This window comes from Methanocella paludicola SANAE, assembly GCF_000011005.1.
GTDB classification, from domain to species: Archaea; Halobacteriota; Methanocellia; order Methanocellales; family Methanocellaceae; genus Methanocella; species Methanocella paludicola.
The window spans coordinates 1,070,693-1,124,766 of record NC_013665.1; the positions used below are offsets into that span (position 1 = coordinate 1,070,693).

General features: G+C 54.5%; 67 protein-coding genes and 1 tRNA gene (2 of these 68 running past the window's edge). 38 read left to right on the plus strand and 30 right to left on the minus strand.

Annotated features, from left to right (window positions below):
• Positions 1-120 carry the 3' portion of a hypothetical protein gene (locus MCP_RS16150; RefSeq protein ID WP_269446005.1) on the plus strand. The gene continues 15 nt to the left of window position 1, outside the view, so the window shows 120 of its 135 coding nt (coding positions 16-135); its start codon lies beyond the left edge, outside the window; the stop codon is at positions 118-120.
• 109 nt (positions 121-229) lie between these two features.
• On the opposite strand, the gene nikR (MCP_RS05450) is transcribed toward MCP_RS16150, so the two are convergent.
• Entirely contained in the window at positions 230-652 is a 423-nt protein-coding gene (gene nikR, locus MCP_RS05450; protein WP_012899823.1) for a nickel-responsive transcriptional regulator NikR, read from the minus strand.
• Positions 653-874: 222 nt separating this feature from the next.
• Here nikR (MCP_RS05450) and MCP_RS05455 point away from each other — a divergent pair, with 222 nt between their 5' ends.
• On the plus strand, positions 875-1,621 hold the full coding sequence (locus tag MCP_RS05455; RefSeq protein ID WP_012899824.1) for a P-loop NTPase: 747 nt from the start codon (positions 875-877) through the stop codon (positions 1,619-1,621).
• A 6-nt stretch (positions 1,622-1,627) separates the two neighbouring features.
• Here MCP_RS05455 and nikR (MCP_RS05460) read toward each other — a convergent pair whose 3' ends face one another.
• The 8 genes from nikR (MCP_RS05460) to MCP_RS05495 all read right to left on the minus strand — a co-directional run bounded on the left by nikR (MCP_RS05460) (position 1,628) and on the right by MCP_RS05495 (position 9,993).
• Complete coding sequence (gene nikR, locus MCP_RS05460; RefSeq protein WP_012899825.1) at positions 1,628-2,047, minus strand: nickel-responsive transcriptional regulator NikR; 420 nt, start codon at positions 2,045-2,047, stop codon at positions 1,628-1,630.
• 517 nt (positions 2,048-2,564) lie between these two features.
• The gene (locus tag MCP_RS05465) at positions 2,565-3,365 is read right to left on the minus strand and encodes an ABC transporter ATP-binding protein (protein ID WP_128859945.1); all 801 of its coding nucleotides are present in this window, start codon (positions 3,363-3,365) and stop codon (positions 2,565-2,567) included.
• Positions 3,356-4,417, minus strand: coding sequence for a FecCD family ABC transporter permease (locus tag MCP_RS05470; RefSeq protein WP_012899827.1), 1,062 nt, complete (start codon positions 4,415-4,417; stop codon positions 3,356-3,358). The genes MCP_RS05465 and MCP_RS05470 overlap by 10 nt, the downstream gene beginning before the upstream one ends.
• Positions 4,418-4,429: 12 nt before the next feature.
• Complete coding sequence (locus tag MCP_RS05475; RefSeq protein WP_012899828.1) at positions 4,430-5,512, minus strand: ABC transporter substrate-binding protein; 1,083 nt, start codon at positions 5,510-5,512, stop codon at positions 4,430-4,432.
• Between the two features lie 1,248 nt (positions 5,513-6,760).
• Positions 6,761-7,774, minus strand: coding sequence for a metal ABC transporter substrate-binding protein (locus tag MCP_RS05480; protein ID WP_012899829.1), 1,014 nt, complete (start codon positions 7,772-7,774; stop codon positions 6,761-6,763).
• A gap of 207 nt (positions 7,775-7,981) precedes the next feature.
• The gene (locus MCP_RS05485) at positions 7,982-8,812 is read right to left on the minus strand and encodes a metal ABC transporter permease (RefSeq protein ID WP_012899830.1); all 831 of its coding nucleotides are present in this window, start codon (positions 8,810-8,812) and stop codon (positions 7,982-7,984) included.
• A complete protein-coding gene (locus tag MCP_RS05490) occupies positions 8,813-9,556 on the minus strand; it encodes a metal ABC transporter ATP-binding protein (protein ID WP_012899831.1) in 744 nt (247 codons plus the stop codon).
• On the minus strand, positions 9,553-9,993 hold the full coding sequence (locus tag MCP_RS05495; RefSeq protein ID WP_012899832.1) for a formylmethanofuran dehydrogenase subunit E family protein: 441 nt from the start codon (positions 9,991-9,993) through the stop codon (positions 9,553-9,555). Before MCP_RS05495 ends, MCP_RS05490 begins: the two co-directional genes overlap by 4 nt.
• A 90-nt stretch (positions 9,994-10,083) precedes the next feature.
• Here MCP_RS05495 and MCP_RS05500 point away from each other — a divergent pair, with 90 nt between their 5' ends.
• Positions 10,084-10,518 (plus strand): nucleoside 2-deoxyribosyltransferase, encoded by a 435-nt coding sequence (locus MCP_RS05500; RefSeq protein ID WP_012899833.1) that lies wholly within the window; start codon positions 10,084-10,086, stop codon positions 10,516-10,518.
• Positions 10,519-10,554: 36 nt separating this feature from the next.
• Here MCP_RS05500 and MCP_RS05505 read toward each other — a convergent pair whose 3' ends face one another.
• A complete protein-coding gene (locus MCP_RS05505; protein ID WP_012899834.1) occupies positions 10,555-11,385 on the minus strand; it encodes an energy-coupling factor ABC transporter ATP-binding protein in 831 nt (276 codons plus the stop codon).
• An 8-nt stretch (positions 11,386-11,393) separates the two neighbouring features.
• Entirely contained in the window at positions 11,394-12,332 is a 939-nt protein-coding gene (gene cbiQ / locus MCP_RS05510; protein ID WP_012899835.1) for a cobalt ECF transporter T component CbiQ, read from the minus strand.
• A 304-nt stretch (positions 12,333-12,636) separates the two neighbouring features.
• Between cbiQ and cbiM the strand changes: the two genes are divergently transcribed.
• Together cbiM and MCP_RS05520 are read left to right on the plus strand one after the other, a co-directional pair.
• Positions 12,637-13,347 carry a cobalt transporter CbiM gene (gene cbiM, locus MCP_RS05515; protein WP_012899836.1) on the plus strand — a complete coding sequence of 237 codons (711 nt, stop codon included), beginning with the start codon at positions 12,637-12,639 and terminating at the stop codon, positions 13,345-13,347.
• A 9-nt stretch (positions 13,348-13,356) separates the two neighbouring features.
• Positions 13,357-13,680, plus strand: coding sequence for a PDGLE domain-containing protein (locus MCP_RS05520; protein WP_012899837.1), 324 nt, complete (start codon positions 13,357-13,359; stop codon positions 13,678-13,680).
• Between the two features lie 58 nt (positions 13,681-13,738).
• Here the strand turns inward: MCP_RS05520 and MCP_RS05525 are convergent, their stop codons facing one another.
• The gene (locus MCP_RS05525; RefSeq protein WP_012899838.1) at positions 13,739-14,065 is read right to left on the minus strand and encodes a PDGLE domain-containing protein; all 327 of its coding nucleotides are present in this window, start codon (positions 14,063-14,065) and stop codon (positions 13,739-13,741) included.
• A 302-nt stretch (positions 14,066-14,367) separates the two neighbouring features.
• Here MCP_RS05525 and MCP_RS05530 point away from each other — a divergent pair, with 302 nt between their 5' ends.
• Positions 14,368-14,619: a hypothetical protein gene (locus tag MCP_RS05530; protein WP_012899839.1), complete on the plus strand. Its 252-nt coding sequence runs from the start codon at positions 14,368-14,370 to the stop codon at positions 14,617-14,619.
• Positions 14,620-14,759: 140 nt separating this feature from the next.
• On the opposite strand, the gene MCP_RS05535 is transcribed toward MCP_RS05530, so the two are convergent.
• The 3 genes from MCP_RS05535 to MCP_RS05545 form a co-directional block, all read right to left on the minus strand.
• Positions 14,760-15,098, minus strand: a complete 339-nt coding sequence (locus MCP_RS05535; RefSeq protein ID WP_128859947.1) for a hypothetical protein — start codon at positions 15,096-15,098, stop codon at positions 14,760-14,762.
• A gap of 219 nt (positions 15,099-15,317) precedes the next feature.
• The gene (locus tag MCP_RS05540) at positions 15,318-16,526 is read right to left on the minus strand and encodes a cation:proton antiporter (protein ID WP_012899841.1); all 1,209 of its coding nucleotides are present in this window, start codon (positions 16,524-16,526) and stop codon (positions 15,318-15,320) included.
• A gap of 52 nt (positions 16,527-16,578) precedes the next feature.
• A complete protein-coding gene (locus tag MCP_RS05545) occupies positions 16,579-17,385 on the minus strand; it encodes a TIM barrel protein (RefSeq protein ID WP_128859948.1) in 807 nt (268 codons plus the stop codon).
• Between the two features lie 89 nt (positions 17,386-17,474).
• On the opposite strand from MCP_RS05545, the gene MCP_RS16230 reads away from it, so the two are divergent.
• Together MCP_RS16230 and MCP_RS05555 are read left to right on the plus strand one after the other, a co-directional pair.
• The gene (locus MCP_RS16230; RefSeq protein ID WP_394296149.1) at positions 17,475-17,768 is read left to right on the plus strand and encodes a hypothetical protein; all 294 of its coding nucleotides are present in this window, start codon (positions 17,475-17,477) and stop codon (positions 17,766-17,768) included.
• A gap of 22 nt (positions 17,769-17,790) precedes the next feature.
• Positions 17,791-17,991 carry a hypothetical protein gene (locus MCP_RS05555; protein ID WP_012899844.1) on the plus strand — a complete coding sequence of 67 codons (201 nt, stop codon included), beginning with the start codon at positions 17,791-17,793 and terminating at the stop codon, positions 17,989-17,991.
• Positions 17,992-18,460: 469 nt separating this feature from the next.
• Here the strand turns inward: MCP_RS05555 and MCP_RS05560 are convergent, their stop codons facing one another.
• Positions 18,461-19,696, minus strand: a complete 1,236-nt coding sequence (locus MCP_RS05560) for a heme ABC transporter ATP-binding protein (RefSeq protein ID WP_012899845.1) — start codon at positions 19,694-19,696, stop codon at positions 18,461-18,463.
• 2 nt (positions 19,697-19,698) lie between these two features.
• Positions 19,699-20,781: a FecCD family ABC transporter permease gene (locus MCP_RS05565; RefSeq protein WP_012899846.1), complete on the minus strand. Its 1,083-nt coding sequence runs from the start codon at positions 20,779-20,781 to the stop codon at positions 19,699-19,701.
• A 157-nt stretch (positions 20,782-20,938) separates the two neighbouring features.
• Between MCP_RS05565 and MCP_RS05570 the strand changes: the two genes are divergently transcribed.
• Positions 20,939-21,550 carry a helix-turn-helix domain-containing protein gene (locus MCP_RS05570; protein ID WP_012899847.1) on the plus strand — a complete coding sequence of 204 codons (612 nt, stop codon included), beginning with the start codon at positions 20,939-20,941 and terminating at the stop codon, positions 21,548-21,550.
• A 224-nt stretch (positions 21,551-21,774) separates the two neighbouring features.
• On the plus strand, positions 21,775-22,143 hold the full coding sequence (locus tag MCP_RS05575) for a hypothetical protein (RefSeq protein ID WP_128859949.1): 369 nt from the start codon (positions 21,775-21,777) through the stop codon (positions 22,141-22,143).
• 1,223 nt (positions 22,144-23,366) lie between these two features.
• On the opposite strand, the gene MCP_RS05580 is transcribed toward MCP_RS05575, so the two are convergent.
• The 3 genes from MCP_RS05580 to MCP_RS05590 all read right to left on the minus strand — a co-directional run bounded on the left by MCP_RS05580 (position 23,367) and on the right by MCP_RS05590 (position 24,756).
• Complete coding sequence (locus tag MCP_RS05580) at positions 23,367-23,735, minus strand: hypothetical protein (RefSeq protein WP_128859950.1); 369 nt, start codon at positions 23,733-23,735, stop codon at positions 23,367-23,369.
• Between the two features lie 230 nt (positions 23,736-23,965).
• Positions 23,966-24,388 (minus strand): hypothetical protein, encoded by a 423-nt coding sequence (locus MCP_RS05585; protein ID WP_231845173.1) that lies wholly within the window; start codon positions 24,386-24,388, stop codon positions 23,966-23,968.
• A gap of 173 nt (positions 24,389-24,561) precedes the next feature.
• Entirely contained in the window at positions 24,562-24,756 is a 195-nt protein-coding gene (locus MCP_RS05590) for a hypothetical protein (protein WP_128859951.1), read from the minus strand.
• A 171-nt stretch (positions 24,757-24,927) separates the two neighbouring features.
• Between MCP_RS05590 and MCP_RS05595 the strand changes: the two genes are divergently transcribed.
• Together MCP_RS05595 and MCP_RS05600 are read left to right on the plus strand one after the other, a co-directional pair.
• A tRNA-Leu gene (locus tag MCP_RS05595) sits at positions 24,928-25,012 on the plus strand.
• A 133-nt stretch (positions 25,013-25,145) separates the two neighbouring features.
• Complete coding sequence (locus MCP_RS05600; RefSeq protein WP_012899852.1) at positions 25,146-25,409, plus strand: hypothetical protein; 264 nt, start codon at positions 25,146-25,148, stop codon at positions 25,407-25,409.
• A gap of 12 nt (positions 25,410-25,421) precedes the next feature.
• On the opposite strand, the gene MCP_RS05605 is transcribed toward MCP_RS05600, so the two are convergent.
• Positions 25,422-25,730 carry a hypothetical protein gene (locus MCP_RS05605; RefSeq protein WP_193763067.1) on the minus strand — a complete coding sequence of 103 codons (309 nt, stop codon included), beginning with the start codon at positions 25,728-25,730 and terminating at the stop codon, positions 25,422-25,424.
• Positions 25,731-25,857: 127 nt separating this feature from the next.
• Between MCP_RS05605 and MCP_RS05610 the strand changes: the two genes are divergently transcribed.
• Positions 25,858-26,106 carry a hypothetical protein gene (locus tag MCP_RS05610; RefSeq protein WP_012899854.1) on the plus strand — a complete coding sequence of 83 codons (249 nt, stop codon included), beginning with the start codon at positions 25,858-25,860 and terminating at the stop codon, positions 26,104-26,106.
• A 489-nt stretch (positions 26,107-26,595) separates the two neighbouring features.
• On the opposite strand, the gene MCP_RS05615 is transcribed toward MCP_RS05610, so the two are convergent.
• Entirely contained in the window at positions 26,596-27,168 is a 573-nt protein-coding gene (locus MCP_RS05615; RefSeq protein ID WP_012899855.1) for a class I SAM-dependent methyltransferase, read from the minus strand.
• A gap of 160 nt (positions 27,169-27,328) precedes the next feature.
• Here MCP_RS05615 and MCP_RS05620 point away from each other — a divergent pair, with 160 nt between their 5' ends.
• Together MCP_RS05620 and MCP_RS05625 are read left to right on the plus strand one after the other, a co-directional pair.
• Entirely contained in the window at positions 27,329-28,288 is a 960-nt protein-coding gene (locus MCP_RS05620; protein WP_231845174.1) for an ABC transporter ATP-binding protein, read from the plus strand.
• Entirely contained in the window at positions 28,269-29,066 is a 798-nt protein-coding gene (locus MCP_RS05625) for an ABC transporter permease subunit (RefSeq protein ID WP_231845175.1), read from the plus strand. Before MCP_RS05620 ends, MCP_RS05625 begins: the two co-directional genes overlap by 20 nt.
• Before the next feature lie 9 nt (positions 29,067-29,075).
• Here MCP_RS05625 and MCP_RS05630 read toward each other — a convergent pair whose 3' ends face one another.
• Together MCP_RS05630 and MCP_RS05635 are read right to left on the minus strand one after the other, a co-directional pair.
• Positions 29,076-30,047: a (Fe-S)-binding protein gene (locus MCP_RS05630; protein WP_394296151.1), complete on the minus strand. Its 972-nt coding sequence runs from the start codon at positions 30,045-30,047 to the stop codon at positions 29,076-29,078.
• The gene (locus tag MCP_RS05635; RefSeq protein ID WP_012899859.1) at positions 30,031-31,008 is read right to left on the minus strand and encodes a hypothetical protein; all 978 of its coding nucleotides are present in this window, start codon (positions 31,006-31,008) and stop codon (positions 30,031-30,033) included. The genes MCP_RS05630 and MCP_RS05635 overlap by 17 nt, the downstream gene beginning before the upstream one ends.
• A 148-nt stretch (positions 31,009-31,156) precedes the next feature.
• Here MCP_RS05635 and MCP_RS05640 point away from each other — a divergent pair, with 148 nt between their 5' ends.
• From MCP_RS05640 to MCP_RS05655, 4 genes are all read left to right on the plus strand, one after another.
• Positions 31,157-31,336 carry a hypothetical protein gene (locus MCP_RS05640; RefSeq protein ID WP_012899860.1) on the plus strand — a complete coding sequence of 60 codons (180 nt, stop codon included), beginning with the start codon at positions 31,157-31,159 and terminating at the stop codon, positions 31,334-31,336.
• A gap of 237 nt (positions 31,337-31,573) precedes the next feature.
• Positions 31,574-32,422 (plus strand): UV damage endonuclease UvsE, encoded by an 849-nt coding sequence (locus tag MCP_RS05645; protein WP_012899861.1) that lies wholly within the window; start codon positions 31,574-31,576, stop codon positions 32,420-32,422.
• 61 nt (positions 32,423-32,483) lie between these two features.
• Positions 32,484-32,696, plus strand: coding sequence for a hypothetical protein (locus MCP_RS05650; RefSeq protein ID WP_012899862.1), 213 nt, complete (start codon positions 32,484-32,486; stop codon positions 32,694-32,696).
• Between the two features lie 2 nt (positions 32,697-32,698).
• A complete protein-coding gene (locus tag MCP_RS05655) occupies positions 32,699-33,442 on the plus strand; it encodes a hypothetical protein (protein WP_128859952.1) in 744 nt (247 codons plus the stop codon).
• Positions 33,443-34,067: 625 nt separating this feature from the next.
• On the opposite strand, the gene MCP_RS05660 is transcribed toward MCP_RS05655, so the two are convergent.
• Positions 34,068-35,177 (minus strand): pyridoxal phosphate-dependent aminotransferase, encoded by a 1,110-nt coding sequence (locus MCP_RS05660; protein ID WP_012899864.1) that lies wholly within the window; start codon positions 35,175-35,177, stop codon positions 34,068-34,070.
• Positions 35,178-35,298: 121 nt separating this feature from the next.
• On the opposite strand from MCP_RS05660, the gene MCP_RS05665 reads away from it, so the two are divergent.
• The gene (locus MCP_RS05665; RefSeq protein ID WP_012899865.1) at positions 35,299-36,444 is read left to right on the plus strand and encodes a DUF362 domain-containing protein; all 1,146 of its coding nucleotides are present in this window, start codon (positions 35,299-35,301) and stop codon (positions 36,442-36,444) included.
• A 7-nt stretch (positions 36,445-36,451) separates the two neighbouring features.
• Here MCP_RS05665 and MCP_RS05670 read toward each other — a convergent pair whose 3' ends face one another.
• Together MCP_RS05670 and MCP_RS05675 are read right to left on the minus strand one after the other, a co-directional pair.
• Positions 36,452-36,916 (minus strand): flavodoxin domain-containing protein, encoded by a 465-nt coding sequence (locus MCP_RS05670; protein ID WP_012899866.1) that lies wholly within the window; start codon positions 36,914-36,916, stop codon positions 36,452-36,454.
• A gap of 141 nt (positions 36,917-37,057) precedes the next feature.
• Positions 37,058-38,236, minus strand: coding sequence for a RuBisCO large subunit C-terminal-like domain-containing protein (locus MCP_RS05675; protein ID WP_128567054.1), 1,179 nt, complete (start codon positions 38,234-38,236; stop codon positions 37,058-37,060).
• 192 nt (positions 38,237-38,428) lie between these two features.
• Here MCP_RS05675 and MCP_RS05680 point away from each other — a divergent pair, with 192 nt between their 5' ends.
• From MCP_RS05680 to MCP_RS05690, 3 genes are all read left to right on the plus strand, one after another.
• Positions 38,429-39,493, plus strand: coding sequence for a phosphotransacetylase family protein (locus tag MCP_RS05680; RefSeq protein WP_012899868.1), 1,065 nt, complete (start codon positions 38,429-38,431; stop codon positions 39,491-39,493).
• A 76-nt stretch (positions 39,494-39,569) separates the two neighbouring features.
• On the plus strand, positions 39,570-40,058 hold the full coding sequence (locus MCP_RS05685) for a GNAT family N-acetyltransferase (protein WP_012899869.1): 489 nt from the start codon (positions 39,570-39,572) through the stop codon (positions 40,056-40,058).
• Between the two features lie 45 nt (positions 40,059-40,103).
• Positions 40,104-40,592, plus strand: coding sequence for a GNAT family N-acetyltransferase (locus MCP_RS05690; protein WP_012899870.1), 489 nt, complete (start codon positions 40,104-40,106; stop codon positions 40,590-40,592).
• A gap of 534 nt (positions 40,593-41,126) precedes the next feature.
• Here the strand turns inward: MCP_RS05690 and nadC are convergent.
• Positions 41,127-41,939, minus strand: coding sequence for a carboxylating nicotinate-nucleotide diphosphorylase (gene nadC, locus MCP_RS05695; protein WP_012899871.1), 813 nt, complete (start codon positions 41,937-41,939; stop codon positions 41,127-41,129).
• Between the two features lie 53 nt (positions 41,940-41,992).
• Between nadC and MCP_RS05700 the strand changes: the two genes are divergently transcribed.
• The 3 genes from MCP_RS05700 to MCP_RS05710 are packed head-to-tail and all read left to right on the plus strand — an operon-like array spanning position 41,993 to position 43,910.
• Positions 41,993-42,805, plus strand: a complete 813-nt coding sequence (locus tag MCP_RS05700; protein WP_012899872.1) for an aspartate dehydrogenase — start codon at positions 41,993-41,995, stop codon at positions 42,803-42,805.
• A gap of 41 nt (positions 42,806-42,846) precedes the next feature.
• Positions 42,847-43,191 carry a hypothetical protein gene (locus tag MCP_RS05705; RefSeq protein WP_128859953.1) on the plus strand — a complete coding sequence of 115 codons (345 nt, stop codon included), beginning with the start codon at positions 42,847-42,849 and terminating at the stop codon, positions 43,189-43,191.
• Positions 43,192-43,232: 41 nt separating this feature from the next.
• Positions 43,233-43,910 (plus strand): DUF5591 domain-containing protein, encoded by a 678-nt coding sequence (locus MCP_RS05710; protein WP_012899874.1) that lies wholly within the window; start codon positions 43,233-43,235, stop codon positions 43,908-43,910.
• Between the two features lie 423 nt (positions 43,911-44,333).
• Here MCP_RS05710 and MCP_RS05715 read toward each other — a convergent pair whose 3' ends face one another.
• The gene (locus MCP_RS05715) at positions 44,334-44,810 is read right to left on the minus strand and encodes a GNAT family N-acetyltransferase (protein WP_012899875.1); all 477 of its coding nucleotides are present in this window, start codon (positions 44,808-44,810) and stop codon (positions 44,334-44,336) included.
• 72 nt (positions 44,811-44,882) lie between these two features.
• Between MCP_RS05715 and MCP_RS05720 the strand changes: the two genes are divergently transcribed.
• Both MCP_RS05720 and MCP_RS05725 read left to right on the plus strand, forming a co-directional pair.
• Positions 44,883-45,332, plus strand: coding sequence for a methylated-DNA--[protein]-cysteine S-methyltransferase (locus tag MCP_RS05720; RefSeq protein ID WP_128859954.1), 450 nt, complete (start codon positions 44,883-44,885; stop codon positions 45,330-45,332).
• 94 nt (positions 45,333-45,426) lie between these two features.
• Positions 45,427-46,041, plus strand: coding sequence for a hypothetical protein (locus MCP_RS05725; RefSeq protein ID WP_012899877.1), 615 nt, complete (start codon positions 45,427-45,429; stop codon positions 46,039-46,041).
• 5 nt (positions 46,042-46,046) lie between these two features.
• Here the strand turns inward: MCP_RS05725 and MCP_RS05730 are convergent, their stop codons facing one another.
• On the minus strand, positions 46,047-47,036 hold the full coding sequence (locus tag MCP_RS05730; protein ID WP_012899878.1) for a WD40 repeat domain-containing protein: 990 nt from the start codon (positions 47,034-47,036) through the stop codon (positions 46,047-46,049).
• Positions 47,037-47,128: 92 nt separating this feature from the next.
• On the opposite strand from MCP_RS05730, the gene MCP_RS05735 reads away from it, so the two are divergent.
• The 10 genes from MCP_RS05735 to artA all read left to right on the plus strand — a co-directional run.
• Positions 47,129-47,311, plus strand: coding sequence for a tautomerase family protein (locus MCP_RS05735; RefSeq protein WP_012899879.1), 183 nt, complete (start codon positions 47,129-47,131; stop codon positions 47,309-47,311).
• 1 nt (position 47,312) lies between these two features.
• The gene (locus tag MCP_RS05740; protein WP_012899880.1) at positions 47,313-48,080 is read left to right on the plus strand and encodes an exodeoxyribonuclease III; all 768 of its coding nucleotides are present in this window, start codon (positions 47,313-47,315) and stop codon (positions 48,078-48,080) included.
• 149 nt (positions 48,081-48,229) lie between these two features.
• The gene (locus MCP_RS05745) at positions 48,230-48,472 is read left to right on the plus strand and encodes a hypothetical protein (RefSeq protein WP_012899881.1); all 243 of its coding nucleotides are present in this window, start codon (positions 48,230-48,232) and stop codon (positions 48,470-48,472) included.
• 3 nt (positions 48,473-48,475) lie between these two features.
• Positions 48,476-49,531: a hypothetical protein gene (locus MCP_RS05750; RefSeq protein WP_012899882.1), complete on the plus strand. Its 1,056-nt coding sequence runs from the start codon at positions 48,476-48,478 to the stop codon at positions 49,529-49,531.
• Between the two features lie 59 nt (positions 49,532-49,590).
• Complete coding sequence (gene mch, locus MCP_RS05755) at positions 49,591-50,574, plus strand: methenyltetrahydromethanopterin cyclohydrolase (RefSeq protein WP_012899883.1); 984 nt, start codon at positions 49,591-49,593, stop codon at positions 50,572-50,574.
• 119 nt (positions 50,575-50,693) lie between these two features.
• Positions 50,694-51,626, plus strand: coding sequence for a GTP cyclohydrolase MptA (mptA, locus tag MCP_RS05760; protein WP_012899884.1), 933 nt, complete (start codon positions 50,694-50,696; stop codon positions 51,624-51,626).
• Between the two features lie 136 nt (positions 51,627-51,762).
• Positions 51,763-52,374, plus strand: coding sequence for a hypothetical protein (locus MCP_RS05765; protein WP_012899885.1), 612 nt, complete (start codon positions 51,763-51,765; stop codon positions 52,372-52,374).
• 79 nt (positions 52,375-52,453) lie between these two features.
• Positions 52,454-53,254 carry a hydroxyethylthiazole kinase gene (gene thiM / locus MCP_RS05770; RefSeq protein ID WP_012899886.1) on the plus strand — a complete coding sequence of 267 codons (801 nt, stop codon included), beginning with the start codon at positions 52,454-52,456 and terminating at the stop codon, positions 53,252-53,254.
• Positions 53,251-53,898: a thiamine phosphate synthase gene (thiE, locus tag MCP_RS05775; protein WP_012899887.1), complete on the plus strand. Its 648-nt coding sequence runs from the start codon at positions 53,251-53,253 to the stop codon at positions 53,896-53,898. The genes thiM and thiE overlap by 4 nt, the downstream gene beginning before the upstream one ends.
• Positions 53,899-53,924: 26 nt before the next feature.
• Positions 53,925-54,074: the 5' end (the start) of an archaeosortase A gene (artA, locus tag MCP_RS05780; RefSeq protein WP_128859956.1), read on the plus strand. Its footprint extends 717 nt past the window's final position; the window shows 150 of its 867 coding nt (coding positions 1-150); it begins with the start codon at positions 53,925-53,927; its stop codon lies off the right edge, out of view.

Genomic DNA, 54,074 nt, shown 5'->3' on the forward strand with positions numbered 1-54,074 from the left:
CTCATGCTCATGAGCATGCTCTTCCCCTGCATGCTCGTGCCCATGGGCATGTTGGTGAACGTGCTCATGCTCGTGTTCCCCGGCTTCAGACGGGACATGAGCGTGCTCATGCTTTATTAACTCCTCTTCCTCTTTTTTACCGTGCTTATGCTCGTGACCTTTTTCATCATGCATTTAGACCACGATTAATTATATAATAATATATTATATAATAAATCTTCGTACTGGCCTAGAGCTCGGCGCCCGGAGTGATGGTGGTGAGCTTGACGTGCTTCACGCCCTTCAGGGACATCATCTTTTCAGCAAAGGCCTTGATATCCTTTGCATCGCCCCGGAGCGTCAGGATCTCGAGGCAGTTGTGCTCATCGATATGGACGTGGACCGAGGACTGCGTGAGCTCGCTGTTATCGTGCTGTATATCAATGATATTGTTAACCAGGCCGCGCTGGTCGTGGTCGTAGAGGAGCGAAACGATGCCTATCCGGTCGCCCTGGACTTCGCTCATCCACTCGTAGTTCAGAATGTAGTTCCGGATCGCGTCCCGGATGCCTTCGGAGCGGGATGAGTAGCCTCTCTTGGTGATGATCTCGTCGAACCTTCCCAGGAGATTTTCCGGTAACGATACGCCGATACGCATTAGTTCCTGTTCCATTTGATTCACGCTCTATATATAATATTTAACTTTAAGATAATATTACGTATGACATAAAATACCTTTTGATTTTTATACGACCTCTGCTATGAAGTATATGTATTCAAATTTCTATCTTTTTTAACTTTAATGTATTACAAATTTAATATATATGAAGATAAAGTATTAAAATTAGTAAAATATTTATGCTAAAGTAACATTTAAAAAATTTGGAGCTTTTATATGAAGATCGCAGTTTGTGGAAAGGGCGGATCCGGCAAGAGCACGATCTCGGCCCTGCTCGCCAGGGCTATGGCAGCCCGTGGTCACAATGTCCTCGTGGTCGACCTCGACGAGTCCAATTACGGGTTGCACAGGCAGCTTGGGATGGAGGCCCCGGCAGACTTTATCGGCTACTTTGGAGGCAAGGAAGCGGCAACGAAAAAGATCGTCGAGTATTACCAGGACCGGACGAAAGAGCCGTTCGATATGAAATGGTCCATCGCCACGCTCCCCTCCGGATACGTCGTCGTAAAGTGTGGGATCAGACTCCTGTCCATAGGCAAGATCCACGACTTCGGCGAAGGCTGTGCCTGCACGATGGGCTCGCTCTCCGAGCTGCTCTTCAAGAATCTGGTGCTAGATGAGAACGATGTCGTCATCGCGGACACCGAGGCCGGGGTTGAGCACCTGGGCCGCGGCATCGAGGCCGGCTTCGACCACATCATGGTCGTAGTGGACCCCTCCTACGAGTCGCTCCGGCTCTCGCGCAAGATCGAGGCCATGGTCGGAAATAACGGGGCGAAGGTGCACTTCGTGCTGAATAAGATGGACGAGGAAATACAAAAACTGGTGCTCGGCTGGTTCGAGGGCAAAAGCGTGGCCGCCGTGATCCCGGAAGATAGGGGATTGTTCCGGGCGACGCTCGAAGGGCGGGAGCTGGATATGGAAATTCCCGCGATCCGGTGTCTGGCCGATTCATTATATTGATTTTTTTTAAATTTCCGCTTCGGGCAGGATAGTCGTGAGCTTGACGTGCTTCACGCACTTGTTCGCCATCAGCTTTTCGGTGAAAGCCCTTATGCTTCCCCCTTCACCGCGCACGATGATAACGTCCATGCAATTATCTTTATCGAGATATTTGTGGATCGTCGTCAGTATCAGGCCGGAATTGTCATGCCGCACCTGCATCAGACTGCTGACAAGCTTACGCTTATCCTGGTTATACAGGATCGAGATGATGCCGATGCGATCCCCCCGGACTTTGCTCATCCATTTCTCGTACTGTATATAATCCCTTATGGCATCACGAATGCCTTCGGACCTGGAGGAATACCCCCGCTGTGCGATGACTTCGTCGAAACGGCCCATGAGTCGGCCTGGTACCGATATGCCTATGCGCGCTAGATCCTGCATCGTCGGCCTTCCTTTTGTAAAATTTATATCTGCTTTTATCTTTTGGAATAGATTGTCATGCCGATAAAATATCGGCGCAAGTAGATCCGTCCGATACGAGGTGAATATATATGGGTAATTTTCTGATGCATTTTGATATTTAAGTGGTCATCATTGCTCGATCACTTGCGCCGATATTACATTTATCTATTATAGTATTACTTAGTAATATATTTTACTATTTTTCTCATATAAAGCAAATATCTTTTTAAAATATCGGGCCTATTTTACGCTTAATATTAATTAGGTACTAGTTAAGGTACATTCGAAAAGTATAACAACTCTTGTGCCGAATTCATTTGAATAAGTGTCCTACGTATTACGATTAAGATTTTTATTCACAACAGAAAATATATATCCCCTCTCCCTATATGTTTATTTTGAGAAAGGAGGTAACCGCTTATGTGCGCCACCTGCGCCAAGCACAACCCGAAGAAAACTCCCAAGAAGTAAATGATTATTTATTAACTGTTCTTTTTTATTTTACGTACGGTAGGATAACCTTTTTATTATCGTGCTCGATGATCTCGACGTCCACTCCATAGGCTGCCCGGATGTTCTCCGCCGTCATCACATCCCGCGACAGACCCGCGGCGATGACGTTACTTTTGTGCCCGTCCAGCTTTGCCATGAGGACGACCTCATCCGCGTACATGAGGGCATGGTTGGGGTCGTGCAGGGTCATGATGACGGTCATGCCTTTTTCCCGGGCCAGGCCCGTGACCATGGAGAGGACCCCCATCTGGTTTTTCAGGTCCAGGAACGTCGTGGGCTCGTCGAGCAAGAGGAACTCCGGCCCCTGCGCCAGCGCCCGGGCGATCATGACGAGCTGGCGCTCGCCGCCGCTGATCGTAGTATAGGACTTTTCGGCCAGGTGAGAAATTCCCAGCGTCTTCAGGATTCCCAGGGATATTTCCATGTCCTTTGCGGAAGGTGTCGAGAAAGCCCCGATATACGGCGCGCGGCCGGTCATGACCACGTCGAGCACCGAGAACGGGAAGGAGGACCGGTGCGCCTGGGGGACGCTGCCCATTTTCTTTGACAGATCCACCGGCCGCATCTCGACGATATTTTTTCCGTCAAGAAATACAATGCCGCTGTCCGGGTCGAGGTTGCGGCTGATGATCTTCAGGAGCGTGGTCTTGCCGCACCCGTTCGGCCCCAAAAAAGCCACGACTGATCCCTTTTTTATCGAGACGCCGATACCTTCCAGGACCCGGAGGTCGTCGTAGGACTTGCCGACGCCTTCGATGCGAATGCCTTCTCCGGTCATTCCCATCCGCCTACCTTCGCCCGGCGCAGGATAAATATAAAGAATGGCGCGCCGATGAGCGTCGTGAAGATGCTGACCGGGATCTCGAAGCCGAAAGCCGCCCGGGCGGCGTCGTCCACGATGACGAGGAAGGCCGCCCCGAAGGTGAACGACAGCGGAATGAGGAGCCGGTGGTCCGGCCCGATCACCATGCGGACCATGTGCGGCACGATAAGGCCGACCAGGGATATGATCCCTGCGATGGCGACAGAGGCCGACGCCACGAGCGAGGCCGCGACGATGAAGGCCACCTTGTACAATTCCGTATTCATGCCCACGGACCGGGCCTCTTCGTCCCCCAGGGCTAGCACATTCAGCCTCCAGCGCAGCAGGATAATCACGGCACACCCGGCCACGATGAGGTACCAGGCCTCGCCGAGCTTCGACCAGGTGGAGGCGTTGAAGCTGCCCATGATCCAGAGCACGATGCTCTGCAGCGCCTTCTCGTTGGTCTGGATCTGGATGATGCCCAGGAGCGCCGTGAAGACGGCCGAGGTGATGACGCCCGAGAGCACGAGCGATATCACGGGAGTCTCGCCCTTCGTGCGGGCCATTAGATAAGCCAGCCCGATGGCGATCAGGCTAAAGACGAAGGCGGCGGGCTCCAGCGGCAGCGCCGGCAAAACAGCGATGGACAGCGCCGCCCCGAACGCCGCTCCGGACGACAGGCCCAGGATGTAAGGATCGACGAGCGGGTTCTTGAAAATGCCCTGGAACGCGGCGCCCGAGATCGCGAGCGCCCCGCCGACCAGCATGGCCGTCAATATCCGGGGCAGACGCACGTCGAAGATCACGCTATAGTACATGCCCGGGTAGTCGCCGCCCCCGAAGAGCCGGGAAGCGATGACGCCCAGCGTATCGTTGAAGGAAAGGCCGAAATTGCCGATAAAAAGGGATACGACGAAAGCCGGCAGCGGCGAAATGAAAAATAAAAAAGCGGCGATGGATTTCCATGCCCAGGGGGTATTAACGGGCAGCTTCGCTGCCGTTAACGCCTCCGCGACACTGTTTTTTGCCATCGCCCGTTCACCCTAAGCCTTCGCGTAGCCGGGATAATGCACGCCGTAGACCGAGACGAAGAAGGCGTCGTATTCCTTATTCAGGTCCAGCGAGGCGAATTTGTCCGGGTTGATGTTCTTAGCGATCTTCATCACAACGAGGGGCAGCCTCGAGGTCATGGAGTCGTCCAGGAACGGGTTGTCCAGCTCGTAGACGCGGCCGTTCTTGACGGCGTTGATGTTCCTCCACGCCTTGTAGTCCTCGCCGGTCATGATGTCCTTCGGGTCGAGGTTCGGGTTGTACCACATGTAGATGACGTCCGGGTTCAGCGCCTGGATGGCCTCCATGGTCAGCACCGGGTGCTCGTCGTACTTCGTGTCGTTGTTCCACTTGCTGACGACGTTCACGCCGCCCGCCGCATTGATCATGTCGTTAGTGGAGCTGTGCAGGCCGGCCGTACCGTAGACGTCGCCCCACATCCAGTACACCGTGGGCTTCTCGTTCTCGGGTATCGCCGAGGTGACGTCCGTGACCTTCTTCATGGTCGCGTTCATCGTGTCCAGGACCTCCTGGCCGCGCTTCTCGTTGCCGACGATCTTCGCAAAGTCGCGGTGCTGTTCGTAGATGTCGCTGAAGTTCCTCAGGAAGACGCCGTAGACGGGCACGTGCAGGGTCTCCTCGATGGCCTTCGTGTCCTTGTCGTCCCAGTCCGCGGACCAGAGCACGACCAGGTCCGGATTCGCCTTCGCCAGCGCCTCCAGGTCTACCGCCCCGTTGACGTAGCCGACCTTCTGGGTCGCATTATAGTTCGAGTCAACGGCGCGGAAGAAGTCCTCCTTATACTGGGGCATCCAGATGTCGCCGATACCCGAGATATCGTCGGCCCCGCCGACCGCGTACATCGTGTTCATCGCGTTCTCGACCAGGAAGACCACACGCTTGGCTGGGTAGGGCACCGTGAGAGTCTTACCCCGGTCGTCGATGACCGTGATGGTCTTCTGGGCCTGCGTCGTCGGCGTGGCCGTCGCGCCAGTGTTCGTGGTCGTACAGCCCGCCGCAATGATAGAAATGACGACGATGGCAAGTATCGCTACTATCATTAATTTTGATTTCATGTTAACCTCCCTATTCTTATTAACAATTTTAAATTATGACGATTTTTTTAATATTTTTTTATTGATTTGTGTTACTTTAGAATATATTTATAGATTTTGTTCACACAAATTAATCTCATAATAAAATTTATTATTAATAAATATAGGTATTTTTTACACTTACACCCTGAAAAATTAGCATATGTCCCTTTTAATTGGCACAGAGAATATTTACAGGCTGCTTAAAATTATGATTTAAAAAGTCAAAATTAAAGTAATACTTTTAAGAAACAATGCGGCTGGTAACGACGTGTAAAAGCCAGGGAACGTTTAGATAAATCATCTCTCATATGAGGGCTTTCTGCGAGCTGCCATATCATTCAGTTAGTGGTCGTGACGTCGTGGCCGAGCCGGGACAGCAGGCGCGCCAAGTACACGGTCCCAGATTCCACGTCCAGGATACGTATTTAATCCTCAACTAACCAGGGCTTCAGCTCGTCCGCATACCCGACGGGTCGGTGATCCGGCGGTCATTGTATTTACTGTCAATATCCTCGTAATGCTTGACCACGCTTGACCCTCATCTTGCCAGCTTTTTTAATCTCCGTCGATCTCGGGTACCGAGATGAGCTTCATCTAATACTCGGATAAATGGTAATATTTATTACAATTATAGTAAATTATATTAACTAGTAACAACATTATAAAATTTTGTAATACCATTGGGGCGGGGCGCAAGATTGATAACGATCAATACCCTCCTCCGGGTACAGGGACAGATCCGAAAAATGCGATGTATGACTTAAATAAAATACTAGCCTCCAAAAATTGAATCTTGCGCTCCCACAATATTCCGCTTCCATGGTTCCTCTTATCATTTCATTTTTTTCGTTTCCGGTGGCCTGATCGTGCTCCTTACGGTAAAAAATTATCGAAAAAAATAATAATTAAGGTGATCAATTGCCGCTATGCGGCTTTCTTCACGGGCTGCGCCGCTTTCGCTTCGGGCGCCTTCTTCTCCTCGACTTTCTTTACAGCGGCTTTCTTCTTGTTCAGCTATTTCACCTCCCTGCACCGGCTACTTTCGTGAGTATGATACGCAGGAATTAAAATAAGAGGCTGCAGCGCAATGCCTGCAGAATCGGATAGTCTTCATGGTCAAGCACAAGCCCTGCTTAATCATACGATAATTAATTTTCGTGTTACTAATTGATATAATTTTCTATAAACGTAATAAATATGGGGCTTCGTTAGAAGCCCCATGATATTCTATTTCTTCCTGGCGAATACCGCCAGCGCAATGCCGATGAGCACTCCTGCGGCAATGACCTCTACTCCGAGGGGCGACGCCGCGGGAGTCGCCGTCGCGGCCGTGGTGGCAGTCGGCGCAGGCTTGGCCTGGAGGACGAGCTGCTTATTATACTCGAGCACATCCGCCATCGTGGCCGTATTCGGGACTGAGCCCGGGAAGTTCGTGAAGATCACGCGCTTTACGTTGATGCCCTTGTCGTGCATCGCTTCCTCGACGCCTTTGGCCAGCTCCGTCGACTGCATGTTCTCGATGATGTACTCGACGCCCTTGTACTTGTCCGGGTTGGCGTTGATGTCGTCGACGAGCTTGGCGGGCGTCTTCGTGCCATTCATTGCGAACTCGGGCGCAAAGAAGTTCACGACGTCCATGCCGAGCCAGTTCTTGGCGGGGTCTTGCTGCCACAGCATGACGATGACTTTCGTCCTGTTGAGCTGGGCCTTCTCTGCCGCCGTGGGCTCGACCGCGTCGAAGAGCTTCACGTAATCGTTATAGCGCTGCTCATAATATGACGTGTTGGCCGGGTCCTTCTCCACGAGCCAGCCCTTCACTTCTGCGGCCAGAAGCTTAGCGTTTGTCGGCGTGTTCCAGCCCCTCGACGGGTTCGAAATCGTCTTCCACGTTACGTTGCCGTAGCCGTTAGCGTTCATAAAATTGTTGACCGCGGGCATGTTATACTGCTTATCGTTGCTGTCGTTATACGCGACGAACATGTCCGCCTTCGCGATGAAATCCTTGTTGAGCTGAATCCTGTTCGGGATGATGTCGGTCTGTAGATGGGGGCACATCGCCGGGTCGGCGATCGATATGGCTTCGACCCGGTCACCCCCGATGTACGTCACCGGGTCCATGAGGACGCTCGTCGTACAGACGACTTTAATCTTCCCCGTATCCTGCGCTGCGCACGAGGGCGCCAATAAAAAGATCGCAAGAATGGCTATCAATATTATGTAGTATGACCGATTGGTAAGCATATAAGATACTAAGTGTTAAGAACTATTTAAGTCTTATTACTAATTATTATAAAATTTATATTTGTAATACCGCAGAGTATCGGTCCGATCGAGCTCTTGCTGGGTTGAATATATCTTAGGTTTCATGCGTCTCCACGGACTTACGCCTCTTCGCGGGCTTTGACCGGGCGGGCGACCGGATGGACTGATTCAACACAGCAGCCCCCGCTAATGCATGCGAGTTGACACCCTTCTTTTGAAGGACAGCACGACCGATATCGCAAAGACGCCCGTCAGCAGCAGGGCGACGAGGGGGGCGATCGGCAGCGTGAACTCGAAGCCGGCCCAGACGCCGGCAATGCTGACGATGAGCGATACCAGCGGCGCCACCACGAACATGCTCTTTACGTTAAAGCAGAACTGGCTGGCGATGGCCGCGGGCGTCACGAGCCAGACGAATATGAGCAGCCCGCCCACGATGTTCAGGCTCAGCGCTACGGAGAGGGCGATGATGAAGAGCAGGATGTAATAGACGACCTTCACGCGAATGCCCGAGGCCTCCGCGATCTTCATGTTAAACATGATGGCCGCGATCTCTTTATAAAAGACCAGGACGAAGATGACCGTGAGCGCCGAGATCGCCGCGAGGGCATAGATCTCCTCCCTGAAGAGCGAGATGACGTCCCCGAAAAGCAGGGCGCTGGCGGACAGCCCCTTGCCCATATACTGCATGTACGATATCAGGAAGATGGCGACCGCCATGGACATGGCGAAGAGCACGCCGAGCGTCGCATCGGCGGCCATCTTCGCCTTATCGCTCACGGGGCCGATGAGGGCGGCCACGATGACGCTGACCACGATGGCCGCGAGCTGTGAGCTCACCTCGATGAACATGCCCAGCGCCGCCCCCGCGAACGCCGCGTGGGACATGGTAAAGCCCATGGACGACAGGTTCATGCGGGATATGATGACGCCGAGGATGCTGCAGGCCACGGACGCGAAGACCATTGCCTCGACCGCATGGCAGACCACGTTGTTGGGTATGAGCGGCTCCAGCATTCAGCCCACCACGCACGCCCTGCGCACGGCGCCTTCCACGTCGCCGGAATTGCACACCATGTCGGCCGATATCCTGCCCTCGCTCATGATCACCAGGCGCACCTTCACGTCCGGGAGCCCGTCGAACGCGTGCGATACCATGACGACCGGCGTGCCCTTCTTCACGATGTCCTTCAGGACGCCCTGGAAATACTCGCGGGCCCGGAAGTCCAGGTTGCTGAAAGGCTCGTCCAGCAGCATGATATCCGGTTCCTTGGCGATGTTGTGGGCGATCATCGCTTTCTGCTGCTGGCCACCGCTCAGTGTGCCGATCGGCTTGCTAACGAGGTCTTCAATGCCGGCCATCCGGATCGCCTTATCCGCGGCACGATGGTCGGCTTCAGACGGCCTGTTAAAAAAGCCCAGGCGTCCGTAGCGGCCCATCATCACGACCTGCCCGACTGTGAAGGGCGTGAACGGGTCGAAGTAGAAGTTCTGGATCACGTAGCCTACCTTTTTTCTCACGTCATTGCCAGAGCGACGCACGTCCAGCCCGCACACCATGGCATAGCCGTGCGTGATCCGGACCAGCCCGTTGATGGACTCGAGGAGCGTCGTCTTGCCGGCGCCGTTGGGGCCGCCGATGACGACGAACTCGCCCTGCCCGACGCTCAGCGAAAGGTCCTTGATGACGGGCTTATCGCCGCCCTCATAGGCCGTGTAGATGCCCTTCAGCTCGATGACGCTCAAATCCCCGTCCCTCAATTCGAGCTTACCGTAAAGAGCTCCGTATCGTCCATGCGGTACATGTCCGCGGCCAGGTCCTCGATCAGTTCGTTGTAATGGTGATCGTCCCGGGGCGGGAACTTGATGGACTTCAGCCTCATGACAAGCTTTTTCCCGTCGCTCTTGAACTCGCACCTGATCTCGTCGCTCACGACGATCTCGATGTTCCTCTTGCCCAGCGTGCAGCCGCTGCCGATCTGGACGCCGTCCGCCAGGCACGACTGCGGGGGCTTGCCCGCGCAGTAGACGACGGCGCTCATCTTGAACGGGTCGTTGCAGAAATAGCGCCTTACGTATTTGCCCATCCGGTAGCCGAGAACGATGTAGGGGCCCAGGTGGCCGTGGAACGCCGCCAGGTCCTCGATCGAATAGTCCTTTTCCAGGCCTGTATATACACATCCTCCGGTATCATGCATGCAGGAAAATTCATATTATTAGCGCTTAAAACTTGTGTTATTAATATGAAATAATAACTTTTTTATCTTTGATGCTACTAACTCCATATCATGAGGATATTTTTATCCGGACCTTTCTTTAATGACGAGGAGGTCCGGCGCATCGGCCGCGTTAAGGACTCCCTCGAAGGGCTTGGATTCGAAGTATACAGCACGTCCCATCGCAACCCGCCCATCGACCTGGGCAGTAAAGTCCAAAAGAACAGGCGGTTCAGGCTCCTTTGCCAGGAGATCGAGAAGAGCGACGGCGTGTTCGCGGTGCTCGATGGTAAGGATGCCGGGACGATATGGGAAATGGGCTATGCGTTCGCCCTGGGGAAGCCGGTGGCCGCATTTGTAGAGCAGGATCGGTACTATTCATTAATGATCGATAGTTCTGCACACGTTGTCTACGGATCCGGCGAACTCGATAACAGGCTTGAAGAGTTTTACCGGACGGGTAAACCGAAAAAGGGGCTGGGCCCCGCCGCGTCTCTGCACGAGTAGACCCCGGGAACGACATCTGGGACGGTATTCGCCGGGTCAGCGGATATGCTCGTGCGTATGCTCCTTATCATGTGAGTGCAGGTGCTGGTGTTCCAGGTTCCCGTGGCGGTGCATGTGCCGGTGGATCAGGTTATGCTGCTTGAGTAATTCGAGGTCGGCCATCACCTTGTGAGAGTCGGTATCCACCTTGAGCATGTGGTCCTCGCCGAACACGACTGCCCGGGTGCTGATCTGCTCGATGATATCGAGATCGTGGGTGGCGGTGACGATGGTCTTGCCCGCATGGGCCAGCTCCTGTAGGAGCTCGATGAGCCAGAGCTGGCTCCTCGGGTCCAGGCCCGCCGTGGGCTCGTCTAGGAGAAGCACATCCGGATTAACGGAAAGCACAGACGCCAGGCACACTTTCTTCTTCTCGCCGCCGCTGATAGTGTGCGGCGAGCGGTCCCGGAGGCCCGTAATGCCGACCATGGCCAGGACGTCCTCCGTGCGCTTCTTGACTTCCTCCTTCGACAGGTCCAGCTGCAGGGGGCCGAAGGCCACTTCGTCGTAGACGGTCGAGCAGAACAGCTGTACGTCGGGGTTCTGGAACACGAAGCCCACCTTTTTCCGGAAATAGCGGCACTGCTCGTTGTCCTCCAGGGAGTCGAAGACCTCCTCCGTGACGGGGCTGCCGAAAGCGTAGAACTCGCCCTCCGTCGGATAGGCGAGGGCATTCAGGATCGAGAGCAGCGTGGACTTGCCACTCCCGTTGGCGCCCATGATGGCCACGTGCTCGCCCGCGTCAATCCTCAGGGTGACGTCCTTGAGCGCCGGGAACTTCCCGAGATAGGTGTACGATACGTTGCGTAAGTCGAATACCGTTTGCATGATAAGACCTAAATCCTTATGATCTGGTGGGAGTAGAGGATCAGCAATACGCTGAAACCGACGACGGTGACGATCGCCACGTAGTCCCGGGGCTTCATGGCAAAGTCCTCCAGGAGCTTCACGTCGCCATTGAAGCCTCGCGACACCATGGCGCCGTGGACCTTTTCCGCCATGTCGAGCGACTTGACCAGCGTATAGCCGATGCGGCCGCCCACCCACTTTTGCTCTTCCAGTAGCGGCAGGTTCTTTATCGTCCGGCTCTTCTTCGCCGTGTAAAAGGACTTGACTATGTCCGTCAGCAGGAAGATGTACCGGTAGCACATGTCGAGCGTCAGCACGTAGACCCTGGGCGTGCCGACCGACCTCAGCGACTTGAAGAGCTTATCCCGGGGCGTCGTCAGGAAGAGCAGGACGGCGGCCGACACGCAGGTGGCCACCCGCAGCGTGAACGAGATGGCGCCCATCGTCCCCTGCCTCGTGATCGCGATGGTCTCGGGCAGCGCAAAAGGCCCGAGCCTGGCTCCCGGCCCCAGCGTGACGAGGGTGAACAGGCTGTCTCCCGGGAAGAAGACGTTGAAGATCATGGGCAGGGCGATGATACCCGTGAAGATCGGTATGAACAGCCAGACGCGCTTGATAAAGAACCAGACCCCGATCCGGCTCGCGGCGGCGAACACGAGCGTCAGCGCGTAGACGAGAAGCATCAGCCGCCAGTCCGTGACCATGGTCACCGCCACGATCAGGGTGACGATCGAGATCAGCTTGACCCGCGGGTCCAGGCTCTGCAAAAGCCCGCTCTTCCGGGCATAGCCCTCGGAGGCGATGGTCTCCTCGAGGAAATTAAAGATACCGCTCAGCGTCTTGCCGACGAAATTTTTTTTACCTGCCGAGACCGAGCAACAGGGGCTGGGACCGACGTTGACCTCTTTCATCCATTCGGGTATCATGACAAAACCTGGGGGTATGGCGTAACCAGTAATAATTATCTTCTCATTAGTAATATGAAGATGTTAAAAAATCTTTTGATATTATCTCCGGGTCTTTAGATCTTATTGAACATTAAATATATGACCATTTCATACTATCGATATTTAAAAAATGATTACTAAGGTTAAATTTTTAATTTTCCGTATCTTGGTAAGTTAAAATTACGTGAGAAATATTCATATATATTTTAATTTTTGATACGTATCGTGTTACTAATCGATAGTTTTTTATAACTACAAGCCCTTCTGCATATCTGGTGATATTATGCATATCCCTGATGGATATCTAGGTCCAATAACATATATAGCACTGTTCATAATAATGGTCCCGATCTGGCTATATGCGGGATACAGGGTAAGGAAAGACCTGAGGTCTAAGCAGGTACCGCTGCTGGCATTATCGGCGGCTTTTACGTTCGTTATCATGATGTTCAACGTCCCGATCCCGGGCGGCAGCACCGGGCACGCCGTCGGCGGCGCCATCATCGGCATCATCCTGGGCCCCTGGGCCGCCATCGTGTCGATCTCGGTCGCGCTCATCATCCAGGCCTTCGTCTTCGGCGACGGCGGCATCACGGCCATCGGGGCGAACTGCTTCAACATGGGTGTCGTCATGCCCATCGTGGGCTACTATACCTATAAGCTGATAAGCGGTAACTCGGATATTAAGTCCGTCCGCAGGATCGCAGCGGCGGTCATCGCGGGCTACCTATCGCTCGTGATCGCCTCCGGCTTCGCGGGCTTCGAGTTCGGCATACAGCCTTACTTATATCCGGCAGTGAACGGCCAGTTCCCGTACATGCCGTACGACCTGAGCGTGACCCTGCCGGCGATGCTCGGCGAGCACATCCTGTTCTTCGGCGTGCTCGAAGCGCTCATAACCGGCCTCGTCTTCGTTTACTTCCAGCGTAACACGCCCGAGCTGCTCGAAAATAAAAAATCAAAAAAAGCTATGCTGGATAAAGTTCCTGTGTGAGGTGGCAAAATGGACAATTCGACTAAAATTATCATCGCCGCGCTCATCGTGCTCGTGATCTTCACCCCTCTCGGGCTGCTGGCGGTAGGCGAGACGTTCGGAGAATGGGGCTTAGAATACTTTGAAGAAAAGCTTGGCTATGTACCGCCGGGCCTCGAAAGCCTGTCCTCGATTTGGGGCGCGCCATTGCCCGACTATGGGATCCCGGGCCTTGGCGATACGACGGTGGGAGCAGCGGCAGGATACATCGCGTCGGCCATCATCGGAAGTGTCGTCAGCGTGGGACTGATCTACGGGCTGGGCAAGATCCTGGTTAAAGATAACTCCAGTTAGCTTTTTTTTATTTTTTCACTTTTTTATGATAACGAGTTGATCATCATTCTTTTGATCATCATTCTTTATCGTCGTTCTTAGCTACCAGCTTACCCAGCAAATAGACGGCGCCGATGCAGACCAGCACTCCCACGACGGCCGAAACAACGTAGCCGATAGTACCGCCGATAGTCGTATCGCCCAGGCCGGGTATGCCATAATCGGGCATCGGGGCGTTCCATAATTGGGATAGGCCGCTCATCCCCGGAGGCACGTAACCGATCCTTTCCTTCAGCCCCTCCAGGCTCCATTCGCCGAACGTCTCGCCGGCGGCGAGCAGCCCGAGCGGCGTTAAAAGGATCAGCAAGGCCAGGACGATGAGGATATTGCGCGTCAACTTATCCATTTCATGTAATCATAGGACATCCGGCGATTTATCTTTTCCCCACATAATCGCAACGGTCCGGCCCTTATCCTGTATAACGGCGAAATAACTCTCCATTATGGCTTATACTCGGAAACAGGCCTTGTTATGGTAAAAGGTCGTCCAGGAGGACCGGGCGATAAGTACCGGCTCATATATCGAATCATCTTCCCCCATATACGCATTAATCCTCCCAATTGGCTATTATAAACGCACTTTAACAGGGCAACATTAAAAAAGAATAAAAAATTAGGGATAGTATGGCATTAGAGTGGGGTGTTTTGATGGCAGAGAAAAAAGCAGAAATGACGGTTAGAGAGGCTGGACACAAGGGCGGGTCCACCACGAAAGAACGCTACGGCGAAGGGTTTTACGAGGAGATCGGCAAGAAGGGCGGCAAGATCGGCGGTAAGAAGGGCGGGACTACCACCAAGCAGCGCTATGGTGAAGGGTTCTACGAGGAGATCGGCCGAAAAGGCGGCCAGAAGGTACGTGAGCTGATCGCGCGCGGCAAGGCCGCGATGGAGAAGAAATAGGAAACCCGGTATCGTATCGCCCTACATTCGCGTATCGCGACATATCGCCTGTCAGAAAAACATTTCCCAACCTTGATATTTATTGCATGAGCCTGAGCTTTAATGGCCTGGCCTCATTTTTTTTAAATTCATACACGGCCTCAGTATAACGGGTATCTTTCATCAACGTTACCATTTACGCCGAAACTGTCCGTTATTCTCGCGCTTCGGTCGCTGGTGGTATTATTGGAATAATACACGGTATACTGGATCTCTACGACGAGGTCATAATAGCCTGCCGATACGTGGGAGAACTCGTATGCGTCGCCGTTGATGCCGCCGGATATGACGTTTCCGGTGTTAGTGTTCGTGATATGGCCGCTTATATCAGTGATCACCGTGTTCGTGCTGTTAAGTATCAGGCCGGTAAATGTCGTGGTCACTGTATAGATGGGCCCCGATGATGGCAGCGGGACCGGCGTCGTTTCCGCAGTTGGCACTGGCGTGGCTGTCGGGGTCGGGACCACAGAAGGGGTCGGGGTCGGCGTAGGGGTCGGCGTGGCCGTCGGAGTAGGCGTGCTGGTGAGCTCAGGGGTCGTGGTCTTTGTCGCCGAAGGCTGATCAATGAAAGTGGTGCACCCGCTGACAAAGACAGCGCAAACTAAAACTAACCCTAAAATGAACGAAATCGTATATCTCGCGTTACAGCCTCCACATGATCAATTCTCATAGGCCTTCTTCAGCATTACCGGCGCGATGATCGACGTGAAGAGCACGATCAAGGCCAGCACCGAGTAGACCGATTCGATGCCGGGCAGCACGCTCCCCAGCGTGGTCACTCCCATGAGGCCGATGACAAGCGTATACTCGCCCATGGGCGTCATGGCCAGTCCCATCTTATGCATCTCATCCAGACGGTAGCCGCCAGATATGAGCGCCGCGCCGTAGGTGCCGATGTACTTGCCGGCCATCACCACCATGAGGAGGCCGAGGAAGAGGAACAAGTCGATGGGCACCTTCACGAAGTACAGGTCGAGGGGCGTGGAGCCGACCATCTTGGCGATGTCGATGCGGGCGCCGGTATATACGAAGAACAGGGGTATGAAGAATCCTTCGCTGATCGCCTCGATCTTGGGCGTGATGATCTTATAGGAAAAGGGGGACCGTGCCAGGATAGTTCCGGCCAGGAAGGCGCCGGTGACCGCCGCCACCTCCATGTTCTGGCTCAGGTAGGCCACGAAGAACATGATAATGAGGGCCACCGTTATAACGGAGACTTCATTCGACATTTTTACCGTCCAGCTGACGAGCTTCTCCGAGATCGACCGGCCGAACTTGAGGATGAATATGATGAAGCCCAGCACCAGCAGGAAGAGCATGAACGCGTCCCGGATATCGAGCCCTCCGCTGGCCAGGTATGAGTTGTAAAGCGCGAATGCCAGCATGGCGAAGATATCATCTGTAGTGCCTACGGCCATGATGGTCTTGAACACGTTGCTATAGTTATCGCCGATCTCGTTCAGCACCATGAAGCCGATGGCTGTGGACGTGGAGATGAACGCAATGCCCACGATCAGGGCGGTGTTCAGGTCGAAGCCGAGCAGGGCCGTGATGGCCGTGGCAGCGATGAATACGAGCAGGCCGCCGCATATGGAGATGAACGAGGCCCTATACACGTTCTCCTGCATGAGCTTCTCGAAGTCCACCGAGAGGCCCATCAGGAACATCATGAATAAAATGCCCAGGTTGGACAGCTCGTCGAGCTCCCAGGAGAGCCCTACGGCGTTCAGGATCATGGGGCCCAGGATGATGCCGGCGACGATCTGGCCGATAAGGGGCGAGAAGCCTAGCCGGCCGACGAGATCTCCCAGTATTTTACCCAGAAGCAGCATTAGCAGTAGCTCGAATAGTATGCTGACTTCGATCAATCCAACGGTCCCCTGTATAGCTTTTAAAAGAGCATGTTCCTATTTAAATTTATCAGTGGGCTCCCGCGATGGTTGCCTCTATTATCGCCTTCATCTTCAGGGCGTCGTCCTCTTGAAGCGGCGTCTCGCAAATGATCGTGGCATCGATCTTCCTCTCTTTCAGGATTTGTGCCAGCGGCTCGAACGGCGGCTGGCTGCCCAGGGGCAGGTGCCTGACTTCCCGGCCGTTCTTGTACTCCACGTTCGAGAAGTGCATGTGGAAGTTGTTCTTCTTCACGGGCTTCAGCTTATCGAAGATGTCCTCGTAGTCGTCTCTGGTTCGGAGCCCTCCGTTAGTTCGGGCGTGTACGTGGGACCAGTCGATCACGATGTCGGTGCCGGGCACTTCTCTCAGGATATCCAGGTAGTCGTCGACGCTGCCCAGCTCAGGCTCGTCGCCCGTCACCTCGAGGCCGATGAGAGCCTTGATCTTCTCATTTTTCCTGCTCTCGCTCAGCTCTACCAGGTGCCGCTTGAGAACTTCGGGCTCCTTTTCCCGGGCCGGATGGAATACGACGATCCTCGCGCCCAGCGGATCAGCAATACGCAATGACCTCAGTATCCAGTCCTTGCTCTTCTCCTGCGTGGCCTCTTTCTTGCTCGTCAGGTTAATGTAATAGGGCGCATGAACGGACAGCGCCAGCCCGCATTCCTTAGCTACGGATCCGCTCGCTGGAGCACTGCCAGGTGTCATATAGACGTTCCTGACGAACTGGACTTCCATGGCATCCAGCCCGACGCTGCACAAATATCGAATGCCCGCCTCGGTCCCCTCGCCCTTCGCATGGTACGGTATCCCGGCAATGCCTATCCTGATCATGAAGACTCCGATATAAGGGGGCCCTACGGCGTTATAAATCCTCTTATTTCCACGTGCGGGCCCGGCCATAAAAGGGGATTATCAGGTATATGCACTACGCTTTCAGCCTAACCGCAGCGCACGCCCGCGGCTCGCCGTTCATTACGGTCATCACGATTATCACTACGTTCGAGAACTCCTTACCGAGGGTGATAAAAATGGCGGAAGAGAGAAAAGGCGAAATGACCGTCGAGGAGGCCGGCCGGAAGGGCGGGCACAAGGGCGGCGAGAAGGTCAAGGAAAAATACGGGCCCGAGTTCTACTCCAAGATTGGCCACAAGGGCGGCCAGCGTGTAAAGGAGCTCATCAAGGAAGGCGAGAAGGTCGAACGTGAAAAGAAGTAGGCGGGCTTGAGGAGGTAAGGATATGGCGGAGAAAAAGGAAAGCAAGGGCGAGATGACCGTCGAGGAGGCGGGCCGGAAGGGCGGCGAAAAGACCGCAAAGACCCACGGGCACGAGTTCTACGAGGAGATCGGGCATAAGGGCGGCGAGATCGGCGGTAAGAAGGGCGGCCAGCGCGTCAAGGAGCTTATCGAGGAGGGCAAGGAAGCCGAAGAGAAGAAGTAAATGCGCCGTATTCTTTTTTTTATTTTGGATCTTGTGCGTTTTGGGATGATAAATTGCTTTTGCCAATGCACATACTCGTTTTTCCGCTATGCCGTCTCGGAGTGGTCCAACCACAGGGGCACGGAGCGCACAGGAGTTACACAGAGTTATTTATAGGTGGAGGCTCAGAGCGCACGGAGGACGGGTTTATACTTACCTGAGGCACTGAGTTTAACGAGGCACTGCCGAGGATAAACCGGATAGTTGTTTATTGGTCAACCGTGTCTCAATAAACTCTGTGCCCTGGGTAAGCCAATAAACCGGGCTCTGAGTCCTCTGAGTCTCAAATTATTAAAAAATAACTCTGTGAAACTCCCGTGCGCTCCGCGCCACTGTGGTTGCTCGAATTCGCATCAGCGAAAAGGACACTCAACGAAGGCATAACATTAAATGGTTAGAAAATGTTTATCCCAAAACCACGGATGAGTCTTTATTTTATCATTTTGAGTTTTTCAAGCATCTGCTCTCCGGTATTTACTGTGGCGGCACCTGAGGCCTTGATCCTGTCCAGGAGGGCCGTCGCAACACCATTCGTAAAATCCCTCGGCACATCCTTTTCGACCATGATGACGGGCGTTCCCGCCTCAAGGACGGCCTCAAGGTTCTTGAGATTGCCACTTCCGAACGGGACGTCAGAGATCACGATAATGTCGGCCTTTTTCATCAGGCCGACCACTTCGGAGTATGCCTCGGGTGTGATGGGCGAGAACGGGGCCTCGCTCACCGCATGGATATTAAGCTGCGAGGCGGTCTCATAGTCCGAGTCGAGCACGTTGAGGGCGCCCGTGGTCACGCTATAGCCGCCCGACCTGAGCAGGTACATGAGCTGTGTGCCGGTGCCGGCTCCGCAGACGAGGTGTACGGTGCGGCCGTTAGAGGTCCCCGCGGACTCCAGCGCGTTGAGTAATGTAACATAAAGGTAGCCGGTCAGGGGGTGCTTTTTCACCATGACGTTCGCCCTGAACGCCATGCGGATATTCTCCCGGGTGATAACGTCGTCAGGGCCGCCCGTGGCCAGTATCTTATTATTGAAGAGCAGGATGAGCCGGTCGCAGTAACGGGCCGCCAGGTTGAGGTCGTGCAGTATGATGATGACGACGAGGCCGCGCTCGTTCTTCAGCCTTTCCACGAGGTCAAGGATCTCTATCTGGTGGTTGATGTCCAGGTGGGATACGGGCTCGTCCAGCAGGAGCACGGACGGCTGCTGGGCAAGCGCCCTGGCGATGATGACCCGCTGCCGCTCGCCGCCGCTTAGCTCCACGAACGGCCTCTCCCGGAGGTGCCACGTGTTCGTGAGCATCATCGCTTCCCTCGCGATGCCGGCGTCCTTCAGGCCTTCGATCTCGAACCGGCTCATGTGGGGATTACGGCCCATAAGGACGACCTCGAGGCAGGTGAAGTCGAAATCGATGTTCGTGTCCTGGGGAACGACCGCCATGTGCCGTGCCAGCTCCTTAGGCGAATATCGCTCCAGCTCCTTTCCGCATAGGACGACCTTGCCCGATGAGGGCTTCAGGATCTTGCTGAGCGTCTTCAGCATCGTGGACTTGCCGCTCCCGTTGGGGCCGAGGATGCCGATGCACTCGCCCTTTTCGGCGCTGAAGGTGACGTTGTCGAGCACTTTGGCCGTGCCGTAGTTAAAGGAAAGGCTCTCGATGTCCAGCATGCCTATGTCACGCTCTTTTTCTTTCTGGTCAAAAGGTAGACGAAGAACGGCGCCCCGATGAGCGCCGTGATGATGCCGACGGGTACCTCGGTCGGCTGGATGATAATGCGCGAGAACGTGTCAGCCAGCGTTAAAAACATTGCGCCCGCCATGATGGAGGACGGGATCAGGATGCGGTGGTCCGGCCCCACGATGAGACGCATGATATGGGGAATGACGAGGCCGACGAAGCCTATGATCCCGCTCACCGAGACCGCCGCGGCCGTTATGAGCGACATGAGGGCCATGATGCCGGCCTTGATCACCTGGACGTTCGTCCCTAAATGCGCGGCCGCTTCGTCGCCCAGCAGCAGCGTGTTGAGGTCCCTCGAAAAGGCGAAGATGATGAAGCTGCCGAGGAGCGCCATGGGGAGCATGAGCCAGATATCGTTCCAGCTTCCATTCCACAGGGCCCCCATCACCCAGTAGACGATCTGGCTGAGCGAGTGGCCGCCGATGTACATCAAGAACGAGGTGACCGCCGAAAAGAACGCAGATACGGCGATACCTGAGAGGAGCAGCGTCTCGACGGGCAGCTTCCCTCCCGACCGGGCGATGTTGAACACGAGGAAAGCAGCGAGCAGGCCGCCTATGAACGAGCCAAGCTGCATGGCCCCGAATTCGAGCGGTATTAATGGCAGCGTAACGGCCATGCCCGCAAAGCCGAAGACGATAATGGCCGTCGCCCCGAATGCGGCGCCGGACGATACGCCCAGTATGTACGGGTCGGCCATCGGGTTCTTGAAGATGGCCTGGGCGGCCGTGCCGGCGACGGCGAGCGTCGCCCCGACCAGCAGGCCCAGGATGACCCTGGGCAGCCTTACGACCATTATGATGCCCGCCTCGCCGTCTGTCCAGGTCTTCTGGATGTGAATGTGATCGGATAGATACGGTATCTTAGATACGGCGTCGGAAATGATGATGAGCGCCACCTTGTCGACGCCGATGCTGGCGGGCCCGACGGCAGTGGCGATGACCACGACGCACAATAATAGCACGAATAGCACAATGAGGATGACCGCCCACCTGAACAGCTTTTTATCCATGGACCCACCGTTAGTTAAATAAAATTGATTATTCTCAACTTTACTTTATAATGTTGCCTGACCGATAAATAATTATTGCCTGCATAAGCATATGCCTGGCCCATAGTTGGACGTTCCGGCGAGAAATGATTTATACGCTCATGCCAAACATTTGCTCATGCCTTTAAAAGAGAAGCCGGCCGATGCCACGCCCGACGTGCTTGTCATAGATGATCCTCAGGACATCCGGCTGATCTTCAGCGAGAAGCACAACATGGTCCTGAAGCTGGTCGTGGAAAAAGAGATGTCCATCTCCGACATCGCCCGGTCTCTCGGGATAAATCCCGGCTCCGCCCATTATTATCTCAAGGAGCTGGAAAAGCACGGCCTGGTAAAGCAGGTGAGGTCAGAGGTCAAGGGCGGCGTCGTTAAAAAGTATTACCGCGCTGCCGCCCGGCGTATTCTCATGGATACGCCCGATTTTAACCGGCCCCAGTCGTCTATCCCGTCGGCGGACTTGACCGAGCATCTTCTCAGGTCGGTCGAATACCTGGGCTATTACGTCCGGCCCGAGGACGTCGAAGACGCGAAGGACCTGCTTTTACGGTATGATAACCGCGTGAAGGAAATGGTGTTCGACCTGGAGAAGTTGGGCCTGGGAAACGTGGAGGATAACGCCATCACGCTCCAGAACGCGTATTACCTGTTATTGAGCATTCGCTCGAAAAACGACCCCGAGATGGCCCGGATCTATAGCGAGTTCGATAAGCTGTTCCTTCGATGCGAATGACCGGCCTTTAACTTTCTTAAATGTTTGCCCGGCAATAAAAAGCGCATAACATGTGTCTTTATTTGCTTATTTTGTGCCTAATGTTTTAGTAAGGGCCGATAGTACCTTTTGTCTGGAGGGGTAATATGGTGAGGATAAGGGCGCTGCCCATCGCAGCCTGCCTTATTATAAGTCTGTCTTTAGTTTCAGTCCCTTGCGGTGCCATTTCTTTGGGTGCCGGGATCTTGTTCGATAAACACATCGGTGATACGATCAACTTCAACTTCGGGAAGACTATCGGCGTCGGTAATTCCGCTTTCGGCATTGCCGGCCTGAACGTGGCGGTTTCCTGGGGCGCGGACTATGACCTTGCGGCCATGGCCGGGTACCCGTATGGTTACGGCGGCGTCGGCTCCGTTACTCAGGGCGACATGGGCTATAACCTGGGCGTTACGGTGGATGCCGTGCAGGGTGCCGGCTTTAACGGCGCCGCGTGGGGCGTGCCCGTCGTTGAGCAGGATATTACCACTACGCACTTCGGCCAGGCTATCGCCGAGAGCGCTCAGATCAGCGATACGCAGGTGGCTTTCCCGTTCTCTGCCGGATATATTTGATATTTTGTATCTGGGGCTTTTGCCCCTTTTTTAAATTTTATGCCGGGTTTAATTTCCATTATCTCACTCGCACATCAAAGACCGCGAAGCTGGTTAAGTTCGCGAAGACTGTTTCGAGCCCTAAGACCGCCAAGCTTACGCGAAGACCGCGAAGATAATTTAAAATTTGAATTATGCAAAATTTTGGATAACTAATGTTGTCAGTTATCTCACTACCCTGTACTATGGTTTATTTTCCTTTTACTGTTCATAGTTTGCGACAGACTTACAGCGTCATGGTTTTGAACCACAAAGGCACGACCAGTAGTTACGTATTTGTTTTGCAATAGTATATCCTTGTTAGCGTCTTTCGCTGGGATGGTTCGGTTTTACAACACGAAGACACAAATTTCTTTTTTAGAGTTTTAACACTAAATCGTGAAGACACTGTAAACACAATTAAGCCATGAAAACTCAAAGCCTCTATTAAGCGAATTAAGCCGCTAAAACACGGCTATCAAGACACGAACGAATGACGTAAATCACGAAGTGCCACCAAACTAAGACAAAAAGTAAACGCCATACCAGCTTCCATTCGCCTGCTTACCAGATCATTACCGGTTAAGATTTTTAACCTTAACAACGCCCGCTATAACAATAGTTAATCTATTTGTCTTATTTTTGTGGCACTTCGTGGCTTAAGTCGTTCGTTCGTGTCTTGATAGCCGTGGCCTTGGTGTTCTAATTCGCTTAATAGGGGTTTCATGGTTTCATGACTTAATTGTGTTTACAGTGCCTTCATGATTTAGTGTTCGTAAAATCTAAAAAGAATTTTGTGTCTTCGTGTCTGAAACCGAAGGGCCGTACGTGAGACGCATCGAATCAGATCGATTAAAAAAGCGAACACGGAACTAGTGGCGACATCACAGAGATTCAGTAAGATTTTTTTAAATGTAAGATACCAGGCTCACAAAGGTAGCGCCTAAATTTAAATTAATAAGGTAAAAATCCTATATTTATCTTTTTTATAGTTAGTCTTCGCGGTCTTTGCGCAAGCTTCGCGATCTTCGGGCTCGAAATAGTCTTCGGGGACTTGCTCTTCTTAGCGGGCTTAAAACCCGGGCGATTCTAAAAGCTTATAGGCAGATAATCAACGATAACCTCTAATAAAATAAGGTATGGCGAGGGTAGGCCCCCAAGAAGCCCGCCCCGACCACCGAAGCACATTCCGGGCGTAGCGCCGCTTACATGAAGCCCATCGAAGGCACCGGCGAGCCGCCGATACTCAGCCACGGGTAGGCGAACTGGGCGAACTGCTCCTGGTTCTGGAAAGCGATCTGGCTCAGCGTGCTCGTCGCGTCGGCGTTCTGCAGGATCGTGGGGAACGAGAACCCGAGACTACTCGTACAGCTACTCAGGGTCGACGGGAACGAGATCTCGGCCGATTCCACGTCGGTAGCCTCCTGGAACATCGACTGGAAGCTCGTCAGCGAATTTTTCTCGACCATGGACGGGAAACCCCAGGACATGGGCACGAGGGACGCATGGGACGGCATCGCCAGGAACGCGATGAGCCCGATAGTAAGTGCAGTCAATACTAGTCTTTTTAACATAATATTACCCTCCTCAGATAGAAGAGTACGGTAGACATTTACTAATAAATTAGTGACTTTATACACATCTTTAAGGTCAATTTATTGATTTTTAACTAGCCCTTAAAGGTTTAAAACAATTTATTGGACGTATCCTGTTTCATTCTTGGTCAAGCGATTAAAAAATAAAAAAAGCGTTTTTACTGAGTGGGTTGTTTAAAAGGGGAGAGTAGTTGAGTAAGGGCTTTTATCTACCACCCGAAGCCGAAGCCCGGCAGCGATACATCGCCGACGCCAACGAACGGGTACGAGAACTCAGCGAACTCGTTGGTCTGCGCGAAGTCGGTGTGCGTGACTTCCTGGGTCTGCTCGACCGTCTGGCTAATGGACGGGAATGCCAGGTTCACCGGGCCAAAAGGCAGCACGTTGGATGAACCGCTTACGCTGACTCCATCCAGGGCGACGTCACCGACAGTGGAGCCGAGCGTGGTGCCGTCGCTAAAGATCGGGAAGTCTATGTTAACCGTCTCGAAGTCCGTAGCGAACGCAGTGTCCTGGTTGAAAGCAGAAGTATTGCCACTCTGCACGATCACCGGGAACCCGAACGAGGTCGATACCAGGTTTGCGCTGGACATGCCGGCGAAGGCCAGGCAGACCAGGGCCAGGGTTGCCATTATTCCTAAAAAGTTTGTTCTCATTGTATTACCCTCCTCTAAACGTGGGATACTATTGGCTCAACCTAATAGGTTCGTGTGCAAAAGTGCAGTTAGAACGTGAAAATTAAGGATTCAAAATATCGATTAAAAGTTTGAATTAATTTAAGCGTTCTGCGATACGATTTTTGGGTTTACCTTCCTCTGAGGCTCTCGTCGATATCCATATGCGTGCCGCAGTCCGGGCACCTGTCGTCGTACGTTACCGTGGGCAGTTCACCGTCGAGGCGGCTCCTGAGGGACGTGTTCTGGCCCATGCCCAGCGCTACCCTGGTAACGCCGCACTGCGAGCATTTTAGTGGTACGTCGAGTAGCTTGATGTATGCCATAATAAAGAATTTGTCCGCCGCTTTAAAAAGCATTATCAAATAAAATAACGCCGGACTGCTTGCCTTAACTGCGCATATTACCGGTTTTGCCCATGCGGGACAAGACCATAAATTTAAATACACGAAAGCCCAAATTGGGGAAAGCCGGAAGGCGAAAATGGTTTTTGTAATGCTGGGATAGCCAAGTCAGGTCAACGGCGACAGACTCAAGATCTGTTCCTGTAGAGGTTCTCCGGTTCGAATCCGGATCCCAGCACTTTTGTTATATTATCGGGGTACCTCTTAAGCATCAGGCCTGTATTTTTACCATAATTCCGAAATCAACGGAATATATCATACGTTTACCGGATGGTTGTATTTATATCCCTTGAGAAATAAATTAAGGAATTATGAAACGCTCTCTGGAAAACTCTCTCGAGCTATCCCGGAAAATTTCAAATAACCTGCCCGACCTGGAAGTAAGCTTCGACCTGATAAGGAAAGATGACAAACTATATTCTAAAGCCAAAGAGATGGAGCGCCATCTGGCCGACGCTCACGACCTGCTGTGGGACATGAAGCTCGGGCTGATCGGCATCCAGGGTAAAAGATCAAAGCCGGCGGGCGAAAAAAAGAGGCGGGGCAGGCCCCCAAAGAAAAAAACTATCGAATAAAATTTTTAAAGGTCATATCTCCCGGCGAATATTCGCATCGAACCTCGAGCTACCAGACCTGGTGGACTGCTTCGGCAAAACGTTCGCCGCTTTCTTGCCATTCTCCGTCAGAGTGAAGGTGTCACCATCCCGTACGATGACGTCCTTCTCCTCCATGTCCTTAAGCACTTTCTCCAGCATCAACTTTGGCGTTCTCGTAAGCTTCCTCAGGCTATCGAAAGTCTCGCTGCCGTTTTTGTGGAGCACGTCGAGTATCTGCTTTCGCTTTACGTTACCGCTTATATAGCTGGCGATCTTTTCTTCGACTGTTGCTTCCGCCATTGTATCACTGAACAATAATATTGCCTTGCGCTGCATAAAGGCTTTTGCTCGATATAGACCATGATGAAAAATATATTAGAGATAATGACTTACTGTCTTATTATTAGCTATACAAGGGGCATATCTTGTGAGGAAAGCTATACTGACTATTTTAATAGCAGCGCTAGGCGTCTTGGCGCTGATGCTCCAGAAGGACCCGTCGCTCGACCAGGCACAGGTCGAGAGCATATTAAAGTCTACGGCATTGTCCATTAAGCCCGGCTCCGCCATCGTATGGGACATATCCCCGGCCCAGGGCTGGTACACGTACTCCTGGGGCAAGGATGCCACGGGCTCGGGCCTGGTGCAGGCTGACAAGGCCGTGAAAGCTGCATAAAAACCATTTTTTCTTTTATTTTGGTTCTTGTGCGTTTTTGGGATGATATATTGCTTTGGCTGATGCCTTCGCTCGTTTTTATGTTATGCCGTCGTTGAGTGGCCCAACCACAGGGGCACGGAGAGCGCTGAGTTTCACGGAGTTTTCTTATAAATGGAGACCCAGAGGGCACAGGGGACGGGTTTATAACTTTCCCGGGGCACGGAGTTGAAAGAGGCACTGCCGAGGATAAACCCGCATTATTGTTTATTGGTCAACCGAGCCTCAATAAACTCTGTGCCCCAGGCAAACTAATAAACCGGCCTCTGAGCTCTCTGAGTCTCAAATTATTAAAATAAAACTCTGTGTAACTCCTGTGCGCTCCGTGCCCCTGTGGTTGGACCACTCAACGACGGCATAACTAGAAAAGAATAAAAAATATTCATCCCAAAACCGCGGAAGAGTCTTTATTTTTTACCTGATGTAAAGAATTTAAAAAATAGCTGACCATCAGGTTTTATCGTAAACCGCGATCATAGCCTGGCCCATATTGACCACGCTCTTCGGCCCGAAGCTGTTATAGAACTCGAGCAGCGACTCCTTATCCATCCAGTCCTCGGGCGTATTGGTGCCGTCGGCATCGATGATCCTCACGAGGCTTTTCGCGATCGGGTTCCTGTCCGGCACTTCGAACGGCTCGCAGATGATAACGCGCTTCCTGACATCGCTCAGGACCCGCTCGACGAATTCCTTATGCCTTGGATTGATGTGGTGCAGCAGGTCCATAATGACGCACGCATCGTATTCCGAATAGTGGTCGAACGTGAGAGCGTCCTGGAGCATTACGTTCCTGCCCTTCTTTTGCGCGTACCGGAGAAATCTCTCGTTCAGGTCGATGCCGAGATATTTTCTTCCCGGGGGAATATAGTCCGCAAGAATGCCTGTACCGCAGCCGACGTCCACGACGCTTTCGCCCAGCATGCCGGCGATATACCGGCAGCGCCTGTCGATGCCTTTGCCGTGCATCAGCCATAGGCCGGCGTGGTAAACGCTTCCGGACCAGTACAATGGTGACCTCATCATGCCTTTCACTGCGATAACGGCATTATCTCATATAACTCTTTTCGTGTTGGGATGGGGGCCCCGGCGTAAAAGCCTTTTATTATACTTTACCGGCTAATCCGTTGAGTAATAAGCGGCATTGGTTTATATATAATAAAAATTTATAATTTACCTGTACACTATGTCCGATCTGATGATCGAGGCACGCAGCCTTTGCCGCCGTTTTAATGGTTTTACTGCCGTAGACTCTATCGACCTCCAGGTCGGCGAGGGCGAGGTATTCGGCCTGCTCGGGCCGAACGGCGCCGGCAAGACGACCACGGTGCGCATGCTGGCCTGCCTGATCCGGCCGACCGGCGGGACGGCTTACGTCTGCGGGAGAGACGTCTACGACCCTGTGATGGCCCGGGAGATCCGGGGCATGGTAGGCATACTCACCGAGACGTCGGGCTTTTACGATGAGCTGAGCGTGTATAAGAATTTACGTTTTTACGCGGACCTCTACCATATGGAGCGGAAGACGGCACAGCGAAATATCGACTATTACCTGCGCCTGTTCGACCTGTGGGACGTACGGAACTCACGCGTGGCCGGCTTTTCCAGGGGAATGCGCCAGAAACTGGCCCTCACCCGCTGCCTGGTCCACGAGCCCCGGATCCTGTTCATGGACGAGCCCACGTCCGGCCTCGACCCGGAATCCGCCCGGATCGTGAGGGATTCCATTAGATCCCTTAAAGCCGGCGGCAGGACCATCTTCCTCTGCACCCATAACCTGGACGAGGCCGAGCGGCTTTGCGACCGCATCGCCATCATCGATAAGCGCATCCTGAAGGCGGATACGCCCCAGAAGATCAAGTATTCGGCATACGGGCGGCGCGTGGTCATCCGCCTAGAGCGCCTCAGCGACCGCATGGCCTCCATCATCCACGGGATGGACAGCGTCCGCCGCGTAGAAAGCGAGGGAAACGAGCTCGTCATCGACGTCAATGACCCGGAGACCGATAACGCCGACATCGCCGATGTTGCCGACATCGTCAGCACTATCGTGGGCGCCGGCGGCCGTATCCAGTACGTGGGAGAGCAGAGGCACACGCTGGAGGAAGCGTATATCAAGCTCGTGGGTGACCGGGTTGGGCATTGACATCGTCACGATCATTAAAAAAGAGCTGGAAGAAGTCTTCAGGAACAAGTATATACTGACCACCATGGCCAGCTTCCCGTTGGTGTTTTCCATCGTCATACCGCTCATTTATCTTTTCGCCCTCCCGCCGAACGTCACTGCGGCCGATGTCGCCACGTTTAAAGGGCTTGTCGCGGGGTCCGAAGGCATGGAGCCCCGGCAGATCCTTGTCGCGTTCATCATCCAGAGCAACCTCTCATTTTACCTCATGATGCCCGCCGTTATCCCCACGGTCATTTCCTCCTATAGCATCGTCGGCGAAAAAAAGTGCGGCACCCTGGAGCCTCTGCTCGCCACCCCCGTGTCGACCCGGGATATCCTGATGGGCAAGACGCTGGCCGCCGTCATCCCCTCGATGGCCATCACCTGGCTCTCGTTCATCATATATGCGCTGCTGGTGGATACGGTGACCTTTTCGATATTCGGATATCCTGTCGTCCCCGACGTGCTATGGCTTATCGCCTTAACGGTGACGGCGCCGCTGCTCGCCGTCATGTCCGTGTACATGTCCATCGTCGTCTCGTCCCGGATGAGCGACATACGGGCTGCCCAGCAGATCAGCGCCGTGTTCATCATCCCCCTCATGAGCGTCTTCATACTGGAATTGTTCGGCTACATGTCCCTGACGATCGACCTGCTGCTGCTCATCAGCATCGCCATAGGCGTCGCTGACCTGTTCTTGATAAAGGCGAGCGTCGGCGTTTTCCGGCGTGAGGAAATACTCACTGGATCAGCCTGAGGTCGCTCCTCACGCTATAAGCCTGAGGTTGCGCGCCACTAAAATAGAAAGGTCTTCTGCGCGGGCATCCTCTGAAAGCTGTATGCTGCACTGGGGACAGGCGACTGCCACGACGTCCGGAGCTAATCGCCTTATATCGTCCGCTTTTCTCTTTTTGAGCATTCTGGCCAGCCCGATATCGTTCCTTCTCACTCCACCGCCCGCGCCGCAGCAGCGCTCCGCCTCTTCGAGGGGCACGTATTCGCACATCTTTTTCAGGATATTTTCCGCGACTTTCATCGTGTAGGGGGAAACGTTCCTGTACAGGTGGCAGGGGTACTGGAGCGTGGCACGGTAAGGCTCCTTATGTAAAGCCCCATAAATATCATACGAATCGTACAGGTCAAGGTAATGGCAGACGTCGAACTCTTCCTGGTACTCCAGCAGTGTGGACGTGCATCCCGGGCATGACGTGACGATCGTCTCCACTCCCAGCTCCCTGAACTGCCGAAGGTTCTTCTCGAGCATCTCCCGGGCCAGGTCGAATCGCCCGATCCTGTTTAAAGGAGAGCCGCAGCAGCGCTCATCGATACGGGTGAATTCGATGCCCATGTGGTCGAGCGTTTTTGTCACCGCGTCCGAGATATGCTGCAGGCGGTAACCTGTGAGACATCCGGCAAAGTAGGCGGTCTTGCATGGCCGTGGGTTCGGTTTCGGCCGGCCCTCGGGCACGATTGAAGCTCCATACGTGGAAATGTTATACAGCGTCTCGCCGTACCCTGGCGTCTTGAAGTAGTCCCTCATCTTTTCAATGGACTTGGTGATGTGGACCCCCATGGGGCAGGCTGCGACGCACGCGTTACACGTCGTGCAGTCGAGCGCCTCGGGTAGTGGCTGGTTCCTCGAGCGCTTGTTGTCGATAAGCCGCAGAGGGCTCAGCGTCGAGGGGCAGACCATCTCGCAGACGCCGCACTTGATGCACTTCCTACTCAAGGCCGTCACCCGCGTGGTATCCACTTTTCAGTGCCTCATAGAGGCCGTAGCCGCAGGATGCGGCGCCGATCACGCGCACGTTGTCGAACCCGTGGACGTATAGCTCGTGCTCGATGCCCTTGAACATGAGCGGGTGCTCCGAAAAGAACTGATCGTTGAGGTCCCCCTCGAAATCCCTGGTCACTGTGGCACCGGTCAGCGGCTCGAACATCCTGTCGCCATCCGTTATAAAACCGGTCATCGGGCCTCCTGTCGCGATGAACAGGTTATCGCCGTGAACGCTGATAGTGCGCCTGCCCTTCGTGCCCATTACGCCCTCTACGCGCCCGTCGACGATGCGCTCTGCCTTCACGGTGTCCAGTATCTGCGATCTCTCATTACATGCCGCCTTTTTTCTCAAGGCCTGTATCAGCCGGAGGCCCAGTACGGAGGGGGCCGTCACATACTCGTTTACTTTGACTCCCAGAGACCGGCTGACCTTGTCGCGCACATAGGCCGCCCTATCGATGCCTAACACTGGCGGCACGAGCAGATCGCCTGCCTTAACGGCAGACAGCGTATCGATCAACAAGTCGGCAGCCTCGTCATCGTTATCCAGTACTCGTGCCATCTCCTGGAACGAACGCCCCTCCATAAAATTGATCCGCCTGAAGCCGGGCCTGTCCTCGTTAATGGAAATTCGGGCGGGGGAGCCTTCGCAGGCTGCGGACGCCGGAACGAGGCCGCTGCGGGTCGCGCCCGTTATGGTCAGGCACCCGCCCTTCACGTAGCTGCCGGCCATCATACGTAAAAACCAGTCCTCCGCGCCCGGATCGCTCCCTGCAGGATGAAAGACGCCGCTGGAGACGGCGGTGGCGCCAAGGCCGCCCGACAGCAATATGGTGCTGCCCCGGAGGCGCATCGCCGCGATGAGGCCGGCCAGGCCCCCGCCAATAATAAGGTTATCACTATCCAGTTCCAGCGCACGCATAGATTACTAACCCTATACGGCTGAACTATTTTCAAGTTTTTGGTTATGCCGGGTGCGTGAAATCTTCCATATTAACGCTTATTTTAACCGTTCAATCCATAGGTAAAGGTTATCCTGTCATGCCCGAGAATATTAGCCGGGTGAGTATATGGCAGGTTTAAAGGACCCAGGTAGAGTAGAAGGAGGGAAAAAGGCCGCCAGGACAGCCAAACAGCGCTATGGCGACGACTTCCACCGCGAGATCGGCGCCAAAGGCGGGCGCAGCACGGCGGTACGCCACGGCGAACATTTCTACGAGGAGATCGGGCGTAAAGGGGGACGGAGCTAAGCCCGTCATTTTCCCTATTGACCATGCTGTTTCCCGCTGGATATTTGGCGCATTTCTAAGCATGTCGCCGTAAATGATGCTTTAAAACAAAGGAGGCATGCGATATATACACAAGAACTAGCTTACCGGCGATTACCATCCATCCGCCAGCTTCGAATACGATCAGCCCGGTATGCCTCGACTGTCTGTTCTGGTACCGTTGTAGGGGCGTCAAGATAGACTGTGAGCTAAACGGCCATGAGGATCGGGTTCGCCGCCATCCCGTACGATAAAAAGCTGTTACCTGTCACCAGTAAGACGAGCGCAGGCCAGTCTATGGACCGCCTCGTCACTGTGGCACGGTATGTGAATAGCCTTGGAATTGACTTCTATCGTATTCCCGCCAACATCAGCCCCCATGAAAGCGTCGAGTCGCTGGAGGCTGCCCGGGATAAGGCGGCCATGCTGGGCCGGCTATTTAAGGAACTGGATATCCGGACCTGCTTTCACGTGACCTATTATTGTATACTTAATACCCCAAAGCCCGAAGTGCTGGATAACGCTATTAAAGAGCTGCACTGCCTGCAGCTTTACGACGACTATGCCGGAGGCGGGAACCATATCGAGATACATGCCGGCGGCGTTTATGGGGACCGGACAAGCTCCATGGAGCGTTTCATCCGGAATGTGCTTGAACTGGAGGAGCCTGTTTTCAAGATGCTCCGCCTCGAGAACGAGGAGCACGCCGGCAAGCTGGGCACCGTAGATGAGCTGTTGCATATCAACAGGGAAACGGGTATACCATTGCTTTTCGACGTTGCGCACTATCGTGTCAACCCGATGGAGCGGGGCCTGCCGCCCCGTGAGATAGTATCCTCTTTTCTCGATACCTGGAATGGCGCCTCGACATCCCCTGTGCTGCATTATTCTACGATCCGGGGCCGAGATGGCACGCACCTGCCGGTCGACCCGGCCGATTTCTGGGACTACGTCGATCAGCTTAGCGGCCTGGATTTCGATGTGATGCTCGAGACTAAGGAAAAAGAGCGTGACGTCCTTAAGGTTAAGGCCTGCAGGGATGAAAAATACCGGCAGGGCGTCCTCTGAGGCTAATTGTAGTCGCCAACGGTTTTAAACATACGCTGCATTGTATTAAGGGGGACGGGCGATGAAAAGAAAGCTTTTAGTTATACTACTTGCGTTAACTGTCATTATAGGGCTCTTATTCTTAGCGGCCTATTCGGGCTCAATGGAGAAGGCGAAGGATAAGAAGAAGCCGACAGCGATCCCTTCTATCTCGATCGACCCGTACCGTATACCGCTACCCATCATGGAACACTACACGCCGGCCCTCGTCAAGGTTCCCTTTAAGGCTAAATGATCATGTTCCGGTCCGATCTTATTGAGGCTGTTAGAAAGTGGCCCGCTTCGCCCTCCCGATGGCGCATCCTGTGCATGGTCTACGATCGTATCGACGTGCGATTTAAAGGCTCCTTTGGAAGGACAATTTGTTTTGAATATAAAATGGCGCCTGCCGAGGTCCAAAAAGCCGAATGGTCCTTGAGCCATCTCCCTGCGCTGGCCAGGGAGTGCTCCTGCGGCCTCGTGGACATTTCATATGACGTCAGGCCCGTGTCTCGCCCGTTGACGAGCCTCACGCACATGGGCGGGCCCAACTACTGGCCGTCGCCCGGAGATGTAGCTCCCGAGCTATCCCGGTATGCCCGTGATTACGACTCTGTCTTCGTCTTCTGGCCCCAGAACGCAAATGGATGCCATATCCCCTCGGGAGGCTGGGGGCTAGCTATAGGCCCCGGGCACATCCCTGGCGGCGGCACGTATTGCAGCATTGCAAATGCTGACCCGTCTTCCTGGGATGTGCCTCGTGTTGGTGAGGTATGGCTGCACGAATGGCTCCACGGCGTCTGCGATTTTTACGAGAGCAGGGGTTTCCCGATGCCTCAATTTAACGCTGACGGCGGCGGGTCTCATGGCTACGTGCAGTCGCCGGTGACCGGATGGTGTCGCTATTATCGTGACCTCATGATGGGCCGGGTTCTGGATAACGGGCGCTTCACGGGCATCACGCCGGAGGCGTGGCTAAGCGGTACGATAAAAAATGTTTAGAAGTATTCGAGATTTGCATATAATACTCTCTAATTGCTTACAAGGTATGCTTTTAAAAAACAGTTTGGTCGGTATCACGAACCTCTCCAAAGGAATTAACGCACGAATTTTCTTTTTTAATTTTTTCTCACGAAACCTCTAAGCCTCGAACTCACCGTCAATGCCCGAGCTCTCTAATACACAGGGCAGTGCCCGAACGCCCGAAGCCTCAAACCCGAAAAGAAAGCTCGAAAACTCGAATGCACGTTCGAAACGCTAAACGACATAGCACTAACCCTCTAAGGCTCGGCTAAAACGCCAACGACACCAATCTATTACATATTAACTTAATGGGGAACGACCGGGCTTTTAGAGTGTTCGTGCTCCACTGTTTAGCGTTTCAAACGTGATTTAGAGCCTTAGAGCCTTCGTTTCGGGTTAGCGCGTTAGAGACTTAGAGCACTGCCCTGTGTATTAGAGAGTTCGGGCATTGACGGTGAGTTCGAGGCTTAGAGGCTTCGTGAGAAAAATCTAAAAAGAAAAATTCGTGGCTTATTTCCTTTGGTGATGTTCGTGATACCGACCGAACAAATCAGCGCCGACAGGAAACATAGTATAGTCTAAGCAAAAAGATTAAAAAAGGTAATTATAGCACGGTCTTCATGATGCCGACAGCCTTCTGCAGGTTAGGCATCGACGTCGCATAGCACATCCGGATGAAGCCCTTACCATGCTCGCCGAATGAGCTCCCCGGCGTGGTGATGACGCCCTTCTTCAACAGCTCCATGACCTTAGCCTGCTCGTCGCCCACATAGGGGAAGGCATAGAAGGCACCCTGGGGCATGACACACTCAACGCCCATAGCGTGTAACTCACCAATAAGATAGTCGCGGCGGCGCCGGAACTCGTCCCGCATGATGGTCACGCAGTTCTGGGGCCCCGTAAGGGCAGCCCATGCGGCACGCTGCGAGATGGAGCAGGCGCACGCCTGCACGTACTGGTGGACCTTAAGCATCTGGTCGACATAATCCGGGCCGGCGGCAAGGTACCCCAGCCTCCAGCCGGTCATCGCGTAGGTCTTCGACGCGGCGTTGATGGTGATGACGTTATCCCCGTACCTCGCCGGGCTCTCGTGGACCCCCCCGTAGATGAAGTGCTCGTAGACCTCGTCCGAAATGACAGTCACTCCCTTATCGAGAGCGATCTCCACGATGGCCTTTATTTCGGCGGGCGTCTGGACGGCGCCGGTCGGGTTCGACGGCGAATTAAGCACGATCGCCCTGGTATTTTTAGTGATATATTTCTTGACCATTTCAGGGTCATAGCGCAATGTCTCGCCCAGGGGGACCGGCACCGGCGTCGCATCCGCCATGGTCGCGAGCGCCGAATACGAGAGGAACCCGGGGTCGGGGACAAGGATCTCGTCGCCCTTGCCGCATAAGGCCTCGATGGCGATGTGGAGCGCCTCGCTGGCGCCCGAAGTGACCAGGATCTGGGCAGGCGAGTAGCTCAGCCCGTTCTCGTTCTTGAACTTGGCTACCAGGGCTTCCCTCAGCTCGGGTATGCCCATGTTGCCGGTATAGCCGGTAAAGCCCTCCTCGATGGCCTTGATGGCTTCCGCCTTGATGTGCTCCGGCGTATCGAAGTCCGGCTGTCCAAGGCCGAGATTGATAGCTCCGGGCCCGGCGCCCTCGAACATCTTGCGGATGCCCGAGATGTTGATCCCCGTGACCCTCTTGTCGAATTTTACGGTCATTAGTAGTGCCTCATTGCTACACGTTAGCATGCTTATGTTTCGCTCATCGTCAAATATAACTTTCGCCGTTTCACGGAAAAAGAATTTAAACTTACCGCACTTATCCGGACAAGCGTTACCTATGGCTTATGAAGTTACTATCGCCAGATGCGACTCATATGATGATACGCTGGTCAAAAAATCTATCGAAGAGAGCCTCGCTCCTCTGGGTGGCTTAGGCAGCGTCGTGAAGAAAGGCGACCGGGTGCTCATCAAGCTAAACCTGCTGGCCGCAAAGCCGCCGGAGGCGGCCGTTACCACGCACCCGTCCGTCGTGAAGGCGGTCGTGCGTATGGTGCAGGAGCTCGGCGCCGTGCCCATCGTAGGTGATTCTCCCGGAGGCCGGAGCACAGGCACCTCGTATAAGTCGCTGCTGAAGACCACCGGCATACAGCAGGTCATCGATGAGACGGGCTGCGAGGCGGCGCGCTTCGATGATGAGACCGTCGAGGTCATTACGGAGAGCGCGAGGTCCTTTAAAAAGCTGAAGCTGGCGAAAGCCGTCGTGGACGCCGACGTCATCATCAGCCTCCCTAAGCTGAAGACGCATACGCTGGCCTATTTTACGGGCGCTATCAAGATGCTCTATGGCTATTTGCCGGGGATCACAAAGACCGAGTATCACCTCCATACTGCCAGGGACGTGAACATGTTCGCCGGGCTGCTCCTGGACATTCACGAGGCCAGGAAACCGGATATAACGATCATGGACGCCATAGTCGGCATGGAGGGCGCGGGCCCGCAGCACGGCTCTCCCCGGAGCATTGGCCTCATACTGGCCAGTAAAAGCTGCACGGCGCTCGACTTTGTCGCTACGACGATTGCCGGGTTCGAGCCATTGAAGGTGCCTACGGTGAAACTAGCGCATGAGCGAGGCATCGGCCCGGGCGCGCTCAAGGAAATTACGGTATACGGCTGCCCGGTAGAGCCGCTTATCATCAAGGACTTCAAGAAGCCGCCGACCATGTCCATGGAGCGCATCCCGCCGGTGCTGCTCAATGCCGCCAGGCGCCTGGTCTCAAATCGCCCCAGGATCGATGTATCGAGATGCGTGAAGTGCGGCATCTGCGCCCGGGACTGTCCGCCGAAAGCCATGAAGTTCACAAAGGGCGCCGCCCCGGTCATCGACCAGGGCAAATGCATCCGGTGCTACTGCTGCCAGGAGCTATGCCCCGAGGGCGCCGTCTATGTGGCGAAGCCGTTCGTTCGTAAGATCATCGGGCGATAAAAAAAAGTCAGGCCGTCTCCGCGGCCGCGGCCCTGCCCGGCGGCAGCGAAGCCAGCTCCTTGCCGAAATCGATGCACACGTCCCTGTTAATTTTCCTCCAGGGCCCCATTGCGCTGTCGAACGAGGTCGTCTTTATCACGACGCCGTCGCAGTCCTCCTGCAGGTCGTCCAGGTATTTCCTCACCATGAAATTCCTCATGCCGAAGATGCCTGCGAAACAGACGACGAATATGGCCACCTTCTTATTATGCAGGCCCTTACCTTCGAGAAAATTCCGTATGCTTCTCATGGGCCGGTCATTATAGATAGGGCTTCCCACGACAATGAGGTCATAATCGAGGGACGTGACAGCATTCGGGCTCTTCACGTCGACGCGTGCGCCCTTAGCTGCGGCGCCTTCCCTTATCCACTGGACGATCTCCCAGGTAGTGCCGCCTTTCGTATCGTAAACTATTAAGATACGTCCCATCATACCCCATTCAACTCCAAATCATTTCTAATTACGACTATCCTTATGAATTTTATAGTCGGTTTCATTTAATATGACGATAAAATACGTAAATTTATTGGTAAGGGGTACTTTTCGGGATAAAATAGTAAAGGATAAAAAAAGTTACTGAGAGGGGCCCCACTTTTTCAGGGCTACCGCGAGCTCATGGTGAGTTTTAGCGTACTGCTCCAGCGGGACGTTCTCCTTCCACGCCTCCACGGCCTGGAACATGGCCTTCGCGCCGGCGACGGTCCCCTCGGGATGGCCGTGAATGCCGCCGCCTGCCTGCAGGATGCAGTCGATGCCATAGCAGTCCAGGTTCGGCTTTAATAGCTGCGGGTAAATGCCGCCCGATACTGCCGGGAACATGGGCTTGAAATTGTCCCAGGGCTGCCGCAAAATATCCCTCGAGCGGTCGATGTCGCAGACGTTATGCTCCATCTTGCCGCTGTAGGTGCCGATGTGCAGGTTCGTGCCGCCTACCATGCGCGTCAGTTTCGAGATGACCGGCATGGAAATGCCGAACGGGCCTCGCGTAAGGGCACCGTGCATCGTCCGGTGGACGTGGATGGGCAGGTCGATGTTCGCCTCGTTGATGGCCTGTATGGCGGAAAAGCCCGCCGTCAGGATGTCGACCATGATCATGTTGGCGCCCAGCTCTTTTGCGCGTTCGGCCCTTTCGACGATCTTGTCTGCGCCCGTAGTCACGTTTACCGCATACAGGCACGGCTTGCCTACGACTTTCTTCACCTTATCGAGCTTGTCCATGACAGCCGTCAGGCGTTCCTCCAGCGGGCAAAATGCCTGGTCCGTCAGTGTCTCGTCATCCTTGATCAGGTCCAGCCCGCCCAGCGCCGCCTGCTCGGCGACCTCCGCCGTGCGCTTCGGGCTCAGCCCCACTTTAGGTTTTATGATCGTGCCTACCAGGGGCCTGTCATATACGCCCAGGTACTTCCTGACCTCCTTTATTCCAAAGACAGGGCCCTTATAGTATTTTACCAGTGGATCAAAGTCCACGTCCTCCAGCCGTAGCGCCTTGAGGCCGCCCAGGCCGTACAGGTTACCTGCCACGACGGATAGGATCTGCGGAATGTTGGTGGGCTCGAAGATCTCCTCGGGGAAGTCGATGACGACTGTATTGTTCTCCGCGCTGACGACCCGCGCTCCGACCTTCTCATGCACTTCCCTCTCTGCCGGTACGTTCGTCCAGGTGCCTGTAGACTGCTCGGCCGCGATCTCTTTTGCGACAACATCAAGAGGCTTCGTCTCCGCCTCAACGTGATACGTGGTCCTGACCATCATAATGAACACGCCTGAAAATATGTTTGTGAAAAAAATGCTCCAAAGGCATAAATGCTTAATGGTTATTACATAGTATACAAAACGGCAAGAATTATATGTAAAGAATTATCATATTTAATCATTAGGTAATTTTAAGTTAGATAAGAGCCACATACATACAGACTATCACATGTCTACTATAGGGGAAGACGAATGCGTTCGATAATGATAAGCTCCCCGGAGCTATACTCCGGTAAAAGCGCCGTGACCATGGCGCTGGCAATGAAACTCAAGGACAACGACTACAAGATCAGCTACATGAAGCCCGTGGGCAACATCATCGTCGACTCCAACGGCGTACTCACCGACGACGATGCGCTGACCATGAAGCGTGTCCTGGGGCTGGACGAGAGCCTGCAAGACCTGGCGCCCATACTATTCACCTATCGCCTGCTCGATGATACGCTGGAGGGGAAGGAAAAGCCGCTGGCCGGGAAGCTTGAGTCGACCTTCGAGAAGATCAGCAAGGATAAGGACATCGTGGTGCTGGAAGGCGCCGGAGACATGAGCGGCGGCTCGGTGCTCGGCCTGTCCGACTTCGAGGTGGCCCGCATGACGGGAAGCAAGATCCTGCTGGTCGCCCGCTATTGCGATGATTTCGCTGTTAATCGCATCGTGACCTACATGAAGCTCATGCCCAAAGACGTCGAGCTCGTGGGCATTGTGTTCAACAACATCGGCCCGCATTTCATCAATTTCGTAAAGGAGAAGGTCGTACCCTACTTCGAGAAGCGGAACGTCAAGGTGCTGGGCGTCATCCCCCAGAACAAGACGCTCATGAGCGTCACAGCGGGCGAGATCGCCGAAGACCTGCATGGCCAGGTGCTTGCAGGGAAGGGTAACCTGGACGTGTCCGTGAACGGCATCGTCGTGGGCGCCATGTCCCTGGATAACGCCATCAAGGTATTCCGGAGAAAGCCTCATAGGGCCATCATCACCGCGGGTGACCGTGCCGACACGCAGATGGCAGCGCTCGAGGCCAGATCGCCATGCCTGCTCCTGTCGGGCAACCTGTACCCGACCGCGCCCATCCTGGGCCGTGCCGAAGAGCTGGGCATCCCGGTGATACTGTTCCCGGACGACACCATGACTCTCGTGGATAAGATGGAGGCGCTGATGCGGAGTGTCCGTATCAAGAACCCGCAGAAGATCGAGGTCATGAAAAAGATGTTTTCCGAGCATGTCGACACGGACAGCATCCTGGAAGCCCTTAAATAATATTTATTTTCTCTTTTTCGTTAATTTTTTGCATTATTGTTTTATTGCTTTAAGCTGCCCGTTCTCTTGGGGAATTATGAGGATCAGAGAGGCGACGGAAAGCGATCTTCCGGCTATTGTCGATATCTATAACGGGTCGATCAATGACGGTAAGTCGTCGACTAATATGCAGCCCACGACCGTGAGGCGGAGCACGGGCTGGTTCCGGCAACATAAGGCGACGGGTAAGCCTATACTGGTGGCCGAGGACGCGGGCCGTATCGTGGGCTGGCTCAGCGTGCGCCCGTTCTACGGCCGGGAGGCCTACGACCGTACAGGCAAAGTGAAGATCTACGTGGAGCCCCAGTCCCGGGGCAAGGGCATCGGCAAGGAGTTGCTCGATAAGGCGATGTCCTGCGGGAAGTCGTCGGGGCTGAATACTTTAGTCTGTTACATGCTCGCGGACAATGACCTGGCCCGCAGGCTGTTCGAGGATTCAGGTTTCGAACGGTGGGGCCAGCTGCCGGGCGTCGCCCGCATGGGCGGCACGGATAAGGACCTCTTAGTAATGGGACGCCGGCTATAGCCGCAAGAATAGCTTCATTATGATTGCAGCCCTAGCTGTAGCCATATGCTTGTCAGGGACGCGGTGGAGGGCGACCTTCCGGCCATCATAGCTATCTATAACTCGACCGTGCCGGGCAGGATGGTGACGGCCGATATCGAGCCAGTTACCGTCGAAAGCCGGCTGCCGTGGTTCAGGGAGCATAGCCCCGGGTTTCGGCCTCTGTGGGTCGTCGAGGATGACGGCCGGATACTGGCCTGGCTTAGCTTTCAGTCTTTTTATGGGCGCCCCGCCTATCGTGCGACTGCCGAAGTGAGTGTTTACGTATCTGAAGCTTATCGCTGTAAGGGCATCGGGAGCATGCTGCTGGAGCGGGCTATCGCTCAGGGTCCAGGGCTTGGGCTGAAGACGTTGATGGGCTTCATCTTCGCCCATAATGTGCCGAGCCTCCGGCTCTTCGAAAAGTTCGGTTTCGAAAGATGGGGATATTATCCTGGAATTGCCGAGGTTGATGGTATTGAAAGAGACCTGGTTATTGTTGGACGTAAGTTGTAATTTTTCTTGCTCTTATTATGCTTTGCAGTCTTGGCGTGTCCTCAACCACAGAGACGCAGAGCGCACGGAGTTTCACAGAGTTTTTATTTAATAATTTGAGACTCAGAGGGCACGAAGCCCGGTTTATTGGCTTACCTGAGGCACAGAGCTTATCGAGGCACGGTTGACCAATAAACAATTTAACCGGTTTATCCTCGCCAGTGCCTCTAACTACTCCGTGCCTCAGGACAGTTATAAACCCGTACTCCGTGCCCTCTGAGCCTCAATTTTTAAAAAAACGCCGATGAGTCGTAGGCTCGTGCATAATTGATGAAAATTGTATGGACTTTTGGATTCAAACGACTATTTTGTACTATTATGGAAATACCTTCTATGTCAGCCCTTTAACATGACATTTTCATAGGAAATCTCTGTGTGTCTCTGCGCTCTCCGTGCCCCTGTGGTTGAGGACACGCCGAGACTGCATCGTTAAAAATGAAAATTTCATTATCAAAATGATGGGCATACGACTGCATAGCTGTAAGCGATAATCAGCTATAGCTGAATGTCCATGCTGAAGTCAAGCCACCGGGCATCCCGCGTCAGGGCACCCAGCGATATGACATCCACGCCAGTCTTCGCATACTCGGAAATATTCGAGAGCGTGATGCCGCCCGAAGCTTCAAGCAGGATGCGCTCATCCACGGACTTCACAATCTTAACACCCTTTTTTATCATCGCAGGCTTCATGTTATCGAACATGATGATGTCGGCCCCGGCCCGTGCGGCCTTCTCCGCATCCTCGAGCGACTCGACCTCGACCTCGATCTTCTTGGTAAAGCTGGCGACCTTCTTCGCTTCCCTGATGGCGTTTTCAAGGCCCATGATGCGGATCTGGTTATCCTTTATCATCACGGCCGACGACAGGTCATAGCGGTGCGTGTCCCCTCCGCCAAGCTTGACGGCCTTCTTTTCAAATTTACGGAAACCCGGCGTGGTCTTACGTGTCGCGGCGACCCGCACACCAGGCGCAAGCCCGACACACTTCGCCGTAAGAGTGGCTATGCCGCTCATGCGGCCCAAAAAATTCAGGGCAAGCCGCTCTCCCCGCATAAGGTCCCTGGCGCTGCCCCGGGCCTCAAGGATAATGTCACCCTTACGGACAGGCTGCCCATCAACAAGATCCGACCCCACGGAAAGCCCCAGGTGCCTGAACACAGCGCAAGCCTCCTCAAGCCCTGCAAGCACGCCCTCCTCCTTACAAATGATCTGGCCCAGAGCCTCAACAGCCGGCACAATACCATTAGAGTCATCATCGTCGCCCAGGTCTTCCTCGAAGAAAGCGTCCAGTTCACCAGCCGTGAGCATCAACAGCACCGTAAATCATTTGAGCAATCAAGATTTAAGAGACTTGCGATAACATGTTCAAGATCGGTATTGTCGGCGCAGGGGCCATCGGCAAGGAGATAGCCCGCGCCATTGACGACGGCACGGTGCCGGCGAAGCTCGTGGCCATATGGGACCGCCAGGTAGACGAGGCCAGGGAGTTCGCCGCCTCGCTCAAGCAGAACCCGAAGGTCCTGCCGCTGGAAAGGCTCGTCAGGCAGTGCGATATCGTCGTCGAGGCGGCCTCGCAGGCGGCCGTACGCGAAGTGGCCGTTGCGGCCCTGTCAAATTCCCGGAGCGTCATGATCATGAGCGTCGGCGCGCTCTCCGATAAGCAGCTTCTCGAGGAGCTCAGGACGCTCGCGAGAGAGAACCACTGCCACATTCACGTGCCGTCTGGCGCCATCGGCGGGCTGGACGCGGTGAAGTCGGCCTCCATCAAGCGCATCGACTGCGTCACCATCACGACCCGCAAGCCCGCTAAAGGCCTGAAGGGCGCCCCGTTCGTCATAAAGAACGACCTCGATCTCGATAAGTTCACCGTTCCCACCGAGATATTCTCGGGGCCGGCGGCGGTCGCCATCAAGGAGTTCCCGGCCAACGTGAACGTGGCGGCATCGCTTAGCCTGGTAGGGGTAGGATTCGAGAAAACCATGGTGAAGGTCGTGGTCGACCCCACCATATCGCGCAACGTGCACGAGATCCATGTAAAGGGCGAGTTCGGCGACTTCCACGCGAAGATCGAGAACGTACCCTCGGACACTAACCCCAAGACGAGCTTTTTAGCGGCGCTGTCCGCCATAGCGACGCTCAAGCAGGTTTGCGAGCCGCTAAAGATCGGAACTTAATCGACATAAAATTATATATATACAACGTATAAATGTGTCCAATGTCCCTGGACACGTATCTTCCCGAAGGCGACGGCAAATATATCGTGGGCTCGACCCGCGATACCCGGAGCTTTTACTATTTTATCCCGAAGAGGCGGGGCCAGGTCAAGATCGGTTTTCTTGTTACCAATACCGGGGAGTACATCGACTCCGAGTACAAGGACGTTATCATCTTTAACCCGGAGACCGAGTTCAATACCGTGGAGTCCGGCGATTACCATATCTCCAGGAAGGGCCGCTACACGCATACCGTGGAGCTGAGCTGCAACGACAGTACACAGCGCTTCGAAGTCTACGCCCAGCCCCGCCTGGGCCGGTTCAGGCTGCTCGCTGAATCGCAGTAACGAAACTGTTTTATCGACGGAGCCCGATTATTCTACATCCCATGATAATACCTGAAAACGAGCGCTCCACGGAGCCCATGAAGGGCGAGCGTGTCCTGAACCACCCGGACATGTTGCGGGCAAACGAGTGGATATTATCGGAAGCGTACGAGGCGCCGAAGAAGGACTTTTGCGTATTCGTCCCGTGTGCCAAGGTAAAGCCTTACCACCTGAGCCCCTCGCATAAGATGTACGACCGCATCATCTTCAGCATCCTTACGCCAGAAGAGACGCATATCGTCACGTTCGGCACGTGCGGCATCACGCCCCGGGAGCTTGATGAGGAGTACCCGTTCATGAACTACGAGTTCATGCTGGGGCGGTGTAACGTGGTCTCGGTGAAGGACGAGTTCGTGAGGAATGAGAGTAAGAAGCTGGCCCGGTACCTGGAGAAGACTCGGGACTGCTACAGGCACAGGGTAGCCTATTGTATTGGCGATTTCCGCAAGGCCATGGAAAAGGCGCTGACCATGACGGATGTCAAAGTCGAGATCGTGCCCCTCCAGGAGACGCTGGACGCGAGCGTACAGCCGAACAAGCCTTTCAAGTTCGGGAGCCTGTCGAGGCGGCCCTATTTACAGGACCTGAGCAACGCGCTGACCTCGCTAAAAGGCGTAGAGCCGCGCACCGTCGGCGTGACAGAACAGTCGCTCAACGATACGGACTGGTACTTAATATAAAGGGTCCTTGTATGTTTTTAAAACATGATGTATTGCTTTAGCTAATGAAATTTCTCACCATTCCCTGTTATGCCGTCTCGGAGTGGTCCAACCACAGGGACATGGAGAGCGCCGAGTTTCACAGAGTTTTCTTATAGATGGAGGCTCAGAGGGCACGGAGACGGGTTTATACTTTCCTGAGGCACGGAGTGCTTAGAGGCACTGGCGAGGATAAACCTGCTAAATTGTTTATTGGTCAACCGTGCCTCGATAAACTCTGTGTCCCGGGTAAGCCAATAAACCGGGCTCTGTGTACTCCGTGTCTCAAATTATTAAAAAAACTCTGTGAAACTCCGTGCGCTCTGCGCCTCTGTGGTTAAGGACACTCCACGAAGGCATAACGAGAAAAGGATAGAATTTTTCCATAAAATCTCGGAATCTCAATTAAATATCCTTTGCCCAGACGACCCGGTGCTTGCCAGGGCCGTTATAGTCTTTTACGCAGGGCATGCCGTTTACATCGACCGTGTTCTCGCCCGCTACGGCCTCGAAGCCCATAGCCTTGAAATAGCGGTTACAGCTATTGTTCTCGGGCCGGGTGTGCGTCATGATCTTCTTGCAGCCCATCTTAATGGCCGAAGCCTGGAACTGTTTGAACATCCTCCGGCCGATGCCATTGCCCCTGAGGCGGGGCGCGACCTGGACGAGGTGTATCAGCGCTATGTCGGGGCTGGACTGGGACCTGAACCCGAGCATGTACCCGATCATCTCTCCCCTGTCTTCTGCGATAAAGCAGGTGCTCCGGAAGTGTTCCGTGAATATGTGATATATGGACTCCCGCTCGATGACGATGTCCGCCCATTCCTTTGACTTTTCGGCGACCTTTGTGAAGTCGGCGGGAAATGCGTTCCTTACCAGCATTCTTGACCCTTTCTCCACAATATTGGCATGATAGAAGATATATGTAATCATGCTATTATACTCATAATTATTATGCTGGATTATCTTTACTCTGATTACCTGGGCCTCTACGTGACCGTCGAGTATGATAAAAACGTTATTAAAAGCCTGTCTATGACTTCTAATAAGCCGGCTAAAAAGCCTGTGGGCTCGAAAGTCATACGCTCCATTGAGACGTATTTTAAAAATGGTCAGGGGGACTTTTCCGGATACAAGTTCGACCTCGAAGGCATGACGCCCTTCCAGCGCTCGGTACTCGAGGCAATATCGAGGATCCCTGCGGGAGAGACAATGACCTATGGCGAGGTCGCGGCCGCGGCAGGGAAGCCCGGGGCGGCACGCGCGGTCGGCAACGTCATGGCACACAACCCGATACCTCTCATGCTGCCCTGCCACAGGGTCGTCGCCTCGAACGGCCTGGGCGGGTTTACCGGCGGCCTGGAAGTCAAGCGGAAGCTGCTGAAGCTCGAAGGTGCCCTGTGACCGGCAGCCTTCTAATTTAATGTCCTGATACCGTTAAAAATGCCTGTCTATATTTTTATATTTGTATATTTATACTGGTATTGGGTGTCGTGATTTGAATCGTGCCTGTGCCGCCGTACTTCTGCTAATCGCCTGCGCTGTCGCCGTATCCGGCTGCTCGTCCCAGGCCCAGGACCTGAGGAACACCACGCTAGGCGGCAATTTTTACAACTACGATAAAGTTCATCACTGGATGTATAACGTCACCATGATCGCCGGCGGAGCGACCTCCGCCTGGAACATGACCGTCTACGTCAGGAACGACACCTTCGGAGGCGCCCCCGCGAGGTACATGCAGATACTCACCGAGGGGAATGGCATGAATATCACCTATGACGTCTGGAGCGACCCGAAGAACTACGGCGTACTGAAAATGCACGCAAAGGGCACCACGGGCGACTTCTTCCAGGACCGGGACGTCTCCAATCTGCAGATCGGCACGCTCCCCGATGTGGGCCTGAGCTACTATTTCGTGCCCTTCTGGGCCATTAAGAACGGTACTGCTACTACGGCGAGCGGCAGTAAGATACCCGTGACCGTGTACTCCGCATCGGATAACAAAGGGCTGACGGTCACCTACTGGGTATGCCCGTATGTGCCAGTGCCCCTGCAGGTCGAGGTCTCTGACCCGAATGTCCGGATAGTCGAGACGCTCGTGGGATATGAATAAAATATTTATAGGAACTCCCAGCGCTTAATGGACCTATCCCGGCTGCCCGTAAGTACGAAGCGCCCGTCCGGGGACACGGCCACAGTATTGATCGTATCATCGTGGGCCCGTATGGTCTGGAGGCACTGCCCCGACTCGACGTCCCATATTTTCAGGAACTTATCGGCGCCCGCAGAGACGGCGTATTTTCCATCGGGCGTAAAGGCTACGGCTTTCACATGGTCCATGTGGCCCTTTAATGTTTTTAAGCACTGGCCGGTCCCGATGTCCCAGTACTTTACCGTCATGTCGCCGCTTCCCGACAGCAGGCGGTCTCCATGGACGGCGATCGAATAAACGTAGCCCTCGTGGCCGTCGAAAGAGCGAATGTACTTGCCGGTCCTGGCCTCGTTGAGAGCGATCGACTTATCCCAGCTTCCGGATACGGCCAGGTCACCGGCGAAGGCAACGCAGCTCACGACGTTATTATGGCCGGTTATCTTCTGAATGGTATCGCCCGTCTCGAGGTCTATATACCTTACCGTCTTATCGCCGCAGCCCGCCAGCGCATAACGCCCGTCGGCCGACACTGCGACCGAGCGCACGTAAAAGTCGAAGCCGCGGATGATGTGCTTCCTGACGCCAGCCTTCAGGTCCCAGATCCGAAGCGTGTTATCCCAGCCGCCCGAGACCGCCGTTTCGCCTCCGGCAAAAGCCACGGCGCTGACCTCGTTGACGTGGCCCTCGAACGCATGAAGCTGAGCGCCCTTTTCCAGGTCCCAGAGGCGCACGACCATGTCGGTACCGCCTGACAAGGCCGCCTTACCGTCCGGCGAGACGGCGAGCGATAGTACCGGCCCCTCCTGGCCATGATAAGTCCGATAAAGGGCGACGACCTCTTTTTCGGGAGAAGTCCCGGCCTCTTTGCCGGTGAGAGGGCAATTCGTATCGTCAGTACAGTCACCAATGAAGCCGCATTCTTCGGGGGAGCATTTTTCATCCGGGTTGCCGTGCATAAGTATCAATTCATTTTTATTTTACAACCTTAAATACTTCAGCATGGGTAAGCAGCATAGCCTTTTATAGGGTAAAGCCGATTTTTCCTATTATGCCAGTGATCGACGTATACATGTGGGCCGGCCGAACGCCGGAGCAGAAGAAAAATATCATAAAGGGCATCACCGACGTCTTCGTCAAGGACGGCGTGCCCGCCGGCGCTGTCACCGTCATACTCCACGATATTCCGAAGGAGGACTGGGGTACGGCCGGAAAGTCTGCCGACGAGGCTTAACATGCGGATGCTTTGCTGGAATGTGAACGGCCTGCGGGCCGTGCTTAAGAAGGGATTCGTTGACTGGCTTCGCAGGGAGGATGCGGACATCGTCTGTATCCAGGAAACGAAGGCTGCCGCAGAGCAGATGCCGCCTGAGGTCACCGGGATACCCGGTTATCATTTTTACAGCACGTCACCTCTCGAAAAGAAGGGCTATAGCGGCGTCGCCCTGTTCACTAAGGAGGAGCCGAAGAGCGTCAGCTACGGCTTCGGCATCGAAAAGTACGACATCGAAGGCCGCACCATCATCGCCGACTATGGTAAGTTCGTGCTGCTGAGCATTTATTTCCCGAACGGCAAGATGTCTCAGGAGCGGCTGGACTATAAGATGGGATTCTATGACGCCTTCCTTGACTATGTGGATAAGCTGAAAGCAGAGGGAAGGAAAGTCGTCGTTTGCGGCGACGTGAACACGGCCCATACGGAGCTGGACATCGCACGCCCAAAGGAGAACTCGAAAAAATCCGGGTTCTTACCGATGGAGCGGGAGTGGATGGACAAGTTCGAGGCGCACGGCTTTATCGACACCTTCCGGGTTTTCGAGAAGGCCGGCGGCCACTACACCTACTGGGACACCTTTACGAAAGCCAGGGAACGGAACGTCGGGTGGCGCATCGACTATTTCTATGTGAGCGATAACCTCAAAAAGAACTTGAAGGGTGCCTTCATCGAGCCGGACGTCATGGGTTCCGACCACTGCCCGGTGGGCATCGACCTGAAAATATAGGCTTACCAGTAGCGCTTGCCCTGCACGAACACTTCAATACCTTTTTGCAGGAGGGGTTATATAACTGGCCATAGTGCGGCCTGATACTTATCTCGGGGCACAGAAAGAGTCATAAATGAGTACAAACTAATACAAAACAGGTCATCGCTATGGAAATCACTCAAATGCTGGCGTTCGCGGTCATCGCGGCTGAGCTCATACTGATCCTCATCTCGATATACCTTTATAACTCTTACAAGCTCCGGATCTTCTATTTCCTGACGTGGGGCTTCGGGGCGCTTCTCCTGGCCTGTATCCTCCAGGCGTTCGTGCTCAACGCGGACATCTACTCGAGTATCCTGAACATAGCGGCGGCCTTGTTTTTCATCACCAGCGCGCTTACGGCGGTATAGGCCATGCTCCTGCCATCGGATAAGCCTCTCTTCGAGAACGTAAGCTCAAACGAGTACTATGCTCGGGCCGGGAAGCTTAAGGACGAAGGTGTGGACGGCATTGTCCATTTCGTCTTCCCCGACTTTGAGGAGGCCATCGTATTTTCGGGAGGCAGGCCGATCACGGGCATCCATGAGGCGAAACGCTGGCTCACTATCGGCGACGCGATGGTCGAGGCCGTCGAGAACAAGGCCATTACTGTGCCGGGAAAGATGTCGGCATACCGGCTGGACCCGGCGCTGGTCCAGGTCTTTGCCCATAAGGATCTTAAGAACATGGTCGAGACGACGCTCGGGAAATACCTTACCCCCGCGCTGCTCATCGGCTACCTGGAGGGCGAGGGGAGCACCAGTATCCTAAAACTTAACGATGATAAGGCGACGGCCTACGTGTTCATTAATAATGGCAAGAGGGCAGGAGCTGCTTACGTGTCGCCGGAAGGCCGCTCTAACGGCGAAAGTGCTGTCAAGGACATGGCCCGGTTCAAGGAGAATACGTCCGCCGCGATATACTTCCTCGAGAGTGTCGTAAAGCCGAAGGCTGAAAAGCCCGCAGTAGAGCCTGTTGCGCCTCCTGCGCCAGCGGCTGCCCCGGCGCCAGTCACAGCCCCGGTGTCGTCCAAAGCGCCCGAAGAAAAGCCAGAACCGGCGAAAGCTGCACCCGGCAAAGTCAAGCCCGTACTGGCAAAGCCACAGCCCGTCCCGCCAGTCCAGAAGCGCCAGGGCATCAGGCTATCGGTGGCAATGAGCGCGGACGAAACACCAGCGCTCAGGCACCGCTCCCGCCAGCAGGTGCTGGAAACGCTCGAGGAAGGCGACGTCGCCTGGGTGGACAGGAAGACGCTCGCGTCGCTCCAGACCTTACATGCCAGCCTCGTCCTGCCCGACGGGCGGGAATACCACGTCACCCTGAAAGAGGCGCCCATCGAGCCCGTGGAAAACCGCTATATCATCCTGCCCAGGAAACTCAGGTCAAAACTGTCTCTCGACAGGGGCATGACCATCGAAGTCAAAGAATAGCCTTTTTTTAGCAGGCGCATGGGGAAAAATTAAAAACGTATAGCCGCCATTACACTTTGGTGATTATTCTGGCTAACAATTATAAGGACATTAGCATCAATGATCGCGCTTATGAGATCGTCGGCGAAATGATCGACTACCCCGAGGACTTCAAGGTAGATATCCACACCCTGGGGAACGACTCGATCGTCATCGACTGCGGCGTCAACACGAAGGGCGGCTATGAGGCCGGCCTGGCGTTCACCAACGTCTGCATGGGCGGGCTCGCGGTGCCCGCTATCACGCACAAGAAGCTCAAGCACGAGATCTTTTACCCGTTCATAGAAGTATACACCGATTACCCGACGCTGGCCTGCCTCGCGGCCCAGAAGGCCGGCTGGAGGGTCAACCAGGAAGGCTTCTTCGCAATGGGCAGCGGCCCGGCCCGTGCGCTGGCTCTCAAGCCGAAGCACACCTACGAGGTCATCGAGTACGAGGACGAAAGCGACTTCGCCGTCATCGCTCTGGAGGCCAGCACGCTCCCCAACGAGAAGGTCATGGACTACGTCGCCAGCGAGTGCGGCGTTGAAGCGTCTAACACCGTCGCGATCGTTGCCCCCACCAACAGCCCCGTGGGCTCCGTCCAGATCGCCGGCCGCGTCGTCGAGATGGCCATCTACAAGCTGAATGAGATGGGCTTCGACACCCGGCACATCGTCAGCGCCTACGGCAGCGCCCCGATCCCGCCGGTCAAGAAGGACTCTGCGGTCGCCATGGGCACCACCAACGACGCCTCGATCTACCACGGTACCGTCACCCTTATCGTGGACGGCGGCAACATCAAGGACTTTGTCCCGAAGCTGCCCTCGTCGACGTCAAGTAGCTATGGCAGGCCGTTCTATACCGTGTTCAAAGAGGCCAAGTTCGACTTCTATAAGATCGATACGTCTATCTTCGCCCCCGCCGAGGTCGTCGTCAATGATATCTCCACGGGCGAGACGTACATCGCCGGCAAGGTTGACGCCGACGTTCTCATGGAATCGTTCGGCTTTAAGAAGATATAAGGCATAGAACCCCCACATTTGGGGGCTCTATATATTTTACTTCTCTTTTCCCTATGCCCAAAAAGTATTAAAACGTATAAATTGCATGAATATTCAACATTCACACAAGTGATACTATCATGATATTACCCGATGTTCAGGCCTCTAAATCGGAAGTGGCCATAAACCTCTCCCGCGTAGGCGTCACGAACGTGAAAAAGCTTGTCAAGGTCGCGCGGCAGAACAAGCGCCCGGTCATTCTCATTTCGACGTTCAACATGTACGTCGACCTGCCTTCTGACCGCAGGGGCGCCAACCTCTCCAGGAATTTCGAGGTCATCGACGAAGTCCTCGAAGAGAGCGTCAAGTCCGCAGTCTTCGACATCGAAGACCTCTGCGGCGAGGTCGCCCGCCGTTTACTCAACAGGCACGAGTACGCTACCCGCTCCGAAGTCCACATGGACAGCGAGCTCATCGTCAAGCGCAGGACCCCCAAGACCGAGGTCATGTCCCAGAAGGTCGTCAAGGTATTTGCCAGGGCCGTCGCCGAGCGGAACGACATCATCAAGGTAAAGAAGGTCATCGGCGCCGAGGTCGTCGGCATCACCGCGTGCCCGTGCGCACAGGAATTAATGAAGACCAGGGCCGAGGCCGAGCTGCAAAACCTGGGCATCGAGCAGGTGAAGATCAACACGTTCCTTGACCGCATCCCCATGGCCACGCACAACCAGCGCGGCCGCGGCACGATCACGATCGAGTTCACCGGCGACTATAACGCACCGCTGGACACCATCATCGACATCATCGAGCGGTCCATGAGCACCACGAGCTTCGAGCTCCTCAAGAGGCCCGACGAAATGGAAGTCGTCACCAACGCCCACGAGAACCCCAAGTTCGTCGAGGATTGCGTGCGCGACATGGCAAAGAACGTGCTTACCTCATTCCCGGAACTGCCGGAAGATGCCATCATTACGTTAAAGCAGGTCAACGAGGAGAGCATTCACCAGCACAACGCCTTTGCCGAGCTTAAGACCACGATGGCCCGCCTGCGGGAAGAGATCAAGGCCCACTAAAACCCTATCTCTTCATCGATGATGAGAAAAGGTTTATCTCTATTACCTCAGTACTGAGTATATACCGGAGGTACAGGGTATTACATCAATATCGATAGGCAAGTCCGTTTTTATCCTGCTCGCAGGCTTTATTGTCATGGCAGGGCTGGCGCAGGCCCAGACCTCGCCCTTCGCGCCCAACGGCATCGTGTTCGTGGACAACACGAGCACGCTCTCCACGGGCACGGCTCAGAACATCACCGTCCAGATACTTTACGAAGGCGGGCCGCTCAAGTCCGAGGGCGTCCGCGTGTATATCCTGTCGAACGATACCTCTATCGTCCCCGCCGAGATGGGCACTTATGTCCTTACTGACCCGAACGGTATCGCGACCTATACTGTCACTGCCGGTAAGGCCGGTAACGTGAAGCTGACTATATCGGCCGGTAGCGCGACAAGCGGTGTCTCGACCGAACGGGTCTTCCAGGTGACGTCCGGCCCTGTAGCGACTCCTACCGCGACGGTCACTGCAACTCCATCTCCTTCGGCGACAGCTGAACCCACTGCAACGCCTACAGCAACACCGACTGTGGAGCCCACCGTGACTCCCACGGTAGAGCCAACTCCTACGCCGACCGCCGTGCCGACGGCTACACCTGAGCCGGGGACTAGCGAAGCGCAGGCCACCGGCATCATCGTAACGGGCATCGTGCTAGCCATCGTTATCCTGCTGATCGTCGGCGTAGCTCAACAGCTTAGAAAGAAATAGGGGCCGAATAAGCTCCATTTCTTTATAGTAAATTATATCTTTTAAGTCGCTATCATCCATTTAATCCGAGGTTTCATTCATGGCCAAAACTACATATGCGTCACTATTGTCCGAAGTCAGGGCAAAAAGGCCGCTCGTGCATCACATTACCAATTATGTTACCGTCAACGACTGCGCCAACGCAACCATATGCATCGGCGCCTCGCCGGTCATGGCACACGCCGGCGACGAAGTCGCCGAGATGGTCTCTATGGCGGGCGCCCTTGTACTGAACATCGGCACGCTGGACGACATTCAGGTCGGCGCCATGCTCCGGGCGGGGGTTAAAGCCAACGATATCGGCGTCCCCATCATTCTCGACCCGGTGGGTGCCGGGGCGACCAGGCTACGGACTTATAGCGCGCAGCGCCTCCTGCACGACCTGGATATCGCCGTGCTCAAGGGCAATGTGGCCGAGATCGCCACGCTGGCAGGCGCCGGGGGCGAGATCAAGGGCGTCGACTCTCAAGGCATGAGCGGAGAGCCGCTTGCCGTGGCGAAGAAGTTCGCAAAAGATATGGGGATCATCGTGGCCGTCAGCGGGCCTACAGATATAGTCACTGATGGAGATAAGGCATTGCTGGTGGATAACGGCCACCCGCTGATGGGCCGGGTCTCAGGTACTGGCTGCATGGCCGCATCCCTCGCCGGAGCCTTCACGGCCGTCTCTAAAGACTATTTATCCGCTACAGCTGCGGCGTTCGCCTCGTTCGGGCTGGCCGGCGAGAGAGCGGCTCCGCAATCCCGGGGCCCGGCATCCTTCAAGGTCGCCCTGCTGGACGAGCTTTATCGCCTGACGCCCGAAGAGCTCGAAAAGGGCGCACGGGTACGGGAAGCATGACCGCATACGACCTTTACGTCATAACCGATGAGGGCCTGTCGAAGGGCCTGACCCACGTTGAGATCGCCAGGAGAGCCATCGCCGGTGGTGCAGATGTCATCCAGCTCAGGGATAAGAGCATGAGCGGCGAGGAGCTAATGGAATGTGCAGTCCAGATCCGCACTCTGACGAAAGAGGCAGGTGTGCTGTTCATCGTCAATGACAGGCTCGACATCGCTATCGCTTCAAAGGCCGACGGCGTCCACCTGGGCCAGGAAGATATTCCGGTGAAGCTTGCCCGGCCTCTGGCGCCTCCGGGCTTCATCATCGGAGTATCGGCGGGCACGCTCGAGGAGGCCTTGCAGGCTGAGCGGGACGGCGCCGATTATATCGGGCTCGGCCCCATCTGCCACACCGGCTCAAAGAAAGACGCCGGCCCCGTGTGCGGTTTCGGCCTGATCACCGGGGTAAAAAAACACGTATCGATCCCTGTAATAGTCATCGGCGGTATCGGCCCGGACAACGCAAAAGAATCCATCTCCGCTGGTGCGGACGGATTAGCCGTCATATCGGCCGTGGTCAGCCAGGACGACGTGACCGGCGCCGCAAAACACCTCAAAGCCCTCATCAAAGAGGCGAAGCGCCAAAAAGTCTATGAAGGCTAAAGACCTAATCAGGGGTGGTCATCTCGATGGAATTCCTTGACATTATGCTCTGGGCATCGCTGTTCATCATCATAGCGGGCGCCGTCCTGCCTAAAAAGTACGGCTACAAAGTGGCAGCGGCAGGCTGGGTACTGTTCGGGCTACGCTGGGGCCTGTCCACGCCCGAGTTCTACCTG

Bases quoted from the DNA above. Each gene is read 5' to 3' on its own strand.
- MCP_RS05605 (WP_193763067.1), bottom strand. From the start codon at position 25,730: ATGGCGGAAGCAACAGTCGAAGAAAAGATCGCCAGCTATATAAGCGGT.
- MCP_RS05675 (WP_128567054.1), bottom strand. From the start codon at position 38,236: ATGATGGTCAGGACCACGTATCACGTTGAGGCGGAGACGAAGCCTCTT.
- MCP_RS05480 (WP_012899829.1), bottom strand. From the start codon at position 7,774: ATGCTTACCAATCGGTCATACTACATAATATTGATAGCCATTCTTGCG.
- MCP_RS05590 (WP_128859951.1), bottom strand. From the start codon at position 24,756: ATGGCATACATCAAGCTACTCGACGTACCACTAAAATGCTCGCAGTGC.
- MCP_RS05520 (WP_012899837.1), top strand. From the start codon at position 13,357: ATGGACAATTCGACTAAAATTATCATCGCCGCGCTCATCGTGCTCGTG.
- MCP_RS05730 (WP_012899878.1), bottom strand. From the start codon at position 47,036: ATGCACGGCAACCCGGATGAAAAATGCTCCCCCGAAGAATGCGGCTTC.
- MCP_RS05670 (WP_012899866.1), bottom strand. From the start codon at position 36,916: ATGATGGGACGTATCTTAATAGTTTACGATACGAAAGGCGGCACTACC.
- MCP_RS05580 (WP_128859950.1), bottom strand. From the start codon at position 23,735: ATGTTAAAAAGACTAGTATTGACTGCACTTACTATCGGGCTCATCGCG.
- MCP_RS05600 (WP_012899852.1), top strand. From the start codon at position 25,146: ATGAAACGCTCTCTGGAAAACTCTCTCGAGCTATCCCGGAAAATTTCA.
- MCP_RS05690 (WP_012899870.1), top strand. From the start codon at position 40,104: ATGCTTGTCAGGGACGCGGTGGAGGGCGACCTTCCGGCCATCATAGCT.
- MCP_RS05620 (WP_231845174.1), top strand. From the start codon at position 27,329: ATGTCCGATCTGATGATCGAGGCACGCAGCCTTTGCCGCCGTTTTAAT.
- thiE (WP_012899887.1), top strand. From the start codon at position 53,251: ATGACCGCATACGACCTTTACGTCATAACCGATGAGGGCCTGTCGAAG.
- MCP_RS05650 (WP_012899862.1), top strand. From the start codon at position 32,484: ATGAAAAGAAAGCTTTTAGTTATACTACTTGCGTTAACTGTCATTATA.
- MCP_RS05640 (WP_012899860.1), top strand. From the start codon at position 31,157: ATGGCAGGTTTAAAGGACCCAGGTAGAGTAGAAGGAGGGAAAAAGGCC.
- mptA (WP_012899884.1), top strand. From the start codon at position 50,694: ATGATATTACCCGATGTTCAGGCCTCTAAATCGGAAGTGGCCATAAAC.
- MCP_RS05700 (WP_012899872.1), top strand. From the start codon at position 41,993: ATGTTCAAGATCGGTATTGTCGGCGCAGGGGCCATCGGCAAGGAGATA.
- MCP_RS05645 (WP_012899861.1), top strand. From the start codon at position 31,574: ATGAGGATCGGGTTCGCCGCCATCCCGTACGATAAAAAGCTGTTACCT.
- MCP_RS05735 (WP_012899879.1), top strand. From the start codon at position 47,129: ATGCCAGTGATCGACGTATACATGTGGGCCGGCCGAACGCCGGAGCAG.
- MCP_RS05745 (WP_012899881.1), top strand. From the start codon at position 48,230: ATGGAAATCACTCAAATGCTGGCGTTCGCGGTCATCGCGGCTGAGCTC.
- MCP_RS05710 (WP_012899874.1), top strand. From the start codon at position 43,233: ATGATAATACCTGAAAACGAGCGCTCCACGGAGCCCATGAAGGGCGAG.
- MCP_RS05715 (WP_012899875.1), bottom strand. From the start codon at position 44,810: ATGCTGGTAAGGAACGCATTTCCCGCCGACTTCACAAAGGTCGCCGAA.
- MCP_RS05455 (WP_012899824.1), top strand. From the start codon at position 875: ATGAAGATCGCAGTTTGTGGAAAGGGCGGATCCGGCAAGAGCACGATC.
- MCP_RS05495 (WP_012899832.1), bottom strand. From the start codon at position 9,993: ATGCATGATACCGGAGGATGTGTATATACAGGCCTGGAAAAGGACTAT.
- MCP_RS05655 (WP_128859952.1), top strand. From the start codon at position 32,699: ATGTTCCGGTCCGATCTTATTGAGGCTGTTAGAAAGTGGCCCGCTTCG.
- MCP_RS05685 (WP_012899869.1), top strand. From the start codon at position 39,570: ATGAGGATCAGAGAGGCGACGGAAAGCGATCTTCCGGCTATTGTCGAT.
- MCP_RS05740 (WP_012899880.1), top strand. From the start codon at position 47,313: ATGCGGATGCTTTGCTGGAATGTGAACGGCCTGCGGGCCGTGCTTAAG.
- nikR (WP_012899825.1), bottom strand. From the start codon at position 2,047: ATGCAGGATCTAGCGCGCATAGGCATATCGGTACCAGGCCGACTCATG.
- nikR (WP_012899823.1), bottom strand. From the start codon at position 652: ATGGAACAGGAACTAATGCGTATCGGCGTATCGTTACCGGAAAATCTC.
- MCP_RS05545 (WP_128859948.1), bottom strand. From the start codon at position 17,385: ATGATCAGGATAGGCATTGCCGGGATACCGTACCATGCGAAGGGCGAG.
- nadC (WP_012899871.1), bottom strand. From the start codon at position 41,939: ATGCTCACGGCTGGTGAACTGGACGCTTTCTTCGAGGAAGACCTGGGC.
- MCP_RS05585 (WP_231845173.1), bottom strand. From the start codon at position 24,388: ATGGCAACCCTGGCCCTGGTCTGCCTGGCCTTCGCCGGCATGTCCAGC.
- MCP_RS05765 (WP_012899885.1), top strand. From the start codon at position 51,763: ATGGCAGGGCTGGCGCAGGCCCAGACCTCGCCCTTCGCGCCCAACGGC.
- MCP_RS05660 (WP_012899864.1), bottom strand. From the start codon at position 35,177: ATGACCGTAAAATTCGACAAGAGGGTCACGGGGATCAACATCTCGGGC.
- MCP_RS05505 (WP_012899834.1), bottom strand. From the start codon at position 11,385: ATGCAAACGGTATTCGACTTACGCAACGTATCGTACACCTATCTCGGG.
- MCP_RS05470 (WP_012899827.1), bottom strand. From the start codon at position 4,417: ATGGCAAAAAACAGTGTCGCGGAGGCGTTAACGGCAGCGAAGCTGCCC.
- MCP_RS05500 (WP_012899833.1), top strand. From the start codon at position 10,084: ATGAGGATATTTTTATCCGGACCTTTCTTTAATGACGAGGAGGTCCGG.
- MCP_RS05635 (WP_012899859.1), bottom strand. From the start codon at position 31,008: ATGCGTGCGCTGGAACTGGATAGTGATAACCTTATTATTGGCGGGGGC.
- MCP_RS05560 (WP_012899845.1), bottom strand. From the start codon at position 19,696: ATGCTGGACATCGAGAGCCTTTCCTTTAACTACGGCACGGCCAAAGTG.
- MCP_RS05680 (WP_012899868.1), top strand. From the start codon at position 38,429: ATGCGTTCGATAATGATAAGCTCCCCGGAGCTATACTCCGGTAAAAGC.
- MCP_RS05485 (WP_012899830.1), bottom strand. From the start codon at position 8,812: ATGCTGGAGCCGCTCATACCCAACAACGTGGTCTGCCATGCGGTCGAG.
- MCP_RS05750 (WP_012899882.1), top strand. From the start codon at position 48,476: ATGCTCCTGCCATCGGATAAGCCTCTCTTCGAGAACGTAAGCTCAAAC.
- MCP_RS05615 (WP_012899855.1), bottom strand. From the start codon at position 27,168: ATGATGAGGTCACCATTGTACTGGTCCGGAAGCGTTTACCACGCCGGC.
- MCP_RS05720 (WP_128859954.1), top strand. From the start codon at position 44,883: ATGCTGGATTATCTTTACTCTGATTACCTGGGCCTCTACGTGACCGTC.
- thiM (WP_012899886.1), top strand. From the start codon at position 52,454: ATGGCCAAAACTACATATGCGTCACTATTGTCCGAAGTCAGGGCAAAA.
- MCP_RS05555 (WP_012899844.1), top strand. From the start codon at position 17,791: ATGGCGGAGAAAAAGGAAAGCAAGGGCGAGATGACCGTCGAGGAGGCG.
- MCP_RS05530 (WP_012899839.1), top strand. From the start codon at position 14,368: ATGGCAGAGAAAAAAGCAGAAATGACGGTTAGAGAGGCTGGACACAAG.
- MCP_RS05465 (WP_128859945.1), bottom strand. From the start codon at position 3,365: ATGGGAATGACCGGAGAAGGCATTCGCATCGAAGGCGTCGGCAAGTCC.
- cbiM (WP_012899836.1), top strand. From the start codon at position 12,637: ATGCATATCCCTGATGGATATCTAGGTCCAATAACATATATAGCACTG.
- MCP_RS05570 (WP_012899847.1), top strand. From the start codon at position 20,939: ATGCCTTTAAAAGAGAAGCCGGCCGATGCCACGCCCGACGTGCTTGTC.
- MCP_RS05475 (WP_012899828.1), bottom strand. From the start codon at position 5,512: ATGAAATCAAAATTAATGATAGTAGCGATACTTGCCATCGTCGTCATT.
- MCP_RS05565 (WP_012899846.1), bottom strand. From the start codon at position 20,781: ATGGATAAAAAGCTGTTCAGGTGGGCGGTCATCCTCATTGTGCTATTC.
- MCP_RS16230 (WP_394296149.1), top strand. From the start codon at position 17,475: ATGCACTACGCTTTCAGCCTAACCGCAGCGCACGCCCGCGGCTCGCCG.
- MCP_RS05705 (WP_128859953.1), top strand. From the start codon at position 42,847: ATGTCCCTGGACACGTATCTTCCCGAAGGCGACGGCAAATATATCGTG.
- MCP_RS05665 (WP_012899865.1), top strand. From the start codon at position 35,299: ATGGCTTATGAAGTTACTATCGCCAGATGCGACTCATATGATGATACG.
- MCP_RS05525 (WP_012899838.1), bottom strand. From the start codon at position 14,065: ATGGATAAGTTGACGCGCAATATCCTCATCGTCCTGGCCTTGCTGATC.
- cbiQ (WP_012899835.1), bottom strand. From the start codon at position 12,332: ATGATACCCGAATGGATGAAAGAGGTCAACGTCGGTCCCAGCCCCTGT.